Here is a 56545-nt window from a genome sequence, read left to right on the forward strand (position 1 = left end):
GTCCAAGTACGACACCGCCATCCAGGGCGGCGGCCTGCCCGACGTCGGCGGCATCGGTACGGCCATGCTCGCCGACGTCGCCGCGCAGGGCGCGCTCGAGCCGCTCGACGACCGGATCTCCGGCAGCTCCCTGAACGGCAAGCTCAACGCGACGTTCCTGCGAAGCGTGAAGGCAGCCGGCGGCACCGGCCGGACGTACACCGTGCCGACCTCCGCCAACAACGGCACGCTGTGGTACCGCACCGACCTGTTCGCGGCGGCCAGGCTGGACCCGCCGACCACCTGGACGAAGTTCTACGCGGCGGCCGGCAAGCTCACCGACCGGGGCCGCAACCGCTTCGGGTACACCATCCGCGGCGGCGAGGGGTCCATCGCGCAGGCCCTGGACGCGATGTACGGGCAGAGTGGGATCACGTCCTTCTGGAAGGGCGACCGGACCACCGTCGACGACCCCAGGAACGTGGCCGCGCTGGAGAAGTACGCCGGCCTGTACAAGAAGGACACCCCGTCCGCCGACGTCAACAACGACTTCACCAAGATGGTCGCGCAGTGGGACTCCGGCACCATCGGGATGCTGAGCCACAACCTGGGGTCCTACGCCGACCACGCCAAGGCGCTGAAGGGCCGGTTCAAGGGCGTGCCCGACCCGACCCTCGACGACGGCACCCGCGTACAGGTGTCCAACCCGGTCGACGGGCTCGCGCTGTTCAGGTCCAGCGCGCACAAGGCCGCCGCCTGGAAGTTCATCGAGTTCGCCGCCTCGCACGAGTCCAACAGCAGGTGGAACCGGGTCGCGGGACAGGTGCCGGCGAACACCGAGGCGGCCAAGGACGCGTGGGTGCGGGCGTCGGAGCCGACGAAGCTCGCCGCCGAGGCGCTGAACGGGACCGAGACCAAGGTCGTGCAGCTGCCGTACTACCTGCCGGACTGGAACACCCTCTCCAAGGCCGACAACGAGCCGAACTTCCAGAAGGTGCTGCTCGGCAAGCTGAGCGCGAAGGAGTTCCTGGGCACGCTGGCCGACCAGCTCGACAAGGCCCAGGCCGACTGGAAGAAGAACCACTGAGCGCCCGGGCGGTTCCGGTCCGCGGGGACCTGCCGCCGGCTCCGGCCGGCCGCGCCCCCGCGGCGGAACCGCGACCCGGACACCGCACCGCACCCCTGGCAGGTTCCCCCGCGTCCGAAAGGCACCCCTCGTGTCCCTCACGCGCAGACAGCTCGGGCTCGCCGCTGCCGCCGCCCCCCTCACCCTCGGCGTGACCGGCACGGCCCGGGCCGCCGGGCACCGTACGCGCACCCTGTACATCGCCGGTGATTCCACGGCCGCCCGGAAGACCGCCGACGAGGCCCCGGAGACCGGATGGGGCATGGCACTGCCCTTCTTCCTCCACCAGGGCGTCGCCGTCGCCGACCACGCGGTGAACGGCCGCAGTTCGAAGAGCTTCCTGGACGAGGGCCGGCTCGACGCGGTCCTCGCCGTCATCCGGCCCGGTGACCTGCTGCTCGTCCAGTTCGCGCACAACGACGAGAAGGCCACCGACCCCGCCCGGTACACCGAGCCCTGGACGACGTACCAGCAGTGCCTGCGGCGGTACGTCGCGGGAGCCCGGTCACGCGGGGCCCGGCCCGTCCTCGCCACCCCCGTCGAGCGCCGCAGGTTCGACGCCGACGGCAACGCCCTGCCGACGCACGGCGACTACCCGGCGGCCATGCGGGCGCTGGCCGGGGAGCAGGGGGTGGCGCTGCTCGACATCGAGGCGCTCTCGCTCGCACTGTGGCAGCGGCTCGGCGTGGAGGAGACGAAAACCTACTTCAACTGGACCGCCACCGAGCGGGACAACACCCATTTCAACCCGCCGGGCGCCATCGTCGTGGCACGGCTCGTGGCGCGGGAGCTGCTGCGCACCCGGGTGCTGGCCCGGCACGACGTCGTCCGGCTGGACGAGGACGTCCCGGCGTCCTGGATCACCTGGCCGCCCGCACCGAGGTCCTGACCCGTCATCGAGGAGAGCCGCACCATGCGCACACGGAACTGTCATGGACGTGTCATAGCAACAGCAACCCTGGCCGGATGCACGGCCCTCGTGCTGACCCTCACCGGTACCGCCGCCGCGTCCGGCACGACCGCCGGCCACCGCACCGGCCACCGCACCGGCCCGGAGCGCCAGGTCCTGCCCGCCCGGGACGGCTGGGCGGCCTACGGCACCGGCACCACCGGCGGGGCCGCCGCCGACCCCGCGCACGTGTACACCGTCAGCACCTGGGAGCAGTTCAGGACCGCCCTCGCCGACGGCGGCAGCGCACCGAAGATCGTGCGGGTGAAGGGGACGATCGACGCCGACGGGCCGGGCTGCGACGCGTTCGCCGTCCCCGGCTACGACCTCGCCACCTATCTGAGGACCTACGACCCGGCGGTCTGGGGGCGGGCGCGCACCCTCGACGACGAGCCGGACGACAGCCCCGAGGGCCTGCGCCGCGCCTCCGCCGCCCGCCAGGACGCCTTCGTGAAGGCCGCCGTCCCCGCCAACACGACGATCGTCGGCATCGGCCGCGACGCCGGCTTCCAGGGCGCCAGCCTCCAGATCGAGGACGCCGACAACGTCATCGTCCGCAACCTGGCCTTCGAGAGCCCCCTCGACTGCTTCCCGCAGTGGGACCCGACCGACACCGCGGAGGGCAACTGGAACTCCGAGTACGACAGCGCCGTCGTCCACGGGTCGGCCCATGTGTGGATCGACCACGACACCTTCACCGACGGCGATCACCCCGACAGCACCCTGCCGTCCTACTACGGCCGGATCTACCAACAGCACGACGGCGAGCTGGACATCGTCAAGGGCGCCGACTACGTCACCGCCTCCTGGAACGTCTTCGAGGACCACGACAAGACGATCCTCATCGGCAACAGCGACAGCGCCGCCACGGCCGCCGTCGACCGGGGGCACCTCAAGGTCACCTTCCACCACAACCTGTTCCGCGACCTGGTCGAGCGGGCCCCGCGCGTCCGCTTCGGGCAGGTGGACTCGTACAACAACCACTTCGTCGCCGGCGACGGCTACTCCTACAGCTACGGCATCGGCATGGAGTCCCAGCTCGTCGCCGAGCACAACGCGTTCACCCTGCCGGACGGCGCCACGGCCGGGTCGGTGCTGAAGAAGTGGAAGGACGCGCCGGTCACCGCCGCCGACAACTACGTCAACGGCGCGCCGGTGGACCTCGTCGCCGCCCACAACGCGCAGGTGCCCGGCGAGATCCTGCGGTCCGGGGCGGGCTGGACACCGGTCCTGCGCACCCGGGTGGACCGGCCGCACGCCGTGCCCGCACGCGTCGACCATCGCGCGGGCGCCGGCCACCTGCGCTGACACTCCCCGGAGGCCGGGCCCGGCCCCGGTCCCGGCCTCCCGGCCGAGCCGCAACCGACGAAGGAGCACACCCATGCCCTTGTCCCGACGGGGTTTCCTCACCGCGGGTGCCGTGGCCGCCGCCGCGCCCGGCCTCACCTCCGCGCCCGCCCGGGCCGCCGCACCGCGCCCGTTCGGCCGGTACGGATCCCCGGCCCGCCGCCTCGCCCCGGACACGCTGTACGTCGACCCGCACGGCCGGGGCGACTTCACCGCCGTCCAGGCCGCGGTGACCGCCGCCACCGGCAGCGGGCGGACCCTGGTCATCGCGCCCGGCACCTACCGGGAGACGGTCGCCGTCGACGCCGGCCGCACGGAGATGACGTGGATCGGCGCCTCGGAGAACCCCCGTGACGTCGTCATCGTGTACGACAACGCGGCCGGCACCCCCAAGCCGGGCGGCGGCACCTACGGCACCTCCGGCTCCGCGACGACGACCGTCCAGGCCGACGGCTTCACCGCCCGCTGGATCACCTTCGCCAACGACTGGCTGCGCGCCGCCCACCCGGACGTCACCGGCACCCAGGCCGTCGCGGCCAAGGTGCAGGGTGACCGCAGCGCCTTCCTGCACTGCCGCTTCCTCGGCCACCAGGACACCCTGTACGCCGACTCCGCCGCCCTCGGCGTCCTCGCCCGCCAGTACTACGCGCACTGCCACATCGAGGGCGACGTCGACTTCGTCTTCGGCCGGGCCGGCGCCGTCTACGAGGACTGCCACTTCCGCACCCTGGGCCGCACCGACCTCGCGGCGGCCCCGTACGGCTTCGTCCTCGCGCCCTCCACGGCCGCCGCCGACCCGCGCGGCTACCTGGTCCTCGGCGGGCGGATCACCAGCGAGGCCCCGGACGGCTTCTACAAGCTGGCCCGCCCCTGGGTGCCCAGCTCCGACCCGACCGCCCGCCCGATGCTCACCGTCCGCGAGACCTGGCTCGGTCCCGGCATCGACACGGCCGCCCCCTACGCCGACATGTCGGCCGCCCACCCCTGGCAGCGGCAGCGGTTCGCCGAGTACCGCAACCGGGGCCCGGGCGCGGTGATCACGGTGCCGGAGAACCGTCCCCAGCTCACCTCGGAGCAGGCCGCGTCGGCGACCAGGGCGGCCTGGCTGGGGGACTGGACGCCCTGGCGGAAGCGCTGAGCGCACCCGCCGCACGGCGGCGGTGAGGGCGGGCGGACCGGGCGTAGGAAACACGCCAGGAATTCCCGCCCTTCTCCGCGGCCGCCGTGGCCGCCGCGCGTGATTCCTGCGTGCATCCGGGCAGGAATTCGAGAGATATCACCCTGGCGGGAAACGGGCGTCCCGTCGATTCCGCTTGTGAAGGCGATGGAAAAGGCGGTGACGTCGGCCGGGCGCCGTGAAATATTCGTCCCGATCACGGGGGAGCCCCTGATCGGGAATATCACGCACCCGCACCGCAAAGGGGAAACGCAGTGTCTCTCACGCCCGTGCGTCCTGCCGTCATCGCGGCGTGCACCCTGTCCGCGCTGCTTCTGACAACGGCCGGTGTGCACGCCGAAGAGCCTGCTCAGGCAGGTGAGGCGCCCGACATCTCCGTCACCGGGGTGATGCGGCACCTCGACGCGCTCCAGAAGATCTCCGACGCCCACCACGGCAACCGGGCCCATGGCACGGCCGGTTATCAGGCATCCGTGGAATACGTCCGCGGGAAACTGGATGCCGCCGGATACAGAACCACCCTCCAGCAATTCGAGTTCGGCGGGAAGAAAAGCTGGAACCTGATCGCCGACTGGCCGCACGGCGGGCGTTCCGGAAAAGTGCTCATGGTCGGTGCGCACCTCGATTCGGTGGACACCGGTCCCGGAATCAACGACAACGGTTCCAGCGTCGGCGCCATCCTGGAGACCGCGCTGACGGTCTCCGCGAGGAGGGCCGCCCCCGCCCAGCACCTCCGGTTCGCCTTCTGGGGAACCGAGGAGGAGACCTACATCGGCTCCACGCACTACGTGAACGCCCTCCCGCCCGCCGAACTGACGAGGATCAGCGCCTACCTGAACTTCGACATGATCGGCTCACCCAACCCCGGGTACTTCGTCTACGACCAGAGCCCCGAGGTCGCCCGGCACTTCAAGGCCTTCTTCGACGCCAAGGGCATCCCCACCGAGCCCGCCACCGCCCTCAACGGCCGCAGCGACCACGAGCCGTTCCTCGCCAAGGGCGTCCCGGTGGGCGGTATCTTCACCGGGTCCGCCGAGATCAAGACCCCGGAGCAGGCCGCTAAGTGGGGCGGGACCGCCGGCCGTGCCATGGACGCCTGCTACCACCTGGCCTGCGACACCCCCGCCAACATCGACCGGCACGCCCTCGACGTCAACAGCGACGCCGTCGCGGCGATGGTGTGGAGGCTCGGCGTGCGCGGCTAGCCGGGCGGGGAGCAGCCCGGCGCCCGGTGGTCCGGCCGGACCACCGGGCGCCCGCGCGGTCAGCGCGGCCGGCGTCCGCGGGGGCGCGCCGCCAGCCGGGCCAGCCGGTCGCGGTCCACCTTGCCGGTGGGACCGACCGGCAGGGCCGGCAGGACGAGCACGTGCTCCGGCAGCATGTAGCTCGGCAGGACCCCGGCGAGACGGCGGCGGACCGACCCGCCGGACAGCTCCGGCTCCGCCGTCCCCGTGGCCACGGCCGCCACGATCTGCGGGCCGTCCTCGCCGCGCAGCGTGGTGACCGCGCAGTCCACCACCCCGGGCACCCGCCGCAGCGCGGCCAGCACCTCGCCCAGCTCGATCCGGTAGCCGCGCACCTTGACCTGGTCGTCCCGGCGGCCCCGGAACTCCAGGTTGCCGTCGGCGCGCCACAGGGCCCGGTCGCCGGTGGCGTACATCCGCTCGCCCGCCAGGCCGCCGACCGTGTCGGCCGTGAACTTGGCGGCCGTCAGCTCCGGTTCGCCCACATAGCCGTCGGCCACGACCACGCCCGCGATGTACAGGTCGCCCTCCACGCCGACCGGCAGCGGTTTGCGGTCCTCGTCCAGGACGTAGTAGCGGGCGTTCTGGATCGGCCTGCCGTACGGCACGCTGGTCCACTGCGGGTCGATCGCGCCGACGTCGAAGTGGTTGGACCAGATCGTCGCCTCCGTCGCGCCCCCCAGCGCCACGACACGGGCCCCGGGGAAGCGGTCCCGGACCCGGCCGGGGAGGGTGAGCGGTACCCAGTCGCCGCTGAGGAAGACCAGCCGCAGCCGGGGCGGCCGGGCGTCCCCCGGGAGGTCCTCGGCGAAGGACATCACCATGCTCAGCGCGGCCGGTGCCGAGTCCCAGAAGGTGACCGGCTCCCGCAGCATGATCTCCATGAGCCGCTCGCCGTCGGAGAGTTCCGCCGCCGGGACGACGCGCAGACAGGCGCCCGCCGCCAGGATGCCCAGCAGGTCGTACACCGACAGGTCGAAGGTGAGCGCGGTCACCCACAGCAGGCAGTCGTCCGGCCCCACCGCGTACGTCTCGTTGACCCACTGGACGACGTTCACGGCGCTGCGGTGGCGCACCGAGACGCCCTTGGGCACCCCGGTGGAACCGGAGGTGAAGATGACGTACGCGGTGTCGCCGGCGCCGGGCCCGGCCGGCAGGGGCAGATCGCGGGCGGCCTCCACATCGCTCCACGTGCTGATCACCGGCGCGTACGGCTCCGCGGTCGCCGTCGGTGCCGGGCGCAGGACGACGTCGTAGCGGTCCCGCAGGACGGCCGGCCAGGCATCTGCCTCGCGGCGGTGGATCTCCGCCCGCACCGGCACGCCGAGCCGGGCGGTCAGCGCGCCGAACCAGTCGGCGGGCACCCGCAGATGACCCTGGTCCCCGCCCTCACCCGGTTCCTCCAGGTCGGCGATGACCACCGCCCCGCCGGGTGCCAGCGCACCCAGCGCGTCCCGCAGCACGGACCGCAGGTACTCGAACCCCGGGAAGAACTGGGCGACGCTGGCCAGCACCACCACATCGGCGCTCGCCGGCGGCACCACGTCACCGAGCCCGTCGGCGGCGGCCCGCACGAACCGGGCGCCCCCGCCGTACTCCCGGTCCGCCCGCTCGAGCGCCACGGACGACACGTCGACGCCCGTGTAGGCGGCCGCCCGGTCCCGCAGCGCACAGGCGATCAGGCCGGCACCGCAGCCCACCTCGACGACCCGGGGCCGGTCCGCCACCGACAGCACCAGGTCACGCACCCGCGCGACGTACGTCCCGATCTGCGCGTCGGAGACGCCGTCGGCCGGGTTCCGGTTGAAGCCCGAGGCGCGGGCCTGGTCCTCGTCCTCGGCGACGGTGTCCCACAACAGGCCCACCGCCTCCGTGTCCAGCGGGTCGGGGGCCGGGGCCCGCAGATCCGTGCAGACCAGCCGGAGCCCGGTACCCGCGAGGTGCCCGGCCTCCTCCGCGCGGCGCGCCAGGGCGTGTCCGGTGACGATCCAGCCGATGCCCAGCCGGCGCACGGGCGCGGCGATCCGCGCGGCCGGCCAGCGCGCGTCCAGCGGCACGTAGGCGGCGCCGGTGCGCAGCACCCCCAGGACCGCCCGCACACTGTCGTACGAGTTCTCGTGCAGGATGCCGACGAAAGCGCCCGGGCCCGCGCCCCGGCCGCTCAGGAAACGGGCGAGCAGACCGGAGTCGTCCCACAGCTGCCCGTACGTCCTGGCCTCCCCCTCCCCGAGGCGGACGGCCGGGGCGTCCGGGTTCTCCCGTACGCGCCGCTCGATCAGGTCGACCAGGCTCACCCGGTCCTCGAACGGCCGTGCCGTGTCGTTCCACGCGGCCGGCGGCAGCTCCCAGGACTCTGCCATCTGCTCTGCCCTCCTTCGTTCAGGCCCGCCCGGGCGGCGGATCGTCAGATGACACGGCCGTGCCGGGGATTGTCGCGGTGGATGACCCGCTCCCGGATGCGCAGTTCACCGTCGACGCGCACCATTCGGTCCTCGACGCTGGAGGAGGAGTAGAAGCGCATCTCGTCCTCGGTGTCGGTCTGGGTCACCAGCGAGTAGTAGGTGACGCGCAGGCCGTCGTCCCCGGCCGGCTCGATCAGGAAATGGTCGAACCAGTGCCGGGTGACCAGTCCCTCGTACATCGGGAGCATGCTCTTCATCTTGGCGCGCATGGCCTCGCGGCCCTCCACCTTCTCCCCGCGGTGCGGGTGGGCGACCGAGCCGTCCTCGGTGAAGGTGGCCGTGAACCGCTCGATGTCCAGGTCGTCCAGGACGCGCATCTGGCGGGCGTAGAAGTCCTTGACCTCGATGTAGAGATCGGCGTTGACGGACATGGGTGCTCCTTGCTGTGACTGGGTGCGGGAACGGGGGCCGTCAGAGCGACGGTGCTTCCTCCAGGACGAGGAAGGCGTTGGTGCCGCCCACGCCGGCCGACATCAGGCCGGCCGTGCGGGGGCGGCCGTGCGCCGGCCAGGGGCGGCCCTCGGGGAGGATGCCGAAGCGCGCGCCGCGCCCGGTGAACTCCTCGATCGGGTCCTCGGTGTTGGGGGTCGCGGGCAGGAACCCGCGGTCCATCGCGAGGCAGGTCTTGATCAGGGCCGCCATGCCGGCCGCGGTGTCGCAGTGGCCGACGGAGGCCTTCACCGAGCCCACCGCGACCGGCTCGCCCTCGGTGCCGAGCCCCTCGATCAGGGCGGTCGCCTCGATCTGGTCGTTCAGCGGGATACCGACGCCGTGCGTCTCGACGTAGTCGACGTCGGCCCCGGTCAGGCCCGCCGCCTCCAGGGCCCGGCGCACCGCGCGGACCTTGCCGTCGACACCGGGGATGACGAAACCGGGCTTGGCACGGCCGTCGTTGGTGACGGCGCTGCCCCGGACGACGGCGTACACCGGATCCCCGTCGCGCAGCGCGTCGTCGAGCCGGCGCAGCAGGACGGCCCCGGAACCGTCGCCGGGGACCACGCCGTTGTGCCGGCGGTCGAAGGGGCGCACGATGCCCTCGGTGGAGTAGATGCTGCGCGGGGTGCGCAGATAGGTGCCGTCGGCGTCCTCCTGGACGGCCACCGCCCCGGCCAGGGCGTAGTCACAGCTGTGCGCCCGCAGGCTCTGGCAGGCCAGATGGACGGCGACGGCCGAGGTGGCGCACGCCGAGTCCAGCATCAGTGACTCGCCCCACAGGTCCTGGAGGTAGGAGAAGTAGGGCCCGGCGAAGGTCGGGTCGACGCGCACCACGTCGTCGAAGGCGGCCCGCGGCACGTGCTTGGTGCGCGCGCAGCCGGCGTACACGGCGGTCCGGTCGGCGATCGCCGACAGCCGCACCCCGGCGTCCTCCGCCGCCTGCCACAGCGACTCCTGGAGGATGCCGTGCTGCGGGTCCAGGCCCTCGGCACCGACGAGCGCGCTGTCGTAGGCGTCCCGGTGCGGCGCCAACCCCCAGGAGTGGACGCGCAGCCGGTCCCCGCCCAGGTCCTCCACGACCGGCACCGGCTCCCGCCGGAAGCAGTCGCGGCCCGCGACGAGGTTGTCCCAGAACGCCTCGACGTCGGGCGCCTCGGCGAAGCGTCCGCCCACGCCGATGACGGCCACCGGGTCGGAGCGCTTGGAGAGTTCTGACATGCGAGCCTGCCTCAGTCGAAGGTGAGCGCGACCTTGACGACCCCGTCCCCGCGGTGCTGCGCCAGGTCGAAGGCGTCGGCGATGTTCTTGATGTCGAAGGTGTGGGTGATGTGGTCGGCGACGTGGATCGAGCCGCTCCCGATCAGGTCCAGGGCCGTGCGGAAGGAGGCGAGCCCCGGCTCCAGCTGGGCGCCGCCCACCGCGTGGATCAACTGCGCGTTGCGCACGAAGAGGTGGGCGTACGGGATGCGCATGTCGTAGTCCTCGGGCATGCCGAAGAAGCCCAGCCGGCCCCGCTGCCCGACCATCCGCATCGCGTGCTCGCGCGCCCCGTCGGTGCCGGCCGCCTCGATCACCAGGTCGGCGCCGGCGCCGCCGGTCAGCTCCATGACGACCTCCTCGGCGCTCTGCCCCGGCACGTGCGCGGTGGCGTCCGCGCCGAGCGAGCGCGCCACCGCCAGCCGTCCCGGCTCCAGGTCGACCGCGACGACCCGCTCGAAGCCGCGGTGCTTGAGCATCTGGAGGAACAGCAGGCCGGCGGAGCCGACGCCGACGACGGCGGCCGTCCGGCCCTCGGGCACCGGCTCCGGCCAGAACCGCTTCAACGCGAACACCACGGTCCCGAGCTGCTGCGCCATCAGATGGACGGTCGGCGAGCCGGTGTCCGTCAGCGGCAGCAGGAACCGGCCGGCGATGGTCTGGTAGCGCGCGAACGACGCCATGTAGGCGTGGTTCGGCACGGTCAGCACGAGGTCGCCCGGCGCGAACCGGGCCGACCGGCTCTCCACGACCTGACCGACGCCCTCGTGCCCCGGGTACCCCGCCGGGCAGGGGTAGGGATGGTCCCGCATGTCCCGGAAGAACGGGGACTCGGCGCGCACCCGGTGCACATCGCTGCCGCAGATGGCGGCCACGGTGTTGCGGACCAGCACCTCGTCCTCGGACAGCTCCCGGAAGGCGACGTCCGCCACCTCCAGGCGCCCGGGCTCGACGAGAACGGCGGCTTCGCCACGTACGTGCGGCATGCGGACCTTCCTTCGGGGATGTTCACGAGTGGTCGGCGCGGGCGGCGGGTGCCCAGGACAGGGGGTGGCCGGGCAGCCGCAGCCGGCGGGCCGGACCCTCCGGGGTCAGCCGCGCTCCGACGCCCTGGCACCACAGCGCCGCGAGGGCCCTGAGCAGGGCTTCGTCGTCCAGGTCCGTCGCCGGCAGCTCCAGGACGGCCACCTCGCCGAGCTGGTCGCGGGCGACCTGGAGCAACTTGGCGGGTTCGGCCTCGGTGGCCAGGTGCGCCTGCCGCGGGGCGGGCCCGTCGGGGGTGACCGGGCCGAGCGCGGTGCTCCACAGCACGCGGGGGCGGCCGGGCAGGGGTGCGGTCCCGGACTCGTCGGCCGCGTACCGGCGGCCCTCCTCGGCCCCGAGGGCCCCGCTCACCACGGCCGCCGCGATCCGGCCCGGGCCGGCGCCGAGCACCGCCGCCGGGGTCACCCCCCACCGGGCGAACCGGCCGGCGAGGCGCACCTGCCGCGTGAGGGCGCCGGTGGTGCCGTCGCCGGCTTCCGTGAACGCGAACACCACGGCGGGGGCCGGTCCCGGGACGGGCGGCGCGGCCGGGTGGCCGACACCGTCGCGCAGGGCGCGTACCGCCTGCTCCCGGCCGGCCGCCACCACGGCGAACCGGTGCGCGAACCGCTCCCGGCCCCGGTCCAGGGTGTGCGCGACGTCGGCCAGCGCCACCCGCGGGTCCGCCTCCAGGTAGGCGGCCAGCCGCTCCCTGGCCGCGGCGAGGGCCTGAGCGGTGGCGGCGGACAGGGCGAGGACGTGGTGCCCGGTCCCGTCCGTCCCGGACCGCCGCTCCGGTGCCGCGTACGCGGGCGGCGTGCGCGGCGTGGGCTGCCGTGGTGCGGCCGCCTCGGCGGGCGCGGGCGCGGGGACGGCCGTGGACCGGTGTGCGGTGGCGATCAGCCGGGCCTGGTCCTGGACGGTGACGTGCCGCAGCAGGTCGATGACCGGTACGTCGGCGCCGGTCGCCAGTCTCAGCTGTTCGCGCAGCTTCACCAGCAGCAGCGAATGGCCGCCCGCCTCGAAGAAGTTGCGGTCGGAACCGAAACCGCCGTGCCCCAGCACCGCCCGCCAGGCCGCCCGTACGCCGTCCAGGAGGGAGGCGGGGCCGGGAGCCGCGGCCGGGGCGGCCGGGGGCGGTGCGGCGGGGGCGGGCTGCGGGGCGTGTTCCCCTCGGTCCACGTCCGGCAGCCGGCGCCGGTCGATCTTGCCGGTCGGGGTGAGCGGCAGCTCGTCCACCAGCACCAGATGGCTCGGAACGGCGAAGGCGGGCAGCCGCAGCCGGGCGTGCCGGCCGAGCCCGTCGGCGTCCGTGCCGGGCGCGGCGACCGCGTAGGCGACGATCTCCTTCTCGCCGCGCCCGTTGACGCGGGTGGTGACGAAGACCGACTCCACGGCCGGATGGGCGTCCAGCACGGCCTCCACCTCGCCGAGTTCGACGCGCTGACTGCGGATCTTGACCTGGTTGTCGTTGCGGCCGATGAACTCCAGCAGCCCGTCCGGCGTCCACCGCACCCGGTCGCCGGTGCGGTACAGCCGGGTGGTGCCGTCGGTGACGAAGCGGCCGGCGGTCAGCTCCGGCGCGTTCAGGTAGCCGTCGGCCAGGCCCGCACCGCCCAGCAGGAGTTCACCGGGCACACCGCGCGGGACCGGCCGGATGCCGCCCTCCTGCACGACCCGCACCTCGGTGCCGGGCACCGGGCGGCCGATGGGGACGGTGCGGGCGTCCGCGGCGACATCGGTGATCGCGAACCATGTCGAGGTGAAGGAGTTCTCGGTGGGGCCGTAGCTGTGCAGCAGCACCCCGGGACGGCTCCAGCGCAGGGCGCGGCGCATGTGCCGCACGGAGATCAGCTCACCGCCGAAGTAGACGCGCCGCAGCGACTGGAGCGTGTCCGGGGCGTCCTCGATGATCCGGTTGAGCAGCGGTGTCGTCACCAGCAGGGTCGTCACCCCCCGCGTGCGGACGACCGTACGCATCTCCCGGGGACTGAGCACCAGGTGCTTGTCGAGCACGACCAGTTCGGCGCCGTGGGTCAGCGCGCCCCAGATCTCGTAGCTGGCGCCGTCGAAGTTGAGCGGGCACAGCTGCGCGACCACGTCCGTCTCGTCCAACGGGATGAAGTCGGGCCGCTGGAGGAGCCGGGCCAGCCCGCGGTGCGGCAGGACGACGCCCTTGGGCCGGCCGGTCGTACCGGAGGTGTAGAGCACGCACAGGGTCGCCGCGTCGTCGTGAGGGATCTCGGGCGCGGCCGGGCCGCCCGTCCGCGCCGATATGTCGTCCAGCCGTACGGCGGTGTCGTGGGGCACGTCGAGGGTGTGCCCGCAGTCCGGGTCGACGACGAGGACGGCCGGGCGGGCGTCGTTCACGATCAGCTGGAGCTGGGCCTCGGGGTAGGCCGGGTCGAGCGGCAGGTAGGCGGCCCCGGCCAGGGCGCAGGCCAGCCAGAACACCGGGGTGTCGAGGCCGGGGGGGAGCAGCAGGGCCACGGTGTCGCCGGGCCCGACGCCCCGCTCGTGCAGCCGGCCGGCCACTTCCCTGGCGCGGGCGCCGAGTTCGCCGTAGGTCAGGACGCGGTCGCCGTGGCGTACGGCGACCGCGTCCGGGCGGTCGGCCGCGTGCCGCAGGACCAGCGCGGGAATGCCGGGCGCCGGTGTGGTGACGGGCGCACCGTGTGCGGCGACCCGGGACAGGCCCGGGTCGCACTCGGCGAGCAGGTCGCCGCAGGAGGTGCCCGGGGCGGCCACCGCGCGGGCCAGCAGCTCGCGCAGCTCCTCGGCGAACAGCTCGGCGGTGGCGCGCCGGTAACGGGCGGTGTCGTAGTAGACGCACAGCCGGGTACCGGCCGAACCCTCCAGCACGTTGACCGAGAACTCGTACTTCGTCGTCTCGTCCGGATGGTCGAAACGGCGGACGGTGACCCCGCCGGCCCGCCACTCGTCCTCGTAGGCGGGCGTGTACATGAACGCCGTGCGCTCGGCGCCCGGGCCGTCCGACCGGGCGCTGCGGATCTCGCGCAGCCGCCGCACCGGCAGATGGGCGTGCTCCATGGCGTCGAGCATCCGCTCGCGCAGCCGGGCGGTCACGTCCGCGAAGCTGTCCCCGGGATCCAGCCGGTCGCGGAGCGGCAGGACCCGGCTGAACAGGTCGACGCGCTCGGCGTCGGCGTCCCGGCGGCCGGCGAACACCATGCCGAGGACGCCCTCGGACTCGCCCGCCCACGCGTGCAGCAGCACCGACCAGGCCGCCAGGACCACCACGGCGGGGGAGCCGCGGCCGGCGGCGGCCAGGGCCTGGACGCCCGAGGCCACCTCGTCCGGCAGCCGCACCTCCACCCGGCCCGAGGGCCCGGGGAAGCCGTCCCCGGGCACCAGGTCGTGCGGCGGCGCGAGGGAGGCGGGGGCGTCGTGCAGGGCCGTGGCCCAGTACTCCTCGGCCTCGGCCTCCGCGTCCGCCTCCGTGTCCGTGCCGGCCCGGTCGCCGGTCTCCGGGTCGCTCCGGTCCTCGGTGTCCGGCGCGGGGCGTGGTGCGGGACCCGGCTCACCCGCCGCCCGGGACCGGTATGCCGCCACCAGGTCCTCGGCGATGATCCGGCTGGACCAGCCGTCGGAGACGATGTGATGCATCGTGACGGCCAGCAGGGCGCCGCCGTCCCCGGTCAGCAGGACCGCCCGCAGCAGGGGCGCGGTGCCGAGGTCGAAGGGCGCGCGGCCGGCGACGACCGCGCGGGCGAGGGCCTGCGCCCGGTCGTAGCGGCCCGGCAGCCGGTCGATGACGAAGGCCAGGGGCGGCTCCGCCTCGGTGCCGCGCCACAGCTCGCCGCCCTCGGTGAAGAAGGAACCGCGCAGCGCCGGGTGCGCCCGCAGCACGTCACCGAGGGCGGCCCGCAGCGCGGGTACGTCGACGCCCGGGACGAACTCCAGGTCGACCGTGACGTTGTAGCGGTCGGAATCCGGTTCGCGCTGGCAGGCGAGCCAGACGTCCAGTTGCTCGGAGGAGGCCGGTGTCCTCACTTGGGGACCGCCACGTGCTCGCCGGCCGCGTCCGCCCGCAGGGTGCGCACCAGGCCGGCGACCGTGCGGACGGAGCGGAAGTGGACCGGGGTGAACTCGGCGTCCGTGATCGTCACACCGAAGCGCTGCTCGCACTGGGCGCGCAGCTCCACGAAGCCGAGGGAGTCCAGCCCCAGGACGTCCTGGAGTCCGTCGTCGTCCCCGATGCGCTCCGCGGGCACGTCCAGGAAGAGGTCCTCGACCAGGATCTCCTTCAGCGTCGCTTCCAGGGTCTCGGCCTGCTGCTCGCCCGAACCGACGGTCATGGCGTTTCTCCCTTGCTGTAGGTGGATCGGTGCGGTGCGAGGGCCTCGGCGTGCCGTTCCCGCTCCGCGGCCCGGCGTGCCAGCTCGGTGATCGCCGGCAGGGCCAGGTCGTGGTCCCGGGCGCGGCGCAGTACCGGCTCGGTGAGCGCGGCGAGTTCGGTCGGCCGGACACCGGCGGCCACGTCCCGGTGCAGGGAGGTGTCCGTCCGGCCGGGCAGGGTGGCGAGGGTGTGCAGCAGGTCCGGCTCGTCGACGGTGACGGCCTCGGTCGCCGCGACGGCACAGGCCTCGCGCGCCGCGCCGCGCAGCAGCGCCGCCAGCTCGGGCTGCCGGCGGACGGCGCCCAGGGGGCCGTCCGCCGCGGTGGTGGCCAGGGCCAGTGGCAGCAGGAGCACCAGCTTGCGCCACAGGACGCCGGCCGGGTCCGGCTCGGTGGCGCAGCCGATGCCCGCGTCCGCGAGGGCCGCGGTGACGCCGGCGAGCACGGCCGGCGCGTCCTCGTCCGCCGCCAGGCTGACCTCGGCGAACAGGGAGTTCCACGTCACCCGGCCGGGCCCCGTGCGCTCCGCCTCGACGCGGATCGCGCCGACGATCTGGCGGGCGCCGAACCGCTCCCGCAGCAGGGCGGGGTGGTCGAGCCCGTTGAGCAACGGCACCACCGCGCCCGGCAGCGTGCCCGGACCGGTCCGGGACAGGGCGGCCTGGAGTGCCGGTGCCTTCACCGTCACCCACAGGACGTCGACCGGCTCGTCGAGCCGGTCCACCGCGCGGACCGGCACACAGTGGTCGCCGCGCAGTCTGCTGTGGACGTCGATCACGCCGGAGTAGCGGGCCCGGGTGGACTCCCGCATCACCAGCGTGACGTCGTGGCCGCCGCGGGCCAGGGCCGCCCCGAGGGCGAGCCCCACTCCGCCGGCGCCCAGAATCGCATGCCTCAACACGTTTCCCGGAGCGTCTCGTGAGAACACCGGTGCCCCGCGCGGCCCGACCGCGCACGGCGGGCAGCCGAAAGGGACACCGGACGAAGGAAAGTAGAACGTGAAACGAAAAGGCCGGCTACAGCCCTGAAGGGTCCGGCGGTCGCGGGTCAGGCGGCCGAAACCATGATTCTCAACGGAGTTCGGAAGCGACTCCGTCGACGTGTGCACGCGGCCGACCGGCCGACGCGTACTCCCCCGTAGCGGCGTACATGATTCCCCCTGTCACGCCGGATCCAGATCACCGTCGAATGCGATGCTGAAATACTGCGTTCACAAACGACTCAGACTGTAAGGGCGTCAACTTTTAGCCGTCAACCAGCTTTTCGGCCAACGGATGGCCGGTGTGCGCGCCGCGCGCGGGCCGATGACTCGGGGATCGATCATTTGGCCTGAGTCGGTACGACGGAGTGTGGCCGACAAACGACCCTTGACTGGCCCGATGACCGCTGCCTACGCTCCGACAACGGCAATCTGGCCACCACGGCGAGCATTCGGCTCGGGGACCGAACCGGTTTGATCCACCGGTTGTGCGTCTGTTTCCACGGGGGATCAAGAAGAGAAAGCGCATACAGTCACGCCCCTGCGCGCCGCCCTTCCACGGTGCGCCGTATCCGGGGCGATGAACCGCGAGCCGCGATGACACGGGGGAATTCCCTTTGACCGACGATGGTGTGAGAACACGCCCGGAACCGCATTCCGCCGCACAATCCGACGCGTCCGCCCGCACGCCCGCACCGACGATGACCGACCAGGTCAGAGCCGCTTGGACCGACGTACTCGGGCATGACGACTTCGACGACGACACCCCTTTCCTCGAAGCGGGTGGCCATTCCCTGAAAGCCGCGCAGGTACTGATCCGGCTCCGCCGGCAACTCGGTGTGCGCCTGCCCAACCGGCTGTTCTTCGACCACCCCACCGTGCGCGAACTGGCGGCTGCCGTGGAACGTATCGCCACCACGTCGCCCCTCGCGTGATCGGCCGGCACCGAGACCGGAAAGTCGCCGGCACCGACCGCATTGTCGCCGGCTCCGACCGGAAAGTCGTCAGCCCCGGCCGGGATGCCATCGGCCCCGACTGAATCAGGAAGGCTCTTCTCGTGACCGCTCCCGTTTCCCGCGACGGCATCCAAGAGGCAAGCGACGGTGTTCTCCTCCCCGCGGACTGGCGGGGAGGCGCGAAGACCCCGCTCGACGCCGACACCGCGTTCAACGGATTCATCTCCACCAACGTCGTCTTCGCCCTGGCACAACTGGGCCTGTTCACCTGGTTCGACGACAACGGCCGGCTCGACATCCCGGATTACTGCCGGGCGGGACAGCTGGACGAAACCGTGCTGCGCCGGCTGCTGTCCGCCGCGGAGACATTCGGGTATCTCGTCCTGGCCGGCGACACGGTCGCACCCACCCCCGCCTGGGACGAACTCCGCCGGAAGATAGGGTTCTTCACCTGGGGGGTCGGCGGATACCACGACGTGTTCGCGAACGCCGCGTCCCTCGCGCGCGGAGAACGCGTCTTCGGCACCGACCTCCTGCGCGACGAGGGCATGGTGGCGCTCGGCTCGGCCCAGGCCGATCTGGCGCTCATGCGGCACATCCTCGACGAGCAGTGCGCCGCACTCGACTTCTCCGTCCTCGCCGACCTCGGCAGCGGCATCAGCGAGCGCGTCTGCCGTCTGGTGAAGTCCCGCCCCGGCGCCCGCGGACTGGGCCTGGACATCAGCGCGTCGGCCACACGGCTGGCCGCCGGCACCGTCGCACGCCACGGCCTGACCGACCGTGTCCAGCCGATCTGCGCCGACGTCCTCGACGTCCTGTTCCGGGGCCGCCGCATCGAGGGCGCCGACGAGGTCGACGTCGCGATGAGCTTCATGTTCCTGCACGACCTGCTGGTCGACCCCCGCACGCGCGGGGACGTCATCCCGGCACTGCGCAAGGCCTTCCCGCACGCGCACACCTTCCTGCTCGGCGACACCACCGTCCGCCCGCGCGGCGAGGGTGACACCCTGCCGGTGTTCTCCAGCGGCTTCGAGCTGGCGCACGCCCTGATGGGCGTCCCGATCTACACGCGCGAGGAGTACGAGAACCTCTTCCGCGAAGGCGGCCTGCACCTGCGCCGGACCGTCCCCTTCGGCGCCCCGCACACCTACCTCTTCGTTCTGGAGGCCCAGTGATGAGCGACCGACGTCCGGGCGAGGCCGAGATCATCGGGGACCTGCCCATCCCGCTCGCCGTGGCCGGCCACCACCAGCCCGCGCCCTTCTACCTCACCGCCGACATGTTCGGGGGCCTGCCCGTGCAGCTCGCCGGCGGGGAACTGACCGGGCTGATCGGCAAGCCCGTCGCCGCGCCGCACACCCACCCGGTGGACGAGCTGTACCTGCTGGTGTCCCCCAACAAGGGCGGGGCCCGCATCGAGGTCCAGCTCGACGGCGTACGGCACGAACTGCTCTCACCCGCCGTGATGCGCATCCCGGCCGGCAGCGAGCACTGCTTCCTGACCCTGGAGGCCGAGGTCGGCAGCTACTGCTTCGGTGTCCTGCTGGGCGACCACCGGTGACCCGGCCCCCCGCCGCCGCCGACGGCAGCGCGGCACCCGCCGGTCCCGGATCGCCGTTCAACACACGCGTCGCCGGGGCCGACGACCTGATCCGCCTGCACCTCGGCGAAAGCCCCTACGGCGCGGCCAAGGCGGCCCTGCGGGCGGCCGAGCGCGAGCTGGCCCGGGTGAGCGTCTACCCGGACCCCGAGCGCCACGACCTGGTCCACGCCCTCGCCGAGCACTGGGACGTCACCCCGGACCACATCGCCGTCGCCAACGGCAGTGACGAACTCGTCCTGGCCACCGCCCTCACCCTCGGCGACCGCACCCGCCCCGGCCTCGTCACCGACGGCACGTTCCCCGGCTACCGCACCTGCCTGGACCTGACCGGACGCGGCTGCACCGCCGTGGAGCCGGCCGGTACGGACGTCGACGTGGAGGCGTTCGCCGCGCGGCTGCCCGGGCACGGGATCGGCTACCTCTGCAACCCGCACAACCCCAGCGGCGCGGCCCACACCCGCGAGGAACTGACCGCGCTGGCCGAGGCCGCGGCGCGCAGCGGGGTCCCGCTGGTGTTCGACGAGGCGTACATGGAGTTCGCCGGCCCCGACGCCCCGCAGACCCGCGACCTGCTGGACGGGGACGCGCCGCTGCTCGCGCTGCGCACCTTCTCCAAGGCCTACGGACTGGCCGCGCTGCGCGTCGGCTACGCCGTCGGCCGGCCCGCGCTGATCGCCGTACTGCGGCAGACGCTGCGCGCCCTGCCGTTCAGCGTGAACCGGCTCGCCCAGGCGGCGGCCCTCGGCGCCCTCGGCGAGCAGGACTTCGTGGCCGGGGTGCGCCGGTCCACCGCCGAGCGGCGCCGCTGGTTCACCGCGGAACTGGACCGCCGCGGGCGCGCCCACCTGCCCTCCGTCACCAACTTCGTCGCGGTCGCCGCCCGGGACTGCGCGCTCGCGCAGGACCGGCTCGCCACCGACCACGGAATTCTCGTTCGCAATGCCGGACTGTTCGGATTTCCCGGATACCTGCGCACGTCGCTCGGAACCCAGGAAGACCTCGTCCGGTTCCTCGACGCCCTCGACGAGATCGAGGAAAACCCCTGAAAGACCTCCCGGATTTCTCGGGGACGCCCGGCGAAAACGCTGAACGAGAACGACAAGGAGCAATCGCGTGTTCCGTCAAGACCCGTTGAACACGATCCTGGCGCTGGGCTCCGGGTTCACGCCCACCGCCATGCGTGTGACCGCGACCCTGCGCCTGCCCGACCTGGTGGAGCAGGGGCACCGGACCGTGTCCGCCCTGGCCGCCGAGACCGGCACCGACGAGCAGTCCCTGGGCCGCGTCCTGCACTACGTCAGCCTGCTGGGCCTGTTCACGCGGACCGAGACCCCGAAGGGCGCGGAGACGGCCTACGAACTGACCGACGTGGGCCGGGTGCTGCTCGGCGACCACCCGAGCAACCTGCGCCGCTGGCTGGACTACGAGGACCCCGGCCGGGCGATGGAGGCCCGGTTCGAGCCGGCCATCGGGCTGCTCATGGACGCCGTACGCACCGGCGCGCCGGTGTACGAGCAGGCGCACGGCCGGCCCTTCTGGGCGGACCTGGAGGCCCACCCGGACATCGAGAAGTCGTTCAACGCGGGCATCGCCCGCATCGCCGGCCGGCTCGTGCCCGAGCTGGCCCGCATCTACGACTGGTCCCGTGTCCGGCACGTGGTCGACGTCGGCGGCGGCAACGGCTCCCTGCTGCTGAGGCTGCTCACCGAGCACCCGGCGCTGCGGGGCACGCTGCTGGAGCTGGAGAGCGTGGTCGAGGAGGCCAGGGGGACGGTGTCCCCGGTGGCCGCCCGCTGCGAACTGGTGGCGGGCAGCTTCTTCGACCCGATGCCGGCCGGCGGCGACGTCTACCTGATCGCCAACACCCTCCACAACTGGAGCGACCGCGACGCCGGCCGCATCCTCGGCCGCTGCGCCGAGGCCCTGGAACCCGGCGGCCGGGTCGTCGTCGTGGAGCGGCTGCTGGACAGCGGCAAGGATCCGGTGATGGCGAGCTACGCCGACCTGCTGATGCTGGTGCTGCTCGGCGGGCGCGAGCGCAGCCAGGACGACCTGCGCGCCCTCGGCGCCGCGGTGGGCCTCACCCTCACGGACGCGCGGAAGTTCGAACTGCCCGGTCACTGGCTGATCGAGTTCACCGAGGGAGGGACACGGTGAAGCGCTCGCTGAACCCCGACGAGCCCAACGCGCTGCTGTCGTACGACTTCGACCGGGGCAGCAACTACGAGAGCGTCCTGCACCTCACCGAGGCCCTCGGCGCGCTGGTCCCGGAGAGCGAGACCGAACACCCCGACCAGCGCTTCTTCCAGGTGGCGCACCTGATCACCGAGTACGCCTGGGTGCAGGTCCACTACGAGCTGCGCCGCGCCCTCACCCACCTGGACCATGACCGCCACGCGCAGGCGGTACGGCTGTTCGACCGGGCCACCGCGCTGAGCGAGATCACCGTGCAGGCGGTGCGGCTGATCACCGACCACCTGCCGCAGCACGGTCTGCTGATGATGCGCAACGCCCTGCCCGAGGACGCCACCGGACTGGACTCGCCCGGCTACCGCAACCTGCGGCGCGTGGCCCGGCCGGTGTGGAAGGCCTACGAGCAGGCGGTGGAACGCGCCGGGCTCTCCCTCCAGGACGTGATCGCCCAGCAGGACGACGGCTACACCGGCCCCGGTTCGCCGCAGGCGCAGGCCCTGGCCCTGGTCCGCGAGGCGATGCTGCGGCTGGACGGCAGTGTCCTCGGCTGGAAGCAGCATCACCTGATCATGGTGTGGTCCCAGCTGGGCGGCCAGCCCGGTCTGCGCAAGGAGAGCGCCGAGACGGACGCGGCCGGACTGCCGCAGAGCCTGGGCGGCCGGTCACTGGCCACGCTGGAGGCCCGCTCCCAGCTGACGCTGTTCCCGGAGCTGTGGCGGGCGGCGGAGGAGGCCTACTGGCTGCTCGGCACCCGGCACGACACCGACGCCCCGGTGCGCGGCGGCGGGAGCGGCTGCCCGGTGCAGCACTGACCCGGCCGTACGGACGAGCGGGCCGCCACCCCACCCGGGGCGGCGGCCCGCTCGCTGCCGCGGTTCCCCGGTCCGCCGGTGGTCCTCGCGGCGCGCCTCCGGGGCGGCCGGTGGCCGCTCGGCGCCGTTCCGGGGCCGCCGGTGATCCGTCCGGCGCGGTGCCCGGCCGGACGGTGGCCCGCCCCTCGTCCCGGGTCCCGGGTCCCTCGTCCCGGGTCAGCGGTCCGCTCGCCGGTGGGCGAGGTCCAGGAGGCGCGACGTGACCTCCTCGAAGCGCTCGTGCGGGAAGAAGTGGCCGCCCTCGAAGCCCTCCACGCGGTGTCCGCGGCGCGTGTACGGCCGCCAGCCGGCCATCACCTCCGCGGGGGTGTCGGGGTCGCCGGTGCCGTACCAGCTGACGAGGTCGCTCTGAAGCGGCTCGGGCACGGGGTCGGGGCGGTGCCCGGCGACCAGCGCGAGGTCGCCGCGGATGACCGGTACGAACTGGTGCCGCATCGGGGACCGGCGTACCTCCGGCGGAATCCGGCCGTGGTCGGCGAGCGCGTCCAGGAGGGCGTCGTCGCGGCCCAGGGTGAGCAACGGGCCGTAGGGGGAGTCACCGAGGAGATGCGGCGGGCGGGTCGCGGCGACGACGACGAACGCGGGGGCCGGCCGGCCGAGCGCGTGCAGGGCGAGGGCGGTCTCGTAGGCCAGCAGGCCGCCCATGCTGTGGCCGAACAGCGCGTACCGGCCAGGTGGGTCGACGCGGTGGGCGAGGTCGGCGGCGGCCTCCCGCAATGTCGCCGGCCCGGGTTCCCGGGAGCGCAGGCCCTTGCCCGCGGTCTCCAGCGGCAGCGCCCGCAGCCCCGGCGGCAGCTCGCGCCGCCAGCGCACGAAGCTGCGGGCGGAGCCGCCGGCGTGCGGCACGCAGTACAGGGTGAGCGGTTCCGGCGCCGTCACTTGTGGTGCTCGCCCGCGCGCAGGTGCCGGACGCGGACCGTCAGCGGCAGTTCGCTGCGGGTCAGCAGGGACCGCAGGTGCCGCCGCAGCTCCGCCTCCGTGGGGGGTACGGCGGCGTCCGTGTAGACGTCGAGTTCCACCACCGCGGAGTCGTCGTCGCCCGCGATCCTGGTGGCCGCCCGGACCACGCCGGGCAGCGACTCGGCGGCCCGGCGCACGGTCGCGGTGGACACCTTCTCGCCGCGCACCACCGCGAAGTCCGACGAGCGGCCGTGGACGTACACGTACCCGTCGTCGTCCACGTGCCCCATGTCGCCGGTGGCCAGCAGGTCCGGCTCGATCAGGTCGCCGCGCTTGGACGGCGCCGGCTCGCCGACCCGGCGCCGGTAGACGGTGTCGGAGCGCACCAGCAGTTCCCGCTCCCCGGTGCCGCAGGGGCGGGTGAGGACCTCGACGCCGGCCAGGGGCAGCCCGACCGAGCCGTGCCGGTGCGGTGGTTCGCGGTGCGCGGCGAGCGTGGACACGCGCGGTCCGGCCTCGGTGAGACCGTAGGTCACGTACAGGCCCAGCTCCGGGTTGAGCTTGAGCAGCCGGGAGACGTACGACGGGTCGAGGGCCTGGCCGCCGACGGTGAGCGTGCGCAGCGGCGGGGGCAGTTCACCGCCCGCGGCGACGACCGACTTCACCAGGCTCGGGGTGAGGGAGGACAGGGTGACGCCCCGGGCGGTGACCGTCTCCAGGTGGTCGGCCACCGAGAACGGCGGTCCCGCCATGACCAGGCGGGAGCCGCTGACCAGCCCGCCGAGGACCTGGGCCACCAGCGCGAAGGAGTAGTAGACGGGCAGGCTGACCAGCGCGGTGTCGGCCGGCCGCTGACCGATGGAACCGCTGTGGCGGCGGGCGTTGCGCAGCAGGGCGTCCATCCGGTGCAGACAGCCGGTGGCCATGCCGGAGGTGCCGGAACTCATCAGGACGACGTGGCCCGGCCCGTGGTGCCGGTACGGCCAGTCGGTGAAGACGCCGATGTCGGCGCCGCCGGCGCGGGTGACGCCGGTGACGCCCTCGGTCCTGACCGCCGCCCGCACCAGCGCGCAGGCGCCCAGCTCGCGGGCCACCTCACGGACCCGGGTGGCCGGGGTCGAGGGGGACAGCAGCACGGGGGTGTGCCCGGCGAGGGAGACGGCAAAGAAGAACCGCAGGGCGCGGGAGCCGTTGGGCAGGGCGATGACGACGACCGCGCCGGGCGGGGCGGGCAGTGCGGCGAACCGGTCCACCAGCGCGGACAGTTCCGGCGGGTCCTCGGTGGGCGACACCTCTTCGGTGCGGGTGAGGAAGTCGGCGACCACGGTGGGGTCGAGGTGCTGTTCCGTCATGTTCTGGGCGGTCATGTTCTCCGGGGCCTCCGCGTGGGCGCCGGCCCACTGACGACCAGGCAGTGCGCCCGGTGCTTGCCTTCGTCGGTCGTGGTGTGGGTGACGACCAGGACGTGTGCCGCGCCGGGCGGGTCGCCGAACAGCCAGTCGCCGCACAGGGCTCGGGCCGGTGCCACGGCTGCCGCGAGCGGCATGGGCAGCATCGACACCGGGCCGTGGAAGCCGAACGCGGAACAGACCGTGCCGGCCAGGGAGCCCGGTCCGGCGCCGGCGAACCGCATGGGGGAGAGCCGGCCGCGCGGGACGGCGTCGGCGAGCGCGCGCAGGGTGTGCCGCGTGGCGTGCTCGCTCACCCCGATCAGGCCCACCTCGGCGGGCCGGTCCGGTGCGGCGTCCCCGCACTCCGCCAGGGCGGCCGCCACCGCCTCGGCCAGCAGCCAGGCCACCGGGTCGGCGTAGACCCCGGCGATCCGGCGCCGGACCGTACCCGGGTCGTCGGCCTCGACGGCGGCCGCGCCGGTGACCACGGCGCCCTCGGGGCACCACTGGGTGTGGTTCACGCGGTGCTCCCTTCCGGGGCCGACAGGACCAGGCAGGTGTTGAAACCGCCGAAGCCCAGGGTGAGGCTGATACCCAGGGAGCCCGTGACCTCGCGGCCGGCGCCGGCCGCCAGCGGCACGGTCAGCTCCGGCATGACGGCTCGGGTGTTCAGGACCGGGGGCACGCTGCCGTGGCGCAGCGCGAGGAGCAGGGCGATGGCCTCCAGGGCGCCGGTGGCGCCGAGGGTGTGGCCGAGGGCGGGCTTGGTGGCGAAGACGACCGGGTGCGGGGCGGTGCCGAAGACGGTGCGGTAACAGGCCGCCTCCGCCGTGTCGTTGGCGCGGGTCCCGGTGCCGTGGGCGTTGACCACGGCGATGTCGGCGGGGCGGGCCCCGGCCCGGGCCAGTGCGCGCCGGACGGCGAGGACCGCGCCGGCTCCGGTCTCGTCGGGTGCGGTCGGCCCGGTGCCGTCGTTGGAGGCGCCCCAGCCGGCCAGCTCGCCCAGGACGCGGGCGCCGCGGGCCGCGGCGGCGGCCGGGGTCTCCAGCAGCAGGAAGCCGGCACCCTCGCCGAAGAGGGTGCCGTCGCGGCCGGTGTCGAAGGGGCGGACGGTGCCGGAGGCGGAGAGGGTGCCGAGCGCCTGGTGGCCGAGGAGCTTGCCCGCGGTCAGCAGATCGATGCCGCCGCACAGGCAGCGTTCGGCCTCGCCGCGGGTGAGCAGGGCCGCCCCGGTCAGCACCGCGTCGGCGCCGGAGGAACAGGCGGTGCTCACCGACACGGACCGGGCCACGCCCAACTGCCGGGCGACGGCGGCGGTCAGGGCGTGCGGCGGGGTCTCGGCGGCGTCGTCCAGGTGGGGGCCGAGGCTGCTGCCGAGGACGAGGGTGTCGACGTCCCCGGCCGGGCAGCCGGCGTCGCGCAGGGCGGCGGACGCGGTGGTCACGGCGAGCCGTACCTGACGCCCGGACGGGGCGCCGTCCGCAGCGCCGTCCGTCAGGAGGGCGGCGGCGGGCGCGGGCAGCGGGCCGTCGCCCGGGAGGGGCCGGATCCCGGCGCGGCCGTCCCTCAGATGCCGCCAGACCTCGTCGAGGCCGTCCCCGAGCGCCGTCGTCCAGCTCATTCCGGTGATGCGTACGGCCCGGTCGTGGTCGGTGACGCGGAAACCCCCCAATTAATCCCCCAAGTGCAGTGAGAAATGCGCCGGTCCGAGGACGGTATGACCACGATCTGCCGATCGGGATTTTATTTGCAATACGAAATCTTATGTTAAACGACGGAGTTATGGGGTGGCAAGGGAGGTGAGCCGTGAGAGCTTGACGGTTCGTCAGGCCGCCGTCGTGTGCGTATCGATCGGGTAAAAATGCTCGCCGTCCGCGTGTGATGCGCGTAGACAGTGCGTGACCTGGTACATCACTCTCATCCACCGGATCCGGAGAATTCATGAGGAAGTCCCTCAAGGCGGCCGCCGCCGGCGCCGCCTGTGTCGTCGCCGGTGCGGCGCTCTACGGCGCGGGCGCGGCCACCGCCGGCCAGTCGACGGCGAACTCCACCCACGAGCCCTACAACATAGGCCTCTTGGTGAAGGACATCGACACGTACTACGGCACCACCGCGGACGGTCACGGCGTCTACCAGGCGTCCCCCGACAGCCCGTACGCCAAGGACCTGGCGCGCATCGACGCCGATGCCAGGACCGCCATCGACAAGGCCGCCCGCAAGGCGCACCACCGGGGCGAGAAGCCGGCCGTCGTCTTCGACATCGACGACACGCTGCTGCTCAGCCTCGACTACGAGAAGCGCTACAACTACACGTACGACGGCACCACCTGGGCCGACTACGTCAACCGCGCCGACCGCCCGGCCGTCTTCGGCAGCCCGGAGCTGGTGCGCTACGCCGCGTCCCGGGGCGTCGAGGTGTTCTACAACTCCGGTCTCGGCGAGGCCCAGCGCGCCGCGGCCGTGGCGAACCTGAAGAAGGTCGGCGCCGATGTGAACCTCGACGCCGACCACATGTTCCTCAAGGACAAGGCCGCTCCGCCGGCCTATCTGAAGGACTGCGCCACCCCGGGCGCCTGGACCTGCACGACGGTGCAGTACAAGGCGGGCACCCGCAGGCACATCGAGAAGGACCTCGGGTACGACATCGTCGCCGACTTCGGCGACCAGTACTCGGACCTGGACGGCGGCTACGCGGATCGCACGTACAAGCTGCCGAACCCGACGTACTTCGTCTCCTGACGGTCCGTCCCGCGTCCGCTCAGCCGTACGCCCTGAGCAGTCGCTCGTACTCGGCTCCCGTCACCGGCAGCACCGTGCCGTGGCGGGGGCCGGCGGGCAACTCGTAGCCGGTGGACGGGGTCCACCTCCCCGAGGCCAGGCCGGTGGTCCCGACGGGCACATAGCCGCGCAGGCCGTACTCGTCGACGAACAGGTACCACTTCTTCTGCGTGTCGGACCGGAACGCGGTCGGTCCCTCGCCGCGCTCCACCGAGCCGCCGCCGATGCGGTCCGCGACGAGGCGGTACGGCGTGCCGGTCAGGTCGCGCGACTTCTCGCCGGTGATCGCGGCCGAGAGTTTTCGATGCCGGCCGCCCGGCTCAGGAGCCGCCGTCCCCGGCGCCGTGCGGGGCGAAGTCGCCGGCCACGGACCGCTCGTGGCCGTCCGCCGTGCCCGTCATGGTGTACGAGTCGTCCTTCGCGTCCCGGCCGCCGCGCGCGTGGTCGTACTGCCCCGCGAAGACCCACCGGCCCGCCGGCACCGTACGGCCCTCCTTCAGGGTCCAGGTGTAGACGAGGAAGCCGCCCCGCTCCTCGACGCTCTGGCTGAAGTCCGCCTCGGGGAGGGAGCGCCAGGCACCCGTCGACGCCACCCCGCCGGTCTGGGCGATCCTCAGCCGGACGGTGAGCGCGGTGAGCGGCTCCGCCGTCTTCAGGGTCAGATCGCTCTGGGCCCAGAACTCGTTGCTGTGGGGATCCACGGAACCGTCCGACCACAGCGGGCCGTCCTGCTCGGCGCGCGCCGCCGGCGGCCGGGCCGGCACGGTGGCGCCCGGCGTGCGGGAAGCGGACGGCGCCGGCGTACGGGACGGCCCGGCGCTGGGCCCGCCGGGCGCCGGGCGTGCCGTGGCGGACGGCCGGGCCGGCGCGTCCGGGGACCGTGCCGGCGCCGGCGTGGAGGACGGTGACGCGGCCGCGGTCCGCCGCGCCGGCGGTCCGTCCTTCACCGCGGACGCCACCGCGTACCCGCCGACCGCGAGCACCCCGGCCACCGCCGCGGTGGCGGTGGCCACCCGGAACCAGCCGGACACCGGCGGCCGTGCGGCCCGGTGGCCGGACCGGGACGGCGCGGCCATGCCCCGCTCCACGCGCGCCAGGATGCGCGCGCGGTCGGGTTCGTGGGCGCCGGCCGCCTCGTGCAGCCGGGCGCGCAGCTCGTCGTGCACGTCCTGCTGCCTCATCGGTCCCTTCCTCCGTTCTCGCCGCCCCGGGCCGCCATCGTCGCGTGCACCCGCCGCGGATCGTGCCGCGGGCCGAGCAGCCGCTGGAGTTCGGCCATGCCCTTGGACGTCTGGCTCTTCACCGTACCCACCGAGACGCCGAGCGCCAGCGCGGTGTCCTTCTCCGACAGGTCGAAGGCGTGCCGCAGCACCACGCACGCCCGCTTCCGGAACGGCAGCCTGCGCAGCGCCTCCTGGACGTCCACCACGCCGGCGACGTCCGGGCCGTCGGTCCGCTCCTCGCCGCGCGACCAGAAGAGCGCGATCCGCCGCCGTTCGCGCACCGCGCCGCGGATCCGGGTGCGGGCCAGGTTGGCGACCACACCCCGCGCGTACGCCACCGGGTGGTCGGCCGCGCGCACCCGGTCCCAGCGGTGCCACAACGCCAGCAGCGCGTCCGCCGCGAGGTCGTCGGCCGCGTCCGCCTCCCCGGTCAGCAGGTGCGCGAGCCGGGCGAGTTCGGCGTAGTGCCGTTCGAAGAAGGCGTGGAACTCCACGGAGGCGTCGTCGTCCACGACCGTGCCCACGGGTGTGACCTCTTCTCGGTGCGGCTTCGTGAGTGTCATGTGAATGACATGCGAGGGTCCGGAGGAGCGCCCGGACGGAGATCGGGAAGCGTAGCAGTGATCGTTTGCGTGTCCATGTGCGGGGGGCCGGACATCGTGTGGCCGGCCGAACCCGACTGTGGCACACCACGGTCCGCCGCACGAGAGGGCCGACGCACCGGGCGGACCGCCTACTTCAGCGCCGCCCGCATCATCGCCCTCGCGACCGGCGCCGCCAGTCCGTTGCCGCTGACCTCCGAGCGCGCCGCGTCCGACTGCTCGACCATCACCGCGACCGCGACCTGCTTGCCGCCGCCGTCGGACGTGCCGTACGACGTGAACCAGGCGTACGGAGTCCTGCTGTTGTTCTCGCCGTGCTGGGCGGTACCGGTCTTGCCGCCGACGGTCACCCCGTCGATCAGCGCGTTCGTGCCGGTGCCGTCCTTCACCACCGTCTCCATCGCCGACCGGAGCTGCTCGGCGGTGGCGGAGCCGAGGACCTGCTCGGTGCCGGCTTCGTCGTCGTAGTTCTTCACCACATCACCGCCGCCGTCGGTGGTCCGCGACACCATGTGCGGCGAGACCAGCTTGCCGCCGTTGGCGATGGCCGCGGACACCATGGCCATCTGGAGAGGGGTGGCCGTGACGTCGAACTGGCCGATGCCGGACAGCGCCGTCTGCGCCTTGTCCATGCCGGAGGGGTAGACGCTGGTGTAGGCCCGCACCGGCACGTCCCGGTGGTCGTCGTCGAAGCCGAACTTCTCGGCCATGGCCCGCACCTTGTCCTGCCCGAGCTGGACGGCCATGTGACCGAAGACGTTGTTGCAGGAGTACTGGAGGGCGACCCGGATCGGGGCGTTCCGGCACGGAGCCGACCTGTTCTCGTTCGCCAGCACCCGCACCGTGCCCGGCAGCGTGTAGGGGTCGGGGCTGTCGGTGTGCTCGTCCACGTTCCGGTACAGCCCGTCCTCCAGCGCGGCGGCCGCCACGACCAGCTTGAACGTCGAGCCCGGCGGCAGCGGCTGGCGCAGCGCGCGGTTGGTGAGCGGCTTCTCCTTGTCCGCCGTGAGGCGCTTCCAGGCGGCGCCGGCGGTGTTGGCGTCGGTGAGGGCGGAGGGGTCGTACGAAGGCGTCGAGACCACGGCGAGGATCCGGCCGGTCCTCGGGTCGAGCGCGACGGCCGCGCCCTTGTTGCCGCCGAGCGCGCGGTAGGCCGCCTTCTGCACGGCCGGGTCGATCGTCGTGATGACGTCGCCCGGTTCGGCGCGCTCCCCGGTGACCGTGTCCAGCACGGTCTTCAGTCCGCTGTCCGTGCCGTTGAGCAGGTCGTGGTAGATGCCCTCCAGCTGGGTGGGGGCGTAGGCCTGTGAGGCGTAGCCCGTCACCGCCGCGTAGAGCCTTCCGTCCGTGTACGTCCGTTTGTACGCGAGGTCGCTCCCCTTCGTCCGGGCCGAGCCGGTGATCGCGTTCCCGGCCACGATGATGTTCCCCAGGGGCCGCGAGTACGTCTCGATCGCGTTCCGCCGGTTGTCGTTGTCGTCCGCGAGGGCCTTGCCGTCGTAGAACTGCACCCAGGTCGCCCTGACCAGCAGAGCGAGCACGAGCAGCAGCGAGAAGACGGACGCCCGCCTGATCGTCTTGTTCATCCCGCCCGGAAGACGAGCGGGGCGGGGCAATCGTTCCCGTACGCCCCCTTTTCTCATGCCCCGTTCATCCCCGCGCCCCCTCGCGCAGCCCTCCGCCGGAGCTCTCGCTCAGCTCTCCAGAACGAGGACGATCTCCTCGATCTCCCGGCCCCGCGCGTTCGCGAACCCCCGGGCCCGGGCCGTCTCCCGGAAGCCGCACTTCGCCAGCACCCGCAGCGAGCCGGCGTTGTCGGCCGCGGCCCGTGCGTACAACGGCCGTTCGGGAACCTCGGCGAGCAGCGCCCGCAGGGCCGCCGTCGCCAGTCCCCGGCCCCAGTCGGCGCGGTCGATCCAGTACGTCACCTCGCGCCCGCCCGGCTCGCCGTAGACGGCCGTGCTGCCGACCACCCGCCCGTCGGCGAGCACCGTGCGGCACACGGCGTCGGACGCCCGGAGCCGCTGCCACCAGCTGGCGAAGGCGGCCCGGTCGCCGTGGTCGTCGGGGCCGAAGGCGGCCATCCGCCGGGACTCCGGGTCGGTCATCTGCCCGTGGAACACCGGCAGGTCGTCGTCCTCGACAGGGCGCAGCACGATCCTCATGGGGCCCGAGCCTACGGCCCCGCGGGCGCGCGGGGCCGGCGGACGCGGCGCGGGACCGCGGTTCCCGGCGCCGGGGGCTCAGAGCCTGCGGGTCGCCAGCGTCAGCCGGTCCCGCGCGTCGAACAGAGCGTCCTTGATCAGCTGTTCGTGGGCGGGCGTCAGCCGGGCCACCGGCACCGAGCAGCTGATGGCGTCCCGCGCCGGGGTGCGGTAGGGGATCGCCACGCCGAAGCAGCGCAGGCCCAGCGTGTTCTCCTCGCGGTCGACCGCGAACCCCTGCTCCCGGACCTGGTGCAGCTCCTCGATGAGCTTCTCCCGGTCGGTGATGGTGTGTTCGGTGAGGGCGGGCAGCGTCTGCGGCAGCAGTGCGCGGACCTGCTCGTCGGTGCAGGTGGCGAGGATGGCCTTGCCCAGGGAGGTGGAGTGGGCGGGCAGCCGGCGGCCGACGCGGGTGAAGGGGCGCAGATAGTGCTGGGACTGGCGGGTGGCGAGGTAGACGACGTTGGTGCCGTCGAGCCGGGCCAGGTGGATGGTCTCCGTGGTGTCGTCGGAGAGCCGGTCCAGGGTGGGGCGGGCGGCGGCCACCACCTCGTCGCCGTCGATGTACGACGTGCCGACCAGCAGCGCGCGCACCCCGATGCCGTACCGCGTGCCCGTCGCGTCGGTCTCGACCCAGCCCAGCTCCACGAGGGTGCGCAGCAGCATGTAGAGGCTGGACTTGGGGTACCCCACCGCCTCCTGGACGGCCGCGAGGGAGTGCATACCGGGCTTGCCGGCGAAGTACTCCAGCAGTTCGACCGTCCGTACCGCGGACTTGACCTGCGCCCCGCCTGTCTCGCCAGCCGACATCGCGCTTGACCCCTTCAATCGCCGGGAAATAGTCTCCGAGCAGCGTATTCATCATCAGAGACAGCGTTCAGTATATCGAACGCGACTGATGGTTGACCCCCGTAATGCGGCCTTAACTGGAGGGACCCGCGGTGGCAGCAGCACCAGTCTGGAGTGTCGACCCGCGCACCGGGAAGCAGCGTGAACAGGTCGCGGTGGAGGCCACGGCCCAGGAGGTGGACGCGGCGGTCCGGGCGGCAGGCGCCGCACACGGCGCCCTCGCCGACCGCGCCGTCCGCGCCGCCTTCCTGCGCTCGGCCGCCGAGGGCCTGGAGGCGGCCGGGGAAGCCCTGGTCGGGACCGCCGACGCCGAGACCGCGCTCGGCCCGGCCCGGCTCACCGGCGAACTCGCCCGCACCGCCTACCAGCTGCGGGCCTTCGCCGGCATCGTCGACGAGGGCGCCTTCCTCGACGTCATCATCAACCACCCCGACGACACCGCGACCCCGCCCGTCCCGGACCTGCGGCGCTACAAGGTCCCGCTCGGCGTCGTCGCCGTCTACTCCGCGTCCAACTTCCCCTTCGCCTTCTCCGTCGCCGGCGGGGACACCGCCAGCGCGCTGGCCGCGGGCTGCCCGGTCGTCGTAAAGGCGCACCCCGACCACCCGGCCCTGTCCGAACTGGTCGCCGGGGTACTGCGCCGGGCCGCCGCCGCGCACGGCATCCCCGAGGGCGTCGTCGGCCTCGTGCACGGCTTCGAGGCGGGCATCGAGCTGATCCGGCACCCGCTGGTCGCCGCGGCCGGTTTCACCGGTTCGGTGCGGGGCGGCCGGGCGCTCTTCGACGCCGCCGCCGCGCGTCCCGTGCCCATCCCCTTCCACGGCGAACTCGGCTCGCTGAACCCGGTCCTGGTGACCGAGGCCGCCGCGGCCGAGCGGGCCGAGGAGATCGGCGGCGGGCTCGCCGGGTCGATGACCCTCGGTACCGGCCAGTTCTGCGTCAAGCCCGGCCTGGTGCTGGTGCCGTCCGGCACGGGCGGTGACCGGCTGGTGAAATCCCTGGCCGACGCCGTCGGTGACAGCGAGCCCGGGGTGCTGCTCGACCACCGCATGCGGGACAACTTCGTCGCCGGGGTGCGCGAGCGGGCCGGCCTGGAGGGCGTGGAGTCCCCGGTGACGCCGGGCCCGGGCGGCGAGCACACCGTCAGCCCCGGGTTCCTCACCGTGCCGGCGAGCCGGCTCACCGAGGAGGGGGCGTACGACCTGCTGCTGGAAGAGTGCTTCGGTCCGGTCACCGTGGTGGTCCGGTACGAGGACGACGGCGAGGCGAGGGCGGTGCTGTCGCGGCTGCCGGGCAACCTGACGGCGACCGTCCAGGTGTCCTCCGAGGAGGCCGCCGGGCACGGCCGGGGACCGGAACTGCTCGCCGAACTGACCCCGCTGGCCGGGCGGGTGCTGGTCAACGGGTGGCCGACGGGTGTGGCCGTGGCACCGGCCCAGCACCATGGCGGCCCGTACCCGGCGACCACCTCCACCTCCACCTCGGTGGGGGGCACGGCCGTCGAACGCTGGCTGCGTCCGGTCGCCTACCAGAACGCGCCGGAGGCGCTGCTGCCCGCGGAACTCCGCGACGACAACCCCCTGGGACTTCCCCGGCGGTTCAACGGGGTCCTGGAGCGTTAGCAGCGCGGGCCGCGGGACCCCGCCGGTGGGGTCCCGCGCCCCTCAGGAGCCGGCCGGGCCGCGCCCCGGGCGGCTGCTGAGGACGGAGGCGACGGCGAACAGGGCCGCGGAACCGGCCGGGCTCGCCCGCTTCCCCGCCACGACCCCCGGCACCGGCGCCCCGAAGCCCGCGATCCCCGGACCACCGCCCACCTGCCGGGCCGGGTCGAGCACCCCGACCGCCGGCCCGGCCCGGCCGGTACGGCGTCCGGCGCCACCACCGTCAGCGGCGGGACGGCCCTCGCGCAGCCGAGGGCGCTGCGAGGAGAGGGAGAACAGGAACACCGTCCCGTACAGCGCCACGCCGCACGCCGCACGCCGCACGCCGCCCCCGCCGTGACCGCCGTGACCGCCACGCGCACCGCCCGGTCGCGGAACAGCCCGAGCGCCCACCCGGCCCGGTTCGGCCGGCCCGGCGGAACCGGGCCGCGACCGGCAGCGTCCTCCCTTGCGTGAGCAGTGACCATGTGGCAGGCGGCCGGGTGATCCGCACCGCCCTGAGCGCCGAGGCCGAGACGATCGCCGCGCTGCACCACCGGGCCCGCTCGACGTACTACCCCGACGGCCTCCCGGACGACGGCACCGACTGGACCGCCGCCTGGCGCGGTGCCGTCGAGCGCCCCGACGGCCAGGTGCTGTGCGTCGTGGACCAGGGTGCGATCACCGGCGTCGCCTCCTTCCGGCCCCCGCAGGACGGCCCCGCGGATACGGTGAAGCTGTTCCAGTTCCACGTCGACCCCCGCCACTGGCGCACCGGCATCGGTACGGCGCTGCACGCGGCCTGCGTCGAGCAGTGGCGCGCCGACGGCCGGCGCCGGGCCGTCCTCGACGTCCACGTGGACAACCACCGCGCCCAAGCCTTCTACGCCCGCCAGGGCTGGGTCCCCGACCCCGCCGCTCCGCCCGCCCCCGGTGACCACCACCTCTTCCTGTGCCTGTCCGTACCGGCCCGGGAATGAAACCCCCTGCTTGAACGTTCACGTACCGGCCGGGGAGCGCCCCCGCGTCCGTACGAACCGGAGAGAGCCGAACACATGCGCGTCGAGATCTGGAGCGACATCGCCTGCCCGTGGTGCTACGTGGGCAAGGCCCGCTTCGAGAAGGCGCTGGCCGCCTTCCCGCACCGCGACCGGGTCGAGGTGGTGCACCGCTCCTTCGAGCTGGACCCGGACCGGGCCAAGGGCGACGCGCAGCCGGTGATCACGATGCTCACCCGGAAGTACGGCATGAGCGAGGCCCAGGCCGAGGCGGGGGAGGACAACCTGGGTGCCCAGGCCGCCGCCGAGGGCCTGCCCTACCGCACCCGGGGCCGCGACCACGGCAACACCTTCAACCTGCACCGCCTGCTGCACCTCGCCAGGGAGCACGGCCGGCACGACGAACTCCTCGCGATCCTCTACCGGGCCAACTTCGCCGAGGAGCGGTCCGTCTTCACCGAGGGCGACGAACGCCTGGTGGAGCTGGCCACCGAGGCCGGACTGGACGCCGGGCGGGTCCGCGCGGTGCTCGCCGACCCGGACGCGTACGCCGACGACGTCCGTGCCGACGAGCGCGAGGCCGCCCGGCTCGGCGCGACCGGTGTGCCCTTCTTCGTCCTCGACCGCACCTACGGCGTCTCCGGCGCCCAGAGCGCCGAGGTCTTCACCCAGGCTCTGACCCAGGCCTGGGGTGAGCGCTCCGTGCTGGAGCCGGTCGGCGGGGAGGACGCGCGGGCCTGCGGCCCGGACGGGTGCGCACTGCCCCCGCACAGCTGAGAAGGCGCAGGCCGGCGCGCAGGTGTGAGGATCGCCAGGCGGATCCACGCGGGAAAACGCCATGGACGGGGACCCCGGACGGCCGCACAGTGGAGCCATGGAGACCACGGAGACGTTCGAGAGCCTCGTCCGCGCCGAGTTCAGCCCGAAGAGCATCTACCTCAACACCGCGAGCAGCGGCCTGCTGCCCGCCCGCACCGTCGCCGCTCTTCGGGACGCGGCGCTGCTGCGCGCCGAGGGCCGGCCGCTGCTCCCGCTGTACGACGACGTGGAGGGCGCCCGCGCCGCCTACGCCCGGCTCGTCGGCGTCCCGGAGAGCCGGGTCGCCGCCGGTGCCACCGTCGCCGCGCACACCGGCGTGATCGCCGCCTCGCTGCCCCCCGGCGCCGAGGTCCTCACCGCCGAGGGCGACTTCACGTCCGTGCTGAACCCCTTCCACGTCCGCGGCGACCTCAAGGTCCGTACCGTCCCGCTGGAGCGGATCGTCGAATCCGTCCGGCCGGGCACCGCGCTCGTCGCGGTCAGCGCCGCCCAGTCCACCGACGGCCGGCTCGCCGACCTGCCCGCCCTGCGCGAGGCCGCCCGCGCGCACGGCGCCCGCACCTACGTCGACTTCTCCCAGGCCGCCGGATGGCTGCCGGTGGACGCCGGCGCCCACGACTTCACCGCCTCGGTCGCCTACAAATGGCTCCTCGGCCCGCACGGCGCGGCCTTCCTCACGGTCCCCGAGGACTTCGGCGGACTCGTCCCCGTCCTCGCCGGCTGGGTCGCGGCCGAGGAGCCGTGGGACAGCTGCTACGGACCGGTGGGCGAACTCGCCCGCTCCGCACGCCGGTTCGACCTGAGCCACGCCCTGTTCAGCTACGCCGGGCTGCGCCCCTCCCTCGAACTGATCGAGGAACTGGGGCTGTCCGCCGTCCACGCGCACGCGGTGCGGCTCGCCGACCGGTTCCGGGCCGGACTCGCGGACCTGGGCCACGAGCCCCTGCCGGCGCCCGGTTCGGCGGTCGTCTCCGTCCCCCGGCTGGGCTCCCGGCAGCAGGGGCTGAGCGAGGCGGGCATCGAGGTCTCCGACCGCGCCGGCAACCTGCGCGCGTCGTTCCACCTCTACAACACCGCCGAGGACGTGGACCGCCTGCTCCAGGCACTGGCCGGCTGACACGACCGGGCCGAGGCCTCCCCGTCCCGCGGAAAGAGGCCCCGGCCCGATGGTCGTCCCTCACATCACCGCACGGGGGTGAAGTCCCGTGCTCCGATGAACTCCGGCCTGCGCACCGGCGCCGCGAACGGCTCCACCGCCGTGTTCTCCACGCTGTTGAACACGATGAACACGTTGCTGCGCGGGAACGGCGTGATGTTGTCGCCGGAGCCGTGCATGCAGTTGCAGTCGAACCAGGTCGCCGACCCGGCCGCGCCGGTGAACAGCCGGATGCCGTGCTCGCCCGCCAGCGCGGTCAGCGCCTCGTCCGACGGGGTGCCCGCGTCCTGCATCCGCAACGACTGCTTGTAGTTGTCCTCGGGCGTGGCGCCGGCACAGCCCAGGAACGTCCGGTGCGACCCGGGCATGATCATCAGGCCGCCGTTGGTGTCGTGGTTCTCGGTCAGCGCGATCGAGACGGACACCGTGCGCATGCTCGGCAGGCCGTCCTCGGCGTGCCATGTCTCGAAGTCCGAGTGCCAGTAGAAGCCGCTCGCGCCGAAGCCCGGCTTGACGTTGATCCGGGACTGGTGGACGTACACGTCCGAGCCGAGGATCTGCCGGGCCCGGCCGGCCACCCGCGGATCGCGCACCAGGTTCGCGAACACCTCGCTGATCCGGTGCACCTCGAAGACCGAGCGGATCTCCTCGGTCCTCGGCTCCACGACGGAGCGCTCGTCGGCGCGGATCGCCGGGTCCGCGACCAGCCGGTCCAGCTCGCGCCGGTAGACCCCGACCTCGTCGGGGGTGATCAGCTGGTCGACGGTGAGGAAGCCGTCCCGTTCGTACGCATGGAGTTCGGCCTGCGGGATCGGCCCCGGGGTGTCCGGGGAGCCCCAGAGGACGGGGTCCTGGCGGGGAACGGTGACCTCGCCGGTGCCACGGGTGGGGTACGCGTCGGTGAGGGTCGCGGTGGTCATCGGGTGTCACACCTCCTCGGGTTCGGTGAGCAGCGGGTAGACGCCGTTCTCGTCGTGGTCCTCCCGCCCGGTCACCGGCGGGTTGAACACGCAGATGCAGTGGAAGTCCTCCCTGACGCGCAGCGTGTGCCGCTCGTGCCCGTCGAGGAGGTACATGGTGCCGGGGGTGATCGTGTACGTCCTCCCGGTCTCCTGGTCGGTCAGTTCGGCCTCGCCCCGGGTGCAGACGACGGCCTCGACGTGGTTGGCGTACCACATCGACGTCTCGGTCCCGGCGTACAGGATCGTCTCGTGCAGGGAGAAGCCGACCCGCTCCTCGGCGAGGACGATGCGCTTGCTCTCCCAGGTGCCGGACCTCGCCTTGACGTGCCGGTCGGTGCCCTCGATCTCCTCGAACGATCGGACGATCATGGTGTGAGTCTCCTCCTCGGGGTCAGGCGGTTTCGCGGACGGCGCGGGCGAGGACGCTCAGCCCCTCGTCCAGCTCCTCCGGGGTGATGGTGAGCGCGGGCAGGAGCTTGACGACCTCGCTCTCGGGGCCGGACGTCTCGATGAGCAGCCCGAGTTCGAAGGCGCGCTGCGCCACCCGGCCGGCCCGCCGCTTGTCGCGGAACTCCAGGCCCCACACCAGACCGCGCCCGCGGTACTCGCGCACGTCGGCGAGGTTCTCCTCGGTGATGGCGATCAGCGCCTGCTCGACCTGCTCGCCACGGGTCCGCGTCTGCTTCTCCATGGCCGCGCCGTCGGCCCAGTACGCCTCCAGGGCGGCGGTGGCGGTGACGAAGGCGGGATTGTTGCCGCGGAAGGTGCCGTTGTGCTCGCCGGGCTCCCAGACGTCCAGCTCGGGCCGGAACAGGCACAGTGACATCGGCAGCCCGTACCCGCTGATCGACTTGGAGACGGTGACGATGTCCGGCGTGATACCGGCCTCCTCGAAGGAGAAGAAGGCGCCGGTGCGGCCGCAGCCCATCTGGATGTCGTCGACGATCAGCAGCATGTCCTGGCGCTCGCACAACTCCTTGAGAGCGCGCAGCCATTCGGGCCGGGCGACGTTGATGCCGCCCTCGCCCTGGACGGTCTCCACGATCACGGCGGCGGGCTTGTTGAGGCCGGAGCCCTGGTCCTCCAGCAGCCGCTCGAACCACAGGAAGTCCGGGACCTGGCCGTCGAAGTAGTTGTCGAACGGCATCGGGGTGCCGTGCACCAGGGGGACACCGGCGCCGGCCCGCTTGAAGGCGTTGCCGGTGACGGCGAGGGAGCCCAGCGACATGCCGTGGAAGGCGTTGGTGAACGACACGATCGCCTCGCGCCCCTTCACCTTGCGGGCGAGCTTCAGCGCGGACTCCACGGCGTTGGTGCCCGTCGGACCCGGGAACATGACCTTGTACGGCAGGTCGCGCGGGCGCAGCACCAGGTCCTGGAAGGTCTGGAGGAACGACCGCTTGGCCGTGGTCGACATGTCCAGGCCGTGGGTGACACCGTCCCGCGCCAGGTAGTCGATCAACGCCCGTTTCAGCACGGGGTTGTTGTGCCCGTAGTTGAGCGAACCGGCACCGGCGAAGAAGTCGAGGTACGCATGACCGTCCTCGTCGTACATCCGGCTGCCCTGCGCGCGGTCGAAGACGGTGGGCCAGCCGCGGCAGTAGCTGCGCACCTCGGACTCGAGGGTCTCGAAGACGCTGAGGTCGGGCTGGGTGATGGTCACGGTGAATCGCTCCTCAGAGGGCGGTGGACGCGGACAGCGGGCCGATGCGGTACAGGACTTCGGGGTCGTGCGGGCCGTCGGGGAACAGCTCGGCCCGGAACAGCACCTCGCGGGTGACGCGCGCGCCGTGCCGTTCGGCGAACGAGGTGAACAGGCGCTCGGAGGCGGTGTTGCCGGGGGTGATGGTGGTCTCCAGCCCGGTGATGCCGCGCTCGGCGACCAGCCGGGCGGTCAGGCCGTCCAGCAGGGCGGCGGCGATGCCGTGGCCCTGGTGGGCGGCGTCGACGGCCACCTGCCAGACGAGCAGGGTGTGCGGGCGGTCCGGCCGCACGTATCCGGTGACGAAACCGACCGGCTCCCCGTCCGCACCGCGCGCCACCGCCGAGGTGCCGGCGAAGTCCCGGCACCACAGCAGATAGCTGTACGAGGAGTTGAGGTCGAGGGTTTCCGAGTCCTTGGCGAGACGCCAGAGCGCGGCTCCGTCCGTCGTCGCCGGCCGTTCGATGAGCAGGTCTGCGGGTGCGGCAGTCATGCGTCACGAATTTAGCGAGGCGAATTAGAAAATGCACCCGAGGGGCGGTGGTGACGGAGGGTCACTTCGGCAAAATGTCCGCGATGTCCTATGAAAAAAGGGTGCAAAAGTGCGTGTCTGTGGGTTCTGTCACAGCCTGGAAACGCCCGGATAATCCGTTCGCGAAGTTTCCTGTTTAGCTCTGCAAAAATCGGGCAAGAGAAGAACCGGAAGGTATCTCCCGCAGAATTGGCGGGAATTGTGAAGGGGAATTGAATTCGGTATTCGGTGCCCCCGGGGGCGAAGCCCCCGAGCCCACGCGAGCGGCGGCTAGCGCCAGGCGTCCGCCGCGGCCCGGCGGGCGCCCTCGGGGTCCACGGCCAGGCCCCGGCCGGCCATGGCCCCGCCCAGTGCCGACAGCGACCCGGCGACGGCCTCCGGGGTCGCGTCGGGCCCGTAGTGGTTGACGCGGATCATCTCCCCGGCGAGCGCCCCTCCGCCGGCGGCCAGGGGCAGGGCCGGGTCGGACCGCAGTGCGTCGGCCACCAGCTCCGAGGCCACCGTGCCGGCCGGAACCCGCAGCGTCGTCGCGACCGGCGCCGCGTCCCTCTCCTCGTACACGTACGGCTCCAGGCCCCCGCCCAGCGCCACCGCCCCGGCCCGTGTGGCCAGCGCGGCGGCCCGGTGCCGGGCCATCACCGTCCGAGGGCCCGCCGCCTCGATCCGCTCCAGGCACGCCTCCAGTGCCAGCATCTCCAGCTGGGCCGGCGCGTGCGGCAGTGCGGTGCGGCCGGCGTCGATCCAGCGCTCCTTCCAGTCCAGCAGGGACAGGTAGGAGCGGCGCGGGGCGTGCGGGTTGGCGGCCATCCGGGCCCAGGCCCGCTCGCTCACCGAGATCGCCGACACACCCGCCGGGCCGCCCATCGCCTTCTGCGCCCCGATCACGCACAGGTCCACGCCCCAGGCGTCCGGCAGCACCGGCTCCGCGCCCACGGAGGCCACCGCGTCCAGGTAGAACAGCGCGCCCTGCTCCCGTACCGCCTCGCCGATCTCCGCGACCGGGTTGGTGTTGCCGGTCGCCGCCTCCGCGTGCACGAGGGACACGAAATCGATCTCCGGGTGCCGTGCGAACGCCTGCCGGACCTGGGCGGCGGTCACCGCCGTGTGGAAGGGGACGGACAGGTCGTGCACGGTCGCCCCGGCGTCCCGCAGCCAGTTGCCGAAGGTCTGCCCGTACGGGCCCGTGATCACGTTCAGGGCCACCGTGCCCGGGCCGGCCGCCGCGCGGATCGCGCCCTCCAGCGGCAGCAGCGCCTCGCCCTGGGTGACCAGGACGGTCTGCCGGGTGTCCAGCAGCCGGGCAACCCGGTCCTCGATGGCGGCGAAGCGCGCGGCACTCAGCGGGGGCAGGTCGAGGAAGGGGTGGGTCACAGCGGTGCTCTCTTCGCTCACGAGGTCCACGGGGGCCGCCGGCGGGCGGCCGGGACGAGCGTAACTCTCCGCTCCCGTTCCCCTTCCGACCGGTGACTTCCTAGGCCGGACGGCCCCGAAGTCATCAGTTTGATTTGAGAGACCCCAACATTTCCTTATAATCAGAACCCTTCGTTTCCGCATAGGAGAATCCCCCCATGACAACGCTCCTCGGGCGCCGGACCCGCCTCCTGGCTGCCACCACCGCGACCGCCGGGCTCGTGCTCGTGGCCGCCGGCTGCTCCTCGGACGGCGGCGGGGGGAGCGGCAGGACCACCGTCAAGGGCGTCCACCTCGCCAAGGCCGGCGCGCTGACCACCTGCACCCACCTGCCCTACCCGCCGTTCCAGTCGGAGGTCGACGGCAAGGTGCAGGGCTTCGACGTCTCCCTGATCGACCTCGTGGCCAAGAACCTCGGCGTCCCGCAGAAGATCCTCGACACGCCGTTCGAGAACTTCAAGACGGGCGCATTCCTCAACTCGGGCGAGTGCGACCTGGCCGCCGCCGGCATGACCATCACCGCCGAGCGCAAGAAGAACGTCGACTTCTCCGACCCCTACTTCGAGGCCACCCAGGCCGTCCTCGTCGACAGGAAGAGCGGCGTCACCTCGCTCGCCGACGTCAAGGCCAAGGGCAAGAAGCTGGGCGCCCAGGCGCAGACCACCGGCGAGGACTACGTCCGCAACAAGGGCTACGACCCGATCTCCTTCGAGTCCTCCGACGCGGTCCTCAACGGTCTGCGCACCGGCCAGGTCCAGGCCGTCGTCATCGACTACCCGGTCGTCCAGGGCTGGCTGAAGGACAAGGCCAACGCGGACAGGTTCAAGGTCGTCGACAACCTCAAGACCGGTGAGCAGTACGGCTTCACCGTCAAGAAGGGCAACAAGGCGCTGCTCGACGCCATCGACAAGGCCCTCAAGAAGGCCAAGGCCGACGGCACCTACAAGAAGATCTACGAGAAGTGGATCGGCCCGTACAACGCCTCCGTCGCCTCTCCCGCGGCCTCATGAGCGACGCGGACGTACCGCTCGGGCCGAAGAAGAAAGGACTGACCCGGCGGCAGAAGCGGACGCTGTCCCGCGGCGCGCAGTACGCCGTCTTCGCCGCCGCCGTGATCGCCTTCGCGGTCACGGCCGACTGGGGCCGGCTGCGCAACCAGTTCGCCCAGGCCGGCATCGCACGGCAGATGTTCCCCGACGTCATCACGCTGGCGCTGAAGAACACCGTGCTGTACACGCTGTCCGGCTTCGTCGTCGGACTCGTCCTCGGCATGGTCATCGCGCTGATGCGGCTGTCCTCCGTGGGCCCCTACCGCTGGCTGGCGGGCATCTACATCGAGATCTTCCGCGGACTGCCCGCCCTGCTGATCTTCATCTTCGTCGGCGTGGCCGTGCCGCTCGCGTTCCCGGGCACCGAGATCCCGGGCGGCACCTACGGCAAGGTCGCCCTCGCGCTCGGCCTGGTCTCGGCCGCCTATATGGCGGAGACCATCCGCGCCGGTATCCAGGCCGTGCCCAAGGGGCAGACGGAGGCGGCGCGTTCACTCGGCTTCTCGCCGGCGAAGGCCATGATCTCGATCATCGTCCCGCAGGCCTTCCGGATCATCCTGCCGCCGCTCACCAACGAACTCGTCCTGCTCTTCAAGGACTCCTCGCTGGTGCTGTTCCTCGGCGTCACCCTGGAGGAGCGGGAGCTGTCCAAGTTCGGCCGCGACCTGGCGAGCACGACCGCCAACTCCACGCCGATCCTGGTCGCCGGCCTGTGCTACCTGCTGGTCACCATCCCGCTCAGCTTCGTCGTCCGCCGTATGGAGTCCAAGGCACAGGAGGCGATCCGGTGACCCGCCCCGAGATCGAGGTACGCGGACTGCACAAGTCCTTCGGTGACAACGAGGTGCTGCGCGGCATCGACCTGGAGATCGGCCAGGGCGAGGTCGTCTGCGTCATCGGCCCCTCCGGCTCCGGCAAGTCGACGCTGCTGCGCTGCGTGAACCTGCTGGAGGAGCCCACCAAGGGCCAGGTCTTCGTCGGCGGCACCGAGATCACCGACCCCGACGTCGACATCGACGCCGTACGCCGCCGCATCGGCATGGTCTTCCAGCAGTTCAACCTCTTCCCGCACCTGGACGTCACCGCGAACCTGACGCTGCCGCAGCGCCGGGTCCTCGGCCGGGACAAGGCCACCGCCGCGCGGGTCGCCGCCGAGAACCTGGAGCGGGTCGGCCTCGCCGAGAAGGCGGACGCCTACCCGTCCTCCCTCTCCGGCGGTCAGCAGCAGCGCGTGGCCATCGCCCGCGCGCTCGCCATGGGCCCCGAGGTGATGCTCTTCGACGAGCCGACCTCCGCGCTCGACCCCGAACTCGTCGGGGACGTCCTCGCCGTGATGCGCCGGCTCGCGCGCGAGGGCATGACGATGATGGTCGTCACCCACGAGATGACCTTCGCCCGCGAGGTCGCCGACCGGGTCGTCTTCATGGACGGCGGCGTCATCGTCGAGGACGGCAGCCCCGAGCGGGTCATCGGCGACCCGCAGCACGAGCGCACCCGGCACTTCCTCTCCCGGCTGCTCGACCCGGCGATGGCCGAGGTCGAGGAGGAGACCTCCGACCAGGTCGGGAAGGACGAGCCGTAGGCCGTTAGGGTGCGGTGCATGAGCGATGGCGCGGTGCTGCACGTGAAGGGGCGGGTCCTGGCCGGCCCCGAGGACGTCCGGGACGAGCTGTGGGTGGTCGGGGGGCGGATCTCGTTCGACCGCCCCGCCGGCGCCCGCGACGTCACCACCGTCGAGGGCTGGGCGCTGCCCGGCCTGGTCGACGCCCACTGCCACGTCGGCCTGGGCGCAGAGGGCCCGGTCGACGCGGACACCGCCGAGAAGCAGGCGCTCACCGACCGGGGCACCGGCACCCTGCTGATCCGGGACGCGGGCTCCCCGTCCGACACCCGCTGGATCGACGACCGCGACGACCTCCCGAAGATCATCCGCGCGGGCCGGCACATCGCCCGCACCCGCCGCTACATCCGCAACTACGCCTGGGAGATCGAACCGGAGGACCTCGTCGCCCACGTCGCCCGGGAGGCCCGCCGCGGCGACGGCTGGGTCAAGCTGGTCGGCGACTGGATCGACCGCGGCGCCGGCGACCTGGCCCCCTGCTGGCCCCGCGAGGCCGTCGAGGCGGGCATCGCCGAGGCCCACCGGCTCGGCGCCCGGGTCACCGCGCACTGCTTCGCCGAGGACTCGCTGCGCGACCTGGTGGAGGCGGGCATCGACTGCATCGAGCACGCCACCGGCCTCACCGAGGACCTGATCCCGCTCTTCGCCGAGCGGGGCGTCGCGATCGTCCCCACCCTCGTCAACATCGCCACCTTCCCCCGGCTCGCGGCGGGCGGCGACGCCAAGTACCCGCGCTGGTCCGCCCACATGCGCCGGCTGCACGAGCGGCGCTACGACACCGTGCGCGGCGCCTACGACGCCGGGATCCCGGTCTACGTCGGCACGGACGCCGGCGGCTCGCTGGCCCACGGCCTGGTCGCCGAGGAGGTCGCCGAGCTGGTCACCGCCGGCATCCCGCCGGTCCGGGCCCTCGCCGCCACCACCTGGGCCGCCCGGACGTGGCTCGGCCGGCCCGGCCTGGAAGAGGGCGCGCCGGCCGACCTGGTGGTCTACGAGGCCGATCCCCGGGCGGACGTACGGGTGCTGGCGGCGCCGCGGCGGGTCGTGCTCGACGGGCGTGTCGTCGAGTAGGGGTGCCCCCGCTCTCGAATCCGCGTACGGGATGTCCACGTACGAGTGAAGTGGCCCCGGATCGCTGACCGTTCACCCACACCGCGTACAAGGTTGACGGGTCCCGAACATGTTCCCTCTGGGGGTCCCACCGCCTTGAACAGCAACAGCTTCCGCATGCCCGCACGCCGTCTCGCCGCCCTCGCGACGGTCACCGCCCTCACCGCGGTGCCCGCGGTCCTGGGCGCGGGCACCGCGCAGGCGACCGACGCGCACGCGACCGACGCCCGCGGTCGCGCCTCCGCCGTCGTCCTGCGCACCGCGCTCGACGTGTCCCTGCTCGACCACACCGTGCACCGCCCGCTCGCCCTCTCCCTCAACGAGGTCCGGGCGCCGCGGAGCGCGGACCGCACCGCGCTGTCCGCCCGGCTCGACGGCGTGAACGGCGGCCGGCCGTTCACCGTCCTCGGCGCGGACGCCGCCCGGGCGGAGGCGACGGCCACCGCCGGGCGCGCCGAGGGCTCCGTCCGGGTTGCCCACGCCCGGCTGCACGTCCCCGGCCTGCCCCTGCTGTCCGTGATCGAGGCCGACGCGATCACCGCCAGGGCCACCTGCGTGGCCGGCAAGGCACCCACCGCCTCAGCGAACGTCATCGGCGCCGTCACCGTCCTCGGCAGGCGCGTCACCCTGACCGCCGGCGGCCCGGTCCAGGTGAAGGTGCCCGGCGTCGGCGAGGTCCGCCTCGACCTCGCCGAACGGCGCACCACGACCCGCACGGCCGCCGCGACCGCCCTGCGGCTCAAGGTCTCCGTCAACCCCCTGAAACTCAACGTGGCCGACGTCGAGGGCACCGTCACCCTGGCCGGGGCCACCTGCGAGTCCCCGGCGGCCCCGCCCGCCCGGCACCCGGTGCCGAGCCACGACCCGGCCGCCGACGTCCGCCCCCAGGGTGCCGAGGCCGGCCTCGCCGAGACCGGCGGCAGCCCGGCGACCCCGTACATCGCCGGCGGTGCGCTGGCACTGCTGCTGGCGGGCGGCGGAGCGGTGGCCCTGACCCGACGCCGCAAGAACTGACACCGGCCCAGCCCGCCTCCCCGCACCCGGCGAACGGGCCGGGCCTCCCGGCGCGACGGCGCACCACGGAACGCACTCCACGGTCCGCCCACCTCGGCGGCGACCGAACGGCCCGGCGGACCCCGGACACCCGGCCGGCCGTGACCGCGACGGCGCCGGTGACCGGACGGTGACGGCGGCGTGGAGGCTGCGGGAACGTGCCTGCGGCCAGGGGCGGTGCTGGAGGGCCGGACGGGGTTTCGGCTCGGGCCGGCTCCGGCGCTGCGTGCTGCCCGATCCGGTGGCTGATGCTCCGGCCCGACGGGCCCGGCGGGCCCGGCCCCGGGGCCCCGGGTGTCTCGGGGTGACGGATGTCCCGGCGGCGCCGGGCGGCCCGTGGTCCCCGGCCGGCCGGTGACCGGGCGGTGACGGCGCCGGAGAGGCGAACGTGCATTTGGCCCGGGGCGGTGGGGGAGGGCCGGGTGGGCTCTCGGCACGGTGGGCAGGGTTCCCGGGCGGCCCTGCGCCGGACCCGTCATCGTGAGGAGCCGGGCGGGGCCCGGGCGGCCCGGCCCGGCGCCGCGGGGCGGGGCGGGGCCGGGCTCGGCGGTCGGCCCGGGGCCCCCGGGGTGGTGCGGGCCCGGCGTTCCCGGGGGCCCCGGGAGTCGTGGAGGGCGCGGCTTTCAGTCCTCCGGGAGAGCCGTGGACAGGGCTGTCAGGAAGGTGTTCGTGGTGGCGCGGTCGCGTACCGCCACCCGTATCCAGTCCGGGCCGAGGCCGGGGAACGTGTCCCCCCGGCGGACGGCGTGGCCGAGGTCGCGCAGCCGGCGCCGGACCGCCGCGGCGCCCGGCATACGGATCAGTACGAAGGGGCCCTCCGCCGGCTGCACCACCCGTACGCCCCGGCCGGCGAGCGCGGACAGTCCCGCGACGAGGTGTGCCCGGTCCCCGGCGACGCGATGCGCCGCGTGCCCCGCCTCGGCCAGCGCCCGGGGCGCCACGCACGCCCGCGCCGCGGCCAGCGCCGGTGTGGACACGGGCCACAGCGGCTGGGCGCGCTCCAGCCGGGCGATCACCTCGGGCGCGGCCAGCGCGTACCCGATGCGCAGCCCCGCCAGCCCCCAGGTCTTGGTGAGGCTGCGCAGCACCACGAGTCCCGGCACGTCCGTCCGGCCGGCCAGGGTCTCGCGCTCACCGGGCACCGCGTCCATGAACGCCTCGTCGACCACCAGTGTCCGTCCCCGACGGGCCAGCCGGGTGACCTTCTGCGCCGGGTGCAGGACGGACGTGGGGTTGGTGGGGTTGCCGATCACCACGAGGTCGGCGTCCTCCGGGACGACCGCCGGGTCCAGCCGGAATCCGTCCTCCTCCCGCAGCAGCACCCGGCCCACCGTGTGCCCGGCGTCGCGCAGCGCCGCCTCCGGCTCGGTGAACTGCGGATGCACGACGACCGGCCGGCGGGGCTCCAGGGCGCGGGCGAGGAGGACGAACGCCTCCGCGGCCCCCGCCGTCAGCAGCACCCGTTCCACCGGCAGCCCGTGCCGCGCGGCCACCGCCGCACGGGCGGCCCGCCCGTCGGGGTAGGCCGCGAGGGACGACAGCGAACCGGCGATCTCCTCCCGCAGCCACCGCGGGGGCGTGTCCGCGCGGACGTTGACGGCGAGGTCGACCAACGCGGCACCGTCGTCCCGCACCTCGGCGTCCCCGTGGTGCCGCAGATCGTGCGCGGACCCGCCGGTGTCCTCAGTGCGCATGGCTGTGCGAGTGCCCCCCGTGATGGTGGTGCCCGTGTCCGTGGTGGTGTCCTTCGTCGTCCGGGTGGAAGTGGGGCTGCTGCGGCAGTCCCACCTTGTCCTCGAAGCCCGGCAGCGCTATCCGGTACACGCAGGAGTCGCAGTTCATGCGCAGGTCACCCTCGACGGCTTCCCGGTACCGCTCCATCACCAGGTCCAGCAGCTCCGGCTCGGGCCCGATGACGTCGGCCGACCGGACCTCGGTCTCCGGGTGGGCCGCGGCCCAGCCCTCGGTCTGCTGCCGCACCCGGTCCGGCAGGATCCCGGTGAACAGGAAGTACGGCAGGACGACGATCCTCTTCGCGCCCAGCGCGACGCACCGGTCCAGGCCGCTCGGCACGTCCGGCGCCGCAAGCGACACGAACGCCGTCTCGACTCCGGCGTACCCGCGGCCCTCCCACAGCAGCCGCGCCGCCTTGAACACCTCGGCGTTGGCGTCGGGGTCGGTGGAGCCGCGCCCGACGAGCAGCACGGTGACGTCCGCCCGGTCCCCGGGCGTGCGGGCGGCGCCGCCGAGCGCCTCGTCCAGCCGCCGCTCCAGCACGCTCAGCAGCGCGGGGTGCGGGCCCAGCGGACGGCCGTACGTGTACGTGATGCCCGGGTGCCGTTCCTTCTCGCGGGCGAGCGCGGCCGGGATGTCACCCTTGGCGTGCCCGGCGGACACCAGCATGAGCGGTACGGCGGCGAACCGGCGCACCCCTCGCTCGACCAGCTCGGTGACGGCCTCGCCCAGCGGCGGCGGCGACAGTTCGATGAAGCCGCCCGCGACGGGCAGTTCGGGGTGGCGGCGCCCCAGTTCCCGGACGAAGTCACGGAACGCCTCGGCTCCGGCGTCGTCACGGGTGCCGTGGCCGGCGATGAGCAGGGCGGGCGGGGTGGTCACGAGGTCTCCTCAGACGGAACGGGGTGGTAGAGCAGGGCGTTGAGCGCGGCGGCGGCGACCGCCGAACCGCCCTTCTCGGACACGTTGCTGACGGCGGGCAGCCCGCTCGCCCGCAACGCGGCCTTGGACTCGGCCGCGCCGACGAAGCCGACGGGCAGGCCGATGACGAGCGCGGGGGAGGCGTCGAGGGTCAGCAGCTCCTCCAGGGCGGTCGGCGCGCAGCCGATCACCCAGACGGCGCCGGGCCCGACCTCCTCGTACGCGAGCCGTACGGCGTGTGCCGAGCGGGTCAGCCCGGGCCCGGCGACGGCGTCCCGCAGCCGGCAGACGGTCCCGCGCCGGGTGATGCCGGCCGCGACCATCTCCACGTCGACGACGACGGGCGCCCCGGCGTGCAGCGCGGCGTGCGCCGTCACGAGGTCGGCCTCGTCCATGACGAGGTCGGTCGCGTACTCCAGGTCGGCGGCGGAGTGGATGACCCGCTCCACCACCGCCCGGGTCAGCGGCGGGAGGTGCGAGGTGTCCAGGCGGGCGCGCAGGCGCCGGAAGGACTCCTGTTCGATGGGGTGGACCACGCGGTTCACCGGGCTTCCTCCTGTGTGCCGTTCTGCCAGCGGTAGCCGCGCGGGGTCACCATGCGCCCCGCGATGGTGCGGGTGGCGGTGTTGCCCACGGTCACGACCGTCATCATGTCGACCGTCGCCGGGTCCAGCGCGCCGAGCGTGGTCACGCGGCTGGACTCGTCGGGGCGGGAGGCGTTGCGGACGACGCCGACGGGTGTCGTCGCCTCCCGGTGTCCGCAGAGGATCGCGAGGGCCTCGGGGAGCTGCCAGTCCCGGCCGCGTGAACGCGGGTTGTAGAAGGTGACCACGAGGTCCGCCTCGGCCGCCGCGCGCACCCGGCGCTCGATGACCTCCCAGGGGGTGTGCAGGTCCGACAGGCTGATGGACACGTGGTCGTGGCCCAGCGGTGCGCCCAGGACGGCCCCGGCGGCCAGCGCGGCCGTCACCCCGGGCACCCCGACCACGTCGATGTCGTCGGACGCCTCGGCGAGCGCCGGGGAGGCCATCGCGTACACGCCGGCGTCGCCGCTGCCGATCAGCGCGACCGCGTGCCCCGCGCGGGCCTCGGCGACCGCGGTACGGGCCCGCTCCTCCTCCGCGCCGAGCCCGGACTCCAGCACCCGGGTGCCGGGCCGCAGCAGGTCGCGGATCTGGTCGACGTACTGGTCGAGGCCGACCAGCACCGACGCCCGCCGCAACTCGGCCGCCGCGCGCGGGGTGAGCAGGTCCCGGGCGCCCGGTCCGAGACCGACCACCGCGAGCCGTCCGCGCCCCGGCCGCCGTACGACGGCGCACGTCGCCATGGCGGGCCGGCCGTCGGCCCGTACGGACTTCCGCTTGGGCACGAGGAGTTCACCGCCGCGCGCCAGGGCGGCGGCCTCGGCGACCGACGGGGTGCCGACGGCCGTGAGCGGCGCGGCCGACGGGTTGGGCACCTCCACCGCGGCGAGTTCGCCGGCGGTGTACGTCACCACGGGCACCCCGAGCCGCTCGGCGGCGGCCACGATGCCGGGCTCGTCCGCCTTGGCGTCCACCGTGGCCAGTTCGGCGACCGACCGCGGCGACAGACCCGCCTCCCGCAGCGCCTCCCCGACCAGCGCGAGGACCTCCTCGGCCGGCGCGCCCTTCGACGCGCCCACGCCGACCACCAGCGACGGGGGCCGCAGGAGCACCTCCCGCTCGCCCGGTTCGACGGCCCGGTCGGTGAGCCGGACCGTGTACGCCCCGTGCGCCGCGAGCGGCAGCGGCGGCAGCGGCCACGCGACCTCCGCCGCCAGCGCGACCGGTTCGCCGTCCAGCAGGGCCCGGGAGACCGCGGCGACCGCGCCCTCACAGGGCAGCCCGAGCGTGTCGAGGCCCGCCAGTCCGACGGCGTCCGTCGCGGTGGTCACCACGGGTTCGGCGCCGAGCAGCTCACCGGCCTCCCGGGCGAGCGCGTTGGCCCCGCCGCCGTGCCCGCCGACCAGCGACACCGCGAACCGGCCGCCCTCGTCGACGCACACCACACCCGGGTCGGCACTCTTGTCGCCGAGCAGCGGCGCGAGCAGCCGTACGGTCGCCCCCGTCGCCAGGAAGCACACCAGCTGCTCGCACTCCGCGAACGCGGCGCGTACGGCCTCCCCGACGGGACCGTCGTAGACCCGCGTACGGTCCGGCCAGGCCGCGGCCAGCCGGTCCCGCGCCGCCGCTCCCGCCGCGGTGGCGGAAATGAGGCCGATCACTGGACAACTCCTTCACTAGACGCCGCGGCGCGCTCGCCCCACAGCAGGAACACAGGATTGGTGGCCGCCAGCCGGGTCACGTCCCCGGGCAGCGGCGCGAGGCGCGACGACTGCAACAGCACGCCGTCGCAGCGGAATCCGGCGGCCGTCAGCGCCTCGCGCGCCGCCGGCACCCGGTCCAGCGCGGCCATGGCGACGACGACGGTGCGCCGGGCCCGCCGCGCGCACGCGGTCACGACGGCGGGCAGCTCACGGCCCCCGCCGCCGACGAACACCGCGTCCGGATCGCCGGGCAGCGCGGCCAGCACCTCCGGCGCCGAGCCGTGCACCACGTCCACGCCGACGCCGTGCGCCTCCGCGTTGGCGCGGACGCGCTCCACCCCGTCCGCGGTCTTCTCCACGGCGACGACGGCCGCGCCGAGCCGCGCGCACTCCACCGCCACCGAACCCGACCCGGCGCCCACGTCCCACACCAGGTCGCCGAGGCGCGGACCGAGCCGGGCCAGGGCCAGCGCCCGGACCTCGAACTTGGTGATCATCGAGTCGCGGTGGGTGAACTCGCCCTCGTCCAGGGCCCAACGGGCCGGCCCGCCGGGTGTCCCGGCGACCGTGCGCACCGCGCCGAGCGCCCGCGTCTCGTCCAGGCACAGCACCACGCTCACCGCCGTGCCCCAGTCCCGGGCCGCCGCCTCGGCGGGCGTGACCCGCTCCACGCGCTCCCGCTCCGGATCCCCGAGCGCGCTCGCCACGACGAGGACCCGGTCGGCCGGAACCGCGGCCCCCAGTTCGGCCGGCCCGGCCCCCGGACCGGTCAGCACGGCCACCTTGGGCCGGGCCCGGCACACGTTGACGGCCGTCCGCGGGTCCCGGCCGTGCGCGCTGACCACCACCGCGTCGTCCCAGGGCAGCCCGATCCGCGCGAACGCGGTGGCCACCGAGGACACCCCCGGCCGTACGTCCAGCGCGCCGGCGCCGAACCGCTCGGCCAGCGCCCGCACGATCCCGAAGAACCCCGGGTCCCCGGAGGCCAGCACGACGACCGGCAGCCGCGCGGCGGCGTACTCCGCGACGGTGTCCAGGGCGGGCGCCAGCGGCCCGAGCACCACCCGCTCCGCCCCGTCCGGCAGCGCCGCGGCGTCCAGGTGCCGCTGCCCGCCGACCACGAGCGCGGCCCCGGCGAGGACGTCCGCGGGGAGCGGCGTGCCCGTCCCCGTCCCGACGACCGTGATCAACTCTTCGCCCGCTGCTCGCGCAGGGCCCGCCGGGCCTGCGGGTCGGCCTTGCGGTAGCCGTGGAAGTGACCGGGGTGGTACAGGTGCGAACGGGTGCCGCTGGCGTCCAGGGCCGGGCCGACGAGGAACAGCGTGTGCTTCCAGAGCTTGTGCTCCTTGACCGTCTCCTCCAGCGTGCCGATCGTGCACCGCACGACCAGCTCCTCCGGCCAGGTCGCCTGGTAGGCGACGACCACCGGCGTGTCCGTGGGGTAGCCGCCCTCCAGCAGCTCCCGCACCAGCTGCCCGCTGCGCGCCGCCGACAGGAAGACGGCCATCGTGGTGCCGTGCCGGGCGAACTCGCGGACCTCCTCCCCGGGCGGCATCGGCGTCTTGCCGCCGCCGAGCCGGGTGAGCACCACCGACTGCGCGACCTCCGGGATCGTCAGCTCGCGCTGCGCGATCGCGGCCACCGCGGAGAACGACGACACGCCCGGGACGATCTCGGTCGCGATGCCGATCTCCCGGCAGCGGTCGACCTGCTCCTGCGTGCCGCCCCACAGGGCCGGGTCGCCGGAGTGGATGCGGGCGACCCGCAACCCCTCCTCGCCGGCCCGCCGGTACACGGCGACGACGTCCTCCAGCGACATCGTCGCCGAGTCCAGCACCTCCGCGTCCTCGCGGGCGTGTTCGAGGACCTCCGCCTGGACCAGGCTCGCGGCCCAGATCACGACGTCGGCCTCGGCGATGGCACGCGCGGCACGGAACGTCAGCAGATCGGCGGCGCCGGGGCCGGCACCGACGAAGGTCACCTTGCCGGTGGGGGCATCGGCCATGGGAATCGGTCCTCTCCTGCAGAAGGGAACTACGGGCGGTTCGGTATGTGCGGCCGGCGCCGGCGGTCAGCGCGCGCACGGCCGTCGGACATGCGTGAGGGCCGGTCCATCGGATACGAAGGGCCCATGGCGGTCCTCGTCGCGCTCGGCGCGTTCCTGATGACGCTGGCCGGCGGCTGGACGGCACAGCGCGTGACCGACCGCCGTCATCTGGTGCTGGGCCTGGCCGGCGGACTGATGCTCGGCGTGGTCGGCCTGGACCTGCTGCCGGAGGCGCTGCACGCGGCCGGCCACGAGGTCTTCGCCGTACCCGCCGCCCTGCTGCTGTTCGTGGCCGGATTCCTGCTGGCCCATCTGGTGGAACGCACACTCGCCGCGCGCCGGGCGGCGCACGGGGGCGGCGAGCACGGCCACCGGGCGCCCGAGGTGGGCCTGACGGCGGCCGGCGCGATGGTGGGGCACAGCGCCATGGACGGCGTGGCGATCGGCGCGGCCTTCCAGGTGGGCGGCGGCATGGGCGCGTCCGTCGCGCTCGCCGTGATCGCCCACGACTTCGCCGACGGTTTCAACACCTTCACCCTGACCAGCCTGTACGGCAACGCGCGCCGCCGGGCCGTCGGGATGCTGGTGGCGGACGCCTGCGCACCCGTGCTGGGCGCGCTGTCGACCGCCTTCGTCCGCATCCCCGAGCCGGTGCTCGGCGGCTATCTCGGTCTCTTCGGCGGCGTACTGCTCTATCTCGCCGCCGCCGAGATCCTCCCCGAGGCCCACCACGAGCACCCGGCCCGTTCCACCCTGCTGTGCACGGTGTCCGGCGTCCTGTTCGTCTGGCTGGTGGTCGGCCTGTCCGGCTGACCGCGCGGGCGGTGTCACAGCTTCCCGCCCCGACCGCCGTCCCGCCGCGGGGGCGCGATCAGCGTCGACAGGTACGGCAGCGGGGCCCCGTCCAGCTCGGCGGCCGGCCGCACGGACTCCTCCGGCAGCCCCAGCGCCGACCCCCACACGGCGTTCCCGAGCCGGCCGGTCTCCGCCAGCGCCTCCGCGACCTCCGCGGCCTGCCGCCCGAACTTGTACGCCACCACGGTCCCCGGCCCGGCCAGCGCCTCCTTCAGCACGGCGGACCCGGCGGTGACCGGGACGAGGGTGAGCGGTTCGGTGCCCTCCGTCAGCACGGCACCGGACCGCGCCGCGAGATCCTGCATGGCCGTGATGCCGGGCACCGTCTCCACGGCGAGCCCCGGGACCAGCTCCCCGACGGTCTGCGCGAGATACGTGAACGTCGAGTACACGTTCGGGTCCCCGATGGTCGCGAACGCCACCGACCCGTGCCGCCGCAGCAGCTCGGCGACCCGGGCGCCGGCCGCGTCCCAGGCCGCCTCCCGGCGCGCCCGGTCGGTCCGCTCGTTCAGCGCGAACACCACCCGGACGACCTTGTCCCCGGGCACGTAGTGCAGCACCGTCGCCTCCGCCCGGCCCCGCTCGCCGGAGTCCATCACCGGTACGACGACGACCTCGGCCGCCCGCAGGGCGTTGACCCCCTTGACGGTCACCAGCTCCGGATCACCGGGACCCACCCCGACTCCGACCAGCCTGCTGCTCATGACGTCCGGCACCTCTCCACGAACCGACGGGCGACACCGGGCTCGGACGCCCAGTGCGTGTGCAGATAACTCGCGTGCACGCCCCGCTGTACAAATCCCTCGACCCGCCGGGCCGGGGCGCGCACACCCCAGGCGGGGGCGGCACCGGCGCCCGGCTCGACGACGGTGCGGTGGAACTCGTGGCCCCGCATCCGCGTCCCCGCCACCGCCAGCACACTGTCGCCGACGGCCACGGCGTCCCGGTAGCCGAGGGTCAGCCGCTCACTCATCCGCGCGGCGGCGTCCAGCACCCCGCACATCGGCTGCCCGTCCAGATCCCGGCACAGATAGAGCAGCCCGGCGCACTCGGCGGCCACGGGCGCGCCGGAGCGCGCCAGGTCCGCGACGGCCGCCCGCAGCGGCTCGTTGGCGGACAGCTCGGCGGCGTACACCTCGGGGAACCCGCCGCCGATGACCAGCCCGGCCGTCCCCTCGGGCAGCCCCTCGTCCCGCAGCGGGTCGAAGACGGCGACCTCTGCCCCGGCGGCGGTGAGCAGTTCGGTGTGCTCGGCGTAGGAGAACGTGAACGCGCGACCCCCGGCGACCGCGACCACGGGCCCTCGCTCCCCGGCCGGCCGAGCCGCTCCGGGCCGGGCCGGGTGGTGGGCGGGCGAAGGATCGGGGGTCCACGGGGCGGAACCGTCCGGCAGGGGACCCGCCGAGCGGGCCAGCGCCTCCAGGGCGGCCAGGTCGCAGCCCCGGGTCACCTGCGCCGCCATGGCGGCCACGGCATCGACCGCGGCCGCGGTTCGCTCGGCCACCGGCACCAGCCCCAGGTGCCGCGACGGCGTCTCCACCCGGGCCGCCCGCCGCAGCGCACCGAGGACCGGCACCCCCGCCGCATCCAGTGCCTCCCGCAGGAGCGACTCGTGCCGGTCGGAGCCCACCTTGTTCAGGATCACGCCCCCGATCCGCACCCGCGGGTCCCAGGACGCGAAGCCGTGCACCAGGGCCGCCACCGACCGCGACTGCGACGACGCGTCCACGACGAGCACGACCGGCGCGCGCAGCAGCTTGGCCACCTGGGCGGTGGAGGCCAGTTCACCCTCCCCGGCCGCCCCGTCGTACAGCCCCATCACGCCCTCCACGACCGCGAGGTCGCAGCCCCGCGCCCCGTGCAGGAACAGCGGAGCGACCAGCTCCGGCCCGCACAGGTACGCGTCCAGGTTGCGCCCCGCCCGCCCGGTGGCGAGCGCGTGGTAGCCGGGGTCGATGTAGTCCGGTCCGACCTTGTGCGGGGACACGGCGAGCCCCCGCGCGGCGAACGCGGCCATCAGCCCCGTGGCGACGGTGGTCTTGCCGCTGCCCGAGGAGGGCGCGGCGATGACCAGCCGGGGCACGGGCGCACTCACCACTCGATGCCCTTCTGGCCCTTCTGGCCGGCGTCCATGGGGTGCTTGACCTTGGACATGTCGGTGACGAGGTCGGCGAGGTCCACCAGCTTCCGTGGCGCGTTGCGCCCCGTGATCACGACGTGCTGGGTGCCCGGCCGGGCGCGCAGCACCTCCACCACCTCGTCCGTGTCGACCCAGCCCCAGTGCATCGGGTACGCGAACTCGTCCAGCACGTACAGCCGGTACGTCTCGGCGGCCAGATCCCGCTTGACCTGCTCCCAGCCCTCGCGGGCCTTCTCCTCGTTGTCCATCTGGGCATCGCGCTGCACCCAGGACCAGCCCTCGCCCATCTTGTGCCAGTCGACGGTCCCGCCCTCGCCGGAGGCGCCGAGCACGCGCAGCGCGTTCTCCTCGCCGACCTTCCACTTCGCGGACTTGACGAACTGGAACACCCCGATGGGCCACCCCTGGTTCCAGGCGCGCAGCGCCAGCCCGAACGCGGCGGTGGACTTGCCCTTGCCGACGCCCGTGTGCACGACGACCAGCGGGCGGTTCCTGCGCTGTCGGGTCGTCAGACCGTCGTCCGGTACGACACTCGGCTGTCCCTGCGGCACTACGCTGCCCTCCTCGACGTTCCCTGCACATCCCTGACCAGCCCGGCGAT

Annotated in this window: 54 protein-coding genes and 1 pseudogene (2 of these 55 only partly in view); 22 read left to right on the plus strand and 33 right to left on the minus strand. The window is 73.7% G+C overall.

Going from position 1 to position 56545, the window contains the following annotated elements:
• The 5 genes from ACGFT1_RS23690 to ACGFT1_RS23710 form a co-directional block, all read left to right on the plus strand.
• Positions 1 to 1066: the 3' portion of a sugar ABC transporter substrate-binding protein gene (locus tag ACGFT1_RS23690; RefSeq protein ID WP_373910949.1), read on the plus strand. It extends 275 nt beyond the left edge of the window; 1066 of the gene's 1341 nt are visible here — the last part of the coding sequence; the start codon falls outside the window, past its left edge; it ends in the stop codon at positions 1064 to 1066.
• Positions 1067 to 1196: 130 nt separating this feature from the next.
• Positions 1197 to 1994, plus strand: a complete 798-nt coding sequence (locus ACGFT1_RS23695) for a rhamnogalacturonan acetylesterase (RefSeq protein ID WP_373910950.1) — start codon at positions 1197 to 1199, stop codon at positions 1992 to 1994.
• A 24-nt stretch (positions 1995 to 2018) separates the two neighbouring features.
• Positions 2019 to 3362 (plus strand): polysaccharide lyase family 1 protein, encoded by a 1344-nt coding sequence (locus ACGFT1_RS23700; RefSeq protein ID WP_373910951.1) that lies wholly within the window; start codon positions 2019 to 2021, stop codon positions 3360 to 3362.
• Between the two features lie 73 nt (positions 3363 to 3435).
• Complete coding sequence (locus tag ACGFT1_RS23705; protein WP_373910952.1) at positions 3436 to 4539, plus strand: pectinesterase family protein; 1104 nt, start codon at positions 3436 to 3438, stop codon at positions 4537 to 4539.
• 293 nt (positions 4540 to 4832) lie between these two features.
• Complete coding sequence (locus ACGFT1_RS23710) at positions 4833 to 5783, plus strand: M28 family metallopeptidase (RefSeq protein ID WP_373910953.1); 951 nt, start codon at positions 4833 to 4835, stop codon at positions 5781 to 5783.
• Positions 5784 to 5842: 59 nt separating this feature from the next.
• Here ACGFT1_RS23710 and ACGFT1_RS23715 read toward each other — a convergent pair whose 3' ends face one another.
• Genes ACGFT1_RS23715 through ACGFT1_RS23745 form a run of 7 tightly spaced genes read right to left on the minus strand, consistent with a single transcriptional unit; the run spans position 5843 to position 16256 of the window.
• Positions 5843 to 8182 carry an amino acid adenylation domain-containing protein gene (locus ACGFT1_RS23715; RefSeq protein ID WP_373910954.1) on the minus strand — a complete coding sequence of 780 codons (2340 nt, stop codon included), beginning with the start codon at positions 8180 to 8182 and terminating at the stop codon, positions 5843 to 5845.
• A 44-nt stretch (positions 8183 to 8226) separates the two neighbouring features.
• Complete coding sequence (locus tag ACGFT1_RS23720; RefSeq protein WP_373910955.1) at positions 8227 to 8655, minus strand: nuclear transport factor 2 family protein; 429 nt, start codon at positions 8653 to 8655, stop codon at positions 8227 to 8229.
• A gap of 40 nt (positions 8656 to 8695) precedes the next feature.
• Positions 8696 to 9937 carry a polyketide synthase gene (locus ACGFT1_RS23725; protein ID WP_373910956.1) on the minus strand — a complete coding sequence of 414 codons (1242 nt, stop codon included), beginning with the start codon at positions 9935 to 9937 and terminating at the stop codon, positions 8696 to 8698.
• Between the two features lie 11 nt (positions 9938 to 9948).
• On the minus strand, positions 9949 to 10962 hold the full coding sequence (locus ACGFT1_RS23730; protein ID WP_373910957.1) for a zinc-binding dehydrogenase: 1014 nt from the start codon (positions 10960 to 10962) through the stop codon (positions 9949 to 9951).
• Between the two features lie 22 nt (positions 10963 to 10984).
• Entirely contained in the window at positions 10985 to 15013 is a 4029-nt protein-coding gene (locus ACGFT1_RS23735; RefSeq protein WP_373910958.1) for an amino acid adenylation domain-containing protein, read from the minus strand.
• Entirely contained in the window at positions 15010 to 15318 is a 309-nt protein-coding gene (locus ACGFT1_RS23740) for an acyl carrier protein (RefSeq protein WP_373910959.1), read from the minus strand. Before ACGFT1_RS23740 ends, ACGFT1_RS23735 begins: the two co-directional genes overlap by 4 nt.
• On the minus strand, positions 15315 to 16256 hold the full coding sequence (locus tag ACGFT1_RS23745) for a ketopantoate reductase family protein (RefSeq protein WP_373910960.1): 942 nt from the start codon (positions 16254 to 16256) through the stop codon (positions 15315 to 15317). Before ACGFT1_RS23745 ends, ACGFT1_RS23740 begins: the two co-directional genes overlap by 4 nt.
• Positions 16257 to 16954: 698 nt before the next feature.
• Here ACGFT1_RS23745 and ACGFT1_RS23750 point away from each other — a divergent pair.
• From ACGFT1_RS23750 to ACGFT1_RS23775, 6 genes are all read left to right on the plus strand, one after another.
• A complete protein-coding gene (locus tag ACGFT1_RS23750; protein WP_393733912.1) occupies positions 16955 to 17272 on the plus strand; it encodes an acyl carrier protein in 318 nt (105 codons plus the stop codon).
• Between the two features lie 122 nt (positions 17273 to 17394).
• Entirely contained in the window at positions 17395 to 18468 is a 1074-nt protein-coding gene (locus ACGFT1_RS23755) for a cyclopropane-fatty-acyl-phospholipid synthase family protein (protein WP_373910962.1), read from the plus strand.
• The gene (locus tag ACGFT1_RS23760) at positions 18468 to 18854 is read left to right on the plus strand and encodes a cupin domain-containing protein (protein WP_356823158.1); all 387 of its coding nucleotides are present in this window, start codon (positions 18468 to 18470) and stop codon (positions 18852 to 18854) included. The genes ACGFT1_RS23755 and ACGFT1_RS23760 overlap by 1 nt, the downstream gene beginning before the upstream one ends.
• Positions 18851 to 19942, plus strand: coding sequence for a histidinol-phosphate transaminase (locus ACGFT1_RS23765; RefSeq protein ID WP_373910963.1), 1092 nt, complete (start codon positions 18851 to 18853; stop codon positions 19940 to 19942). The genes ACGFT1_RS23760 and ACGFT1_RS23765 overlap by 4 nt, the downstream gene beginning before the upstream one ends.
• A 67-nt stretch (positions 19943 to 20009) precedes the next feature.
• Positions 20010 to 21053: a methyltransferase gene (locus ACGFT1_RS23770; protein WP_373910964.1), complete on the plus strand. Its 1044-nt coding sequence runs from the start codon at positions 20010 to 20012 to the stop codon at positions 21051 to 21053.
• Positions 21050 to 21901, plus strand: a complete 852-nt coding sequence (locus ACGFT1_RS23775; protein ID WP_373910965.1) for a hypothetical protein — start codon at positions 21050 to 21052, stop codon at positions 21899 to 21901. The genes ACGFT1_RS23770 and ACGFT1_RS23775 overlap by 4 nt, the downstream gene beginning before the upstream one ends.
• Positions 21902 to 22117: 216 nt before the next feature.
• On the opposite strand, the gene ACGFT1_RS23780 is transcribed toward ACGFT1_RS23775, so the two are convergent.
• From ACGFT1_RS23780 to ACGFT1_RS23795, 4 genes are read right to left on the minus strand one after another with little or no spacing between them, the layout of a single operon-like run.
• The gene (locus ACGFT1_RS23780; protein WP_373910966.1) at positions 22118 to 22840 is read right to left on the minus strand and encodes a thioesterase II family protein; all 723 of its coding nucleotides are present in this window, start codon (positions 22838 to 22840) and stop codon (positions 22118 to 22120) included.
• Positions 22837 to 24228, minus strand: a complete 1392-nt coding sequence (locus ACGFT1_RS23785) for a class I adenylate-forming enzyme family protein (protein WP_373910967.1) — start codon at positions 24226 to 24228, stop codon at positions 22837 to 22839. The genes ACGFT1_RS23780 and ACGFT1_RS23785 overlap by 4 nt, the downstream gene beginning before the upstream one ends.
• Positions 24225 to 24773: a polyketide synthase gene (locus ACGFT1_RS23790; RefSeq protein ID WP_373910968.1), complete on the minus strand. Its 549-nt coding sequence runs from the start codon at positions 24771 to 24773 to the stop codon at positions 24225 to 24227. Before ACGFT1_RS23790 ends, ACGFT1_RS23785 begins: the two co-directional genes overlap by 4 nt.
• Positions 24770 to 25924: a beta-ketoacyl synthase N-terminal-like domain-containing protein gene (locus ACGFT1_RS23795; protein WP_373910969.1), complete on the minus strand. Its 1155-nt coding sequence runs from the start codon at positions 25922 to 25924 to the stop codon at positions 24770 to 24772. Before ACGFT1_RS23795 ends, ACGFT1_RS23790 begins: the two co-directional genes overlap by 4 nt.
• Positions 25925 to 26193: 269 nt before the next feature.
• Here ACGFT1_RS23795 and ACGFT1_RS23800 point away from each other — a divergent pair, with 269 nt between their 5' ends.
• The gene (locus tag ACGFT1_RS23800) at positions 26194 to 26991 is read left to right on the plus strand and encodes an HAD family acid phosphatase (RefSeq protein ID WP_373910970.1); all 798 of its coding nucleotides are present in this window, start codon (positions 26194 to 26196) and stop codon (positions 26989 to 26991) included.
• 25 nt (positions 26992 to 27016) lie between these two features.
• Here ACGFT1_RS23800 and ACGFT1_RS23805 read toward each other — a convergent pair.
• From ACGFT1_RS23805 to ACGFT1_RS23830, 6 genes and pseudogenes are all read right to left on the minus strand, one after another.
• A pseudogene (locus tag ACGFT1_RS23805) lies at positions 27017 to 27325 on the minus strand (1,4-beta-xylanase); the annotation flags it as partial.
• A gap of 25 nt (positions 27326 to 27350) precedes the next feature.
• Complete coding sequence (locus ACGFT1_RS23810) at positions 27351 to 28211, minus strand: hypothetical protein (protein ID WP_373910971.1); 861 nt, start codon at positions 28209 to 28211, stop codon at positions 27351 to 27353.
• Positions 28208 to 28777 carry a SigE family RNA polymerase sigma factor gene (locus ACGFT1_RS23815; RefSeq protein ID WP_373911055.1) on the minus strand — a complete coding sequence of 190 codons (570 nt, stop codon included), beginning with the start codon at positions 28775 to 28777 and terminating at the stop codon, positions 28208 to 28210. The genes ACGFT1_RS23810 and ACGFT1_RS23815 overlap by 4 nt, the downstream gene beginning before the upstream one ends.
• Positions 28778 to 28986: 209 nt before the next feature.
• The gene (locus ACGFT1_RS23820) at positions 28987 to 30441 is read right to left on the minus strand and encodes a peptidoglycan D,D-transpeptidase FtsI family protein (RefSeq protein WP_373910972.1); all 1455 of its coding nucleotides are present in this window, start codon (positions 30439 to 30441) and stop codon (positions 28987 to 28989) included.
• A 108-nt stretch (positions 30442 to 30549) separates the two neighbouring features.
• Positions 30550 to 31020 carry a GNAT family N-acetyltransferase gene (locus ACGFT1_RS23825; protein WP_373910973.1) on the minus strand — a complete coding sequence of 157 codons (471 nt, stop codon included), beginning with the start codon at positions 31018 to 31020 and terminating at the stop codon, positions 30550 to 30552.
• Positions 31021 to 31098: 78 nt separating this feature from the next.
• On the minus strand, positions 31099 to 31869 hold the full coding sequence (locus ACGFT1_RS23830) for an IclR family transcriptional regulator (RefSeq protein ID WP_373910974.1): 771 nt from the start codon (positions 31867 to 31869) through the stop codon (positions 31099 to 31101).
• A 131-nt stretch (positions 31870 to 32000) separates the two neighbouring features.
• Here ACGFT1_RS23830 and ACGFT1_RS23835 point away from each other — a divergent pair, with 131 nt between their 5' ends.
• Complete coding sequence (locus tag ACGFT1_RS23835) at positions 32001 to 33530, plus strand: aldehyde dehydrogenase (NADP(+)) (RefSeq protein WP_373910975.1); 1530 nt, start codon at positions 32001 to 32003, stop codon at positions 33528 to 33530.
• A 42-nt stretch (positions 33531 to 33572) separates the two neighbouring features.
• Here ACGFT1_RS23835 and ACGFT1_RS23840 read toward each other — a convergent pair whose 3' ends face one another.
• A complete protein-coding gene (locus ACGFT1_RS23840) occupies positions 33573 to 33872 on the minus strand; it encodes a hypothetical protein (RefSeq protein ID WP_373910976.1) in 300 nt (99 codons plus the stop codon).
• 149 nt (positions 33873 to 34021) lie between these two features.
• Here ACGFT1_RS23840 and ACGFT1_RS23845 point away from each other — a divergent pair, with 149 nt between their 5' ends.
• The 3 genes from ACGFT1_RS23845 to ACGFT1_RS23855 all read left to right on the plus strand — a co-directional run bounded on the left by ACGFT1_RS23845 (position 34022) and on the right by ACGFT1_RS23855 (position 36482).
• Positions 34022 to 34528 carry an N-acetyltransferase family protein gene (locus ACGFT1_RS23845; protein WP_373910977.1) on the plus strand — a complete coding sequence of 169 codons (507 nt, stop codon included), beginning with the start codon at positions 34022 to 34024 and terminating at the stop codon, positions 34526 to 34528.
• Between the two features lie 75 nt (positions 34529 to 34603).
• Entirely contained in the window at positions 34604 to 35323 is a 720-nt protein-coding gene (locus ACGFT1_RS23850; RefSeq protein WP_373910978.1) for a DsbA family oxidoreductase, read from the plus strand.
• 97 nt (positions 35324 to 35420) lie between these two features.
• Positions 35421 to 36482: an aminotransferase class V-fold PLP-dependent enzyme gene (locus tag ACGFT1_RS23855; RefSeq protein ID WP_373910979.1), complete on the plus strand. Its 1062-nt coding sequence runs from the start codon at positions 35421 to 35423 to the stop codon at positions 36480 to 36482.
• Between the two features lie 65 nt (positions 36483 to 36547).
• On the opposite strand, the gene thpD is transcribed toward ACGFT1_RS23855, so the two are convergent.
• The 5 genes from thpD to ACGFT1_RS23880 form a co-directional block, all read right to left on the minus strand.
• Positions 36548 to 37441, minus strand: a complete 894-nt coding sequence (gene thpD / locus ACGFT1_RS23860) for an ectoine hydroxylase (RefSeq protein WP_373910980.1) — start codon at positions 37439 to 37441, stop codon at positions 36548 to 36550.
• Between the two features lie 6 nt (positions 37442 to 37447).
• Positions 37448 to 37852, minus strand: coding sequence for an ectoine synthase (locus ACGFT1_RS23865; RefSeq protein ID WP_373910981.1), 405 nt, complete (start codon positions 37850 to 37852; stop codon positions 37448 to 37450).
• A gap of 22 nt (positions 37853 to 37874) precedes the next feature.
• Complete coding sequence (gene ectB, locus ACGFT1_RS23870) at positions 37875 to 39146, minus strand: diaminobutyrate--2-oxoglutarate transaminase (RefSeq protein ID WP_373910982.1); 1272 nt, start codon at positions 39144 to 39146, stop codon at positions 37875 to 37877.
• A 13-nt stretch (positions 39147 to 39159) separates the two neighbouring features.
• Positions 39160 to 39678 (minus strand): diaminobutyrate acetyltransferase, encoded by a 519-nt coding sequence (ectA, locus tag ACGFT1_RS23875; RefSeq protein WP_373910983.1) that lies wholly within the window; start codon positions 39676 to 39678, stop codon positions 39160 to 39162.
• 309 nt (positions 39679 to 39987) lie between these two features.
• On the minus strand, positions 39988 to 41088 hold the full coding sequence (locus ACGFT1_RS23880) for an alanine--glyoxylate aminotransferase family protein (protein ID WP_373911056.1): 1101 nt from the start codon (positions 41086 to 41088) through the stop codon (positions 39988 to 39990).
• 197 nt (positions 41089 to 41285) lie between these two features.
• On the opposite strand from ACGFT1_RS23880, the gene ACGFT1_RS23885 reads away from it, so the two are divergent.
• From ACGFT1_RS23885 to ACGFT1_RS23905, 5 genes are all read left to right on the plus strand, one after another.
• Positions 41286 to 42137: a transporter substrate-binding domain-containing protein gene (locus ACGFT1_RS23885; protein ID WP_373910984.1), complete on the plus strand. Its 852-nt coding sequence runs from the start codon at positions 41286 to 41288 to the stop codon at positions 42135 to 42137.
• Positions 42134 to 42967 carry an amino acid ABC transporter permease gene (locus tag ACGFT1_RS23890; RefSeq protein WP_373910985.1) on the plus strand — a complete coding sequence of 278 codons (834 nt, stop codon included), beginning with the start codon at positions 42134 to 42136 and terminating at the stop codon, positions 42965 to 42967. Before ACGFT1_RS23885 ends, ACGFT1_RS23890 begins: the two co-directional genes overlap by 4 nt.
• A complete protein-coding gene (locus ACGFT1_RS23895) occupies positions 42964 to 43758 on the plus strand; it encodes an amino acid ABC transporter ATP-binding protein (RefSeq protein ID WP_356945226.1) in 795 nt (264 codons plus the stop codon). Before ACGFT1_RS23890 ends, ACGFT1_RS23895 begins: the two co-directional genes overlap by 4 nt.
• Positions 43759 to 43776: 18 nt before the next feature.
• Entirely contained in the window at positions 43777 to 44868 is a 1092-nt protein-coding gene (locus ACGFT1_RS23900; RefSeq protein ID WP_373910986.1) for an amidohydrolase family protein, read from the plus strand.
• A gap of 135 nt (positions 44869 to 45003) precedes the next feature.
• On the plus strand, positions 45004 to 45921 hold the full coding sequence (locus tag ACGFT1_RS23905) for an SCO1860 family LAETG-anchored protein (RefSeq protein WP_373910987.1): 918 nt from the start codon (positions 45004 to 45006) through the stop codon (positions 45919 to 45921).
• Between the two features lie 662 nt (positions 45922 to 46583).
• On the opposite strand, the gene cobC is transcribed toward ACGFT1_RS23905, so the two are convergent.
• Genes cobC through cobM form a run of 6 tightly spaced genes read right to left on the minus strand, consistent with a single transcriptional unit; the run spans position 46584 to position 52907 of the window.
• Positions 46584 to 47654, minus strand: a complete 1071-nt coding sequence (gene cobC, locus ACGFT1_RS23910; RefSeq protein WP_373910988.1) for an Rv2231c family pyridoxal phosphate-dependent protein CobC — start codon at positions 47652 to 47654, stop codon at positions 46584 to 46586.
• Positions 47644 to 48576: a sirohydrochlorin chelatase gene (locus ACGFT1_RS23915; RefSeq protein ID WP_373910989.1), complete on the minus strand. Its 933-nt coding sequence runs from the start codon at positions 48574 to 48576 to the stop codon at positions 47644 to 47646. The genes cobC and ACGFT1_RS23915 overlap by 11 nt, the downstream gene beginning before the upstream one ends.
• Positions 48573 to 49160, minus strand: a complete 588-nt coding sequence (locus ACGFT1_RS23920) for a precorrin-8X methylmutase (RefSeq protein ID WP_373910990.1) — start codon at positions 49158 to 49160, stop codon at positions 48573 to 48575. Before ACGFT1_RS23920 ends, ACGFT1_RS23915 begins: the two co-directional genes overlap by 4 nt.
• Complete coding sequence (cobJ, locus tag ACGFT1_RS23925; protein WP_373910991.1) at positions 49157 to 50860, minus strand: precorrin-3B C(17)-methyltransferase; 1704 nt, start codon at positions 50858 to 50860, stop codon at positions 49157 to 49159. The genes ACGFT1_RS23920 and cobJ overlap by 4 nt, the downstream gene beginning before the upstream one ends.
• Positions 50857 to 52092 carry a precorrin-6y C5,15-methyltransferase (decarboxylating) subunit CbiE gene (gene cbiE / locus ACGFT1_RS23930; protein ID WP_373910992.1) on the minus strand — a complete coding sequence of 412 codons (1236 nt, stop codon included), beginning with the start codon at positions 52090 to 52092 and terminating at the stop codon, positions 50857 to 50859. The genes cobJ and cbiE overlap by 4 nt, the downstream gene beginning before the upstream one ends.
• Positions 52089 to 52907, minus strand: coding sequence for a precorrin-4 C(11)-methyltransferase (gene cobM, locus ACGFT1_RS23935; RefSeq protein WP_356823216.1), 819 nt, complete (start codon positions 52905 to 52907; stop codon positions 52089 to 52091). Before cobM ends, cbiE begins: the two co-directional genes overlap by 4 nt.
• 126 nt (positions 52908 to 53033) lie before the next feature.
• Here cobM and ACGFT1_RS23940 point away from each other — a divergent pair, with 126 nt between their 5' ends.
• Positions 53034 to 53762, plus strand: a complete 729-nt coding sequence (locus tag ACGFT1_RS23940) for a ZIP family metal transporter (protein ID WP_373910993.1) — start codon at positions 53034 to 53036, stop codon at positions 53760 to 53762.
• A gap of 14 nt (positions 53763 to 53776) precedes the next feature.
• Here the strand turns inward: ACGFT1_RS23940 and cobI are convergent, their stop codons facing one another.
• The 4 genes in view from cobI to ACGFT1_RS23960 are tightly spaced (each overlapping or abutting the next) and all read right to left on the minus strand, a layout consistent with a single transcriptional unit that may run on beyond the window.
• Positions 53777 to 54508, minus strand: coding sequence for a precorrin-2 C(20)-methyltransferase (gene cobI / locus ACGFT1_RS23945; protein ID WP_373910994.1), 732 nt, complete (start codon positions 54506 to 54508; stop codon positions 53777 to 53779).
• On the minus strand, positions 54505 to 55899 hold the full coding sequence (locus tag ACGFT1_RS23950) for a cobyrinate a,c-diamide synthase (protein ID WP_373910995.1): 1395 nt from the start codon (positions 55897 to 55899) through the stop codon (positions 54505 to 54507). The genes cobI and ACGFT1_RS23950 overlap by 4 nt, the downstream gene beginning before the upstream one ends.
• Positions 55896 to 56495 carry a cob(I)yrinic acid a,c-diamide adenosyltransferase gene (gene cobO, locus ACGFT1_RS23955; protein WP_373910996.1) on the minus strand — a complete coding sequence of 200 codons (600 nt, stop codon included), beginning with the start codon at positions 56493 to 56495 and terminating at the stop codon, positions 55896 to 55898. The genes ACGFT1_RS23950 and cobO overlap by 4 nt, the downstream gene beginning before the upstream one ends.
• Positions 56495 to 56545 carry the end of a putative cobaltochelatase gene (locus ACGFT1_RS23960; RefSeq protein WP_373910997.1) on the minus strand. Its footprint extends 1995 nt past the window's final position, so only the last 51 of its 2046 coding nucleotides appear in the window; its start codon lies beyond the right edge, outside the window; the stop codon is at positions 56495 to 56497. Before ACGFT1_RS23960 ends, cobO begins: the two co-directional genes overlap by 1 nt.

The sequence above is a fragment of the Streptomyces sp. Y20 genome (assembly GCF_043195475.1).
GTDB lineage: Bacteria > Actinomycetota > Actinomycetes > Streptomycetales > Streptomycetaceae > Streptomyces.

What these genes read in the sequence shown, in the direction of transcription:
- ACGFT1_RS23700 (WP_373910951.1), top strand. Translation starts at nt 2,019, where the DNA reads ATGCGCACACGGAACTGTCATGGACGTGTCATAGCAACAGCAACCCTG.
- ACGFT1_RS23705 (WP_373910952.1), top strand. Translation starts at nt 3,436, where the DNA reads ATGCCCTTGTCCCGACGGGGTTTCCTCACCGCGGGTGCCGTGGCCGCC.
- ACGFT1_RS23715 (WP_373910954.1), bottom strand. Translation starts at nt 8,182, where the DNA reads ATGGCAGAGTCCTGGGAGCTGCCGCCGGCCGCGTGGAACGACACGGCA.
- ACGFT1_RS23720 (WP_373910955.1), bottom strand. Translation starts at nt 8,655, where the DNA reads ATGTCCGTCAACGCCGATCTCTACATCGAGGTCAAGGACTTCTACGCC.
- ACGFT1_RS23725 (WP_373910956.1), bottom strand. Translation starts at nt 9,937, where the DNA reads ATGTCAGAACTCTCCAAGCGCTCCGACCCGGTGGCCGTCATCGGCGTG.
- ACGFT1_RS23730 (WP_373910957.1), bottom strand. Translation starts at nt 10,962, where the DNA reads ATGCCGCACGTACGTGGCGAAGCCGCCGTTCTCGTCGAGCCCGGGCGC.
- ACGFT1_RS23740 (WP_373910959.1), bottom strand. Translation starts at nt 15,318, where the DNA reads ATGACCGTCGGTTCGGGCGAGCAGCAGGCCGAGACCCTGGAAGCGACG.
- ACGFT1_RS23760 (WP_356823158.1), top strand. Translation starts at nt 18,468, where the DNA reads ATGAGCGACCGACGTCCGGGCGAGGCCGAGATCATCGGGGACCTGCCC.
- ACGFT1_RS23785 (WP_373910967.1), bottom strand. Translation starts at nt 24,228, where the DNA reads ATGACCGCCCAGAACATGACGGAACAGCACCTCGACCCCACCGTGGTC.
- ACGFT1_RS23800 (WP_373910970.1), top strand. Translation starts at nt 26,194, where the DNA reads ATGAGGAAGTCCCTCAAGGCGGCCGCCGCCGGCGCCGCCTGTGTCGTC.
- ACGFT1_RS23810 (WP_373910971.1), bottom strand. Translation starts at nt 28,211, where the DNA reads ATGAGGCAGCAGGACGTGCACGACGAGCTGCGCGCCCGGCTGCACGAG.
- ACGFT1_RS23820 (WP_373910972.1), bottom strand. Translation starts at nt 30,441, where the DNA reads ATGAACAAGACGATCAGGCGGGCGTCCGTCTTCTCGCTGCTGCTCGTG.
- ACGFT1_RS23825 (WP_373910973.1), bottom strand. Translation starts at nt 31,020, where the DNA reads ATGAGGATCGTGCTGCGCCCTGTCGAGGACGACGACCTGCCGGTGTTC.
- ACGFT1_RS23830 (WP_373910974.1), bottom strand. Translation starts at nt 31,869, where the DNA reads ATGTCGGCTGGCGAGACAGGCGGGGCGCAGGTCAAGTCCGCGGTACGG.
- ACGFT1_RS23850 (WP_373910978.1), top strand. Translation starts at nt 34,604, where the DNA reads ATGCGCGTCGAGATCTGGAGCGACATCGCCTGCCCGTGGTGCTACGTG.
- ACGFT1_RS23855 (WP_373910979.1), top strand. Translation starts at nt 35,421, where the DNA reads ATGGAGACCACGGAGACGTTCGAGAGCCTCGTCCGCGCCGAGTTCAGC.
- thpD (WP_373910980.1), bottom strand. Translation starts at nt 37,441, where the DNA reads ATGACCACCGCGACCCTCACCGACGCGTACCCCACCCGTGGCACCGGC.
- ACGFT1_RS23865 (WP_373910981.1), bottom strand. Translation starts at nt 37,852, where the DNA reads ATGATCGTCCGATCGTTCGAGGAGATCGAGGGCACCGACCGGCACGTC.
- ectA (WP_373910983.1), bottom strand. Translation starts at nt 39,678, where the DNA reads ATGACTGCCGCACCCGCAGACCTGCTCATCGAACGGCCGGCGACGACG.
- ACGFT1_RS23885 (WP_373910984.1), top strand. Translation starts at nt 41,286, where the DNA reads ATGACAACGCTCCTCGGGCGCCGGACCCGCCTCCTGGCTGCCACCACC.
- ACGFT1_RS23890 (WP_373910985.1), top strand. Translation starts at nt 42,134, where the DNA reads ATGAGCGACGCGGACGTACCGCTCGGGCCGAAGAAGAAAGGACTGACC.
- ACGFT1_RS23900 (WP_373910986.1), top strand. Translation starts at nt 43,777, where the DNA reads ATGAGCGATGGCGCGGTGCTGCACGTGAAGGGGCGGGTCCTGGCCGGC.
- cobC (WP_373910988.1), bottom strand. Translation starts at nt 47,654, where the DNA reads ATGCGCACTGAGGACACCGGCGGGTCCGCGCACGATCTGCGGCACCAC.
- cobM (WP_356823216.1), bottom strand. Translation starts at nt 52,907, where the DNA reads ATGGCCGATGCCCCCACCGGCAAGGTGACCTTCGTCGGTGCCGGCCCC.
- ACGFT1_RS23940 (WP_373910993.1), top strand. Translation starts at nt 53,034, where the DNA reads ATGGCGGTCCTCGTCGCGCTCGGCGCGTTCCTGATGACGCTGGCCGGC.
- cobI (WP_373910994.1), bottom strand. Translation starts at nt 54,508, where the DNA reads ATGAGCAGCAGGCTGGTCGGAGTCGGGGTGGGTCCCGGTGATCCGGAG.